Raw genomic sequence first — 57,671 nt, forward strand, 5'->3', positions numbered from 1 at the left:
GCCCCCTATTATTTCAATTAATAGGAGGTAATAAATTTATTTTTTTGCCTGTGGATACATATGCAATGCTAGTGGAGATTTTCCGCTTATGCATTGCAAATTCTTCTATTTTCAAATTTTCTGAGTCAATAGGCGGAATTTCTCCGCCTATTTAAGCCTTTTTTAGTTATATTTACGAGCTAAGCGGAATTTCTCCGTCTATTTATCAACTGGGTGCTTAACCTGATTCCCCGACCGATAAATGCGCGGACCCTCTTATTTGAATTGAACAATACTTATTGCCATCATAATAATGATGGCAATTGCTATGTATGTCGAAGATAATGAAATTTCGTAGAAGGCTTGATAAATAAAGAAAGAGACGTATGCCAATTCATACGTCAATTCTTGTGTCTATTAATATGAATGCACCTGAAAACGGAACCTTTTGTTAATCAAATGGCTGTTAGTTTTCTTGTTTCTCTTTATCAAACCAAAGCAGTTCTTGATCTTCTTCATCGCCATTATAGTTGATAAGAATCTCTTCGCCAGCTTTAATGTCTTTATAAGCAAAGAAATCAAAGGTATGGTTTGGAAAATTTATCTCATAAGTGGCATTTGGCTGATAAGAATGATTAAATAGCATTCCATAACCTAAGAGAAGGCATGTGTGGTTGATTCCATATTCAAACGCATAATCGGCAAGCAAGGTTTTTTCAATATGTTCATGCTCCGCATTTGGATAAGCGATAACGGGTGCTTCATGGATCAGTTCGCCTTTTTTTATATCACGTGTTGCAAATACACCTCTATTGAACTCCCCATCGCTGAGTTTTGATGTTTTTATTTCTATCATGATTGTCACCTACATACTTTCTTTGAAGTCAATTCATCCTATTAGTTTGACAGGTAATTACATTGAACGCAACCGTTTTCGGTTAACTCGCATGATAGTATGTCTAAAAAGCACAAAATTTACTCAGAACAGATAGTGATATGTTCAAATTTAGATACCTTAAACAAGCCTTTGTCCGTAAGCTTTAGTTCAGGAATGACGGGCAGGGCTAAAAAGGAAAGGGTTAAAAAGGGATTGAAATGACTGTTTGCTCCAAGCTTTTCGAGAGCAATATGAAGGTTATTTAGACTCGCATATATTTCCCGGTAAGGGCGGTCAGATATTAATCCTGCAATGGGCAACTCTAATGATGCGAGGATTTGGCCATCTTTAATGACAATCAGCCCGCCCTGCATTTTTTTAATCCTATTTGCCGCTAAAGTCATATCACGATCATTGGTTCCAGCAATAATAAGATTATGCGAATCATGGGCAATCGTGGTGGCAATCGCGCCATTTTTTAACCCTAAGCCTTTGACAATTCCTAAACCAATTTGCTTCGTCATATGATGGCGTTCGATTACGGCAAGCTTTAATTGATCAGCAGTGATAGAGGGCTGGAAGAAACCTTGATCGCAGATTTCCACTTCTTCCACGATATGTTGAGTAATAAGGCTATTAGGAATGATTTCGATGATATTTGCCTTTTTTGAAAATAAGGAAATATTCAAATTCATTTCTATGAGATCATCAAAATGGACTGACTTACCCAAACCATTCTTATGATTATTATTACAGTCAATAATCAATTTTCCATCTTCGACGACTGCCATTCCATCCTTATATACATGTGAGATTCTGATACTTTCAAGGTCCTCAACGAAGGAAAAATCTGCTTTATAACCTGCTGCGATGGCTCCCTTATCTTGGAGCCCAAAACATTCCGCGGCATTGATGGTAGCCATTTGAATAGCTGTTATAGGGGAAAGTCCTTCTGCAATCGCCAGCCTCACATTGTGATCAATGCTGCCTTCGAGCACAAGGTCATCTAGATGTTTATCATCCGTAACAAATAAGCACCTGCGGGAATTATACTGATTTACAACTGGAATCAAATTGTGTAAATCCCTTGCAACAGTACCCTCACGAATCATTAAATACATTCCACTCTTAAGGCGCTCTTTAGCTTCTAGTGCTGTGGTACTCTCATGGTCGGTCCGAATACCTGCAGCCATATATACATTCAAATCTCTCTTAGACAACCCCGCGGCATGACCATCGACTTTTTTACACAATTGTTTTGCGTCAGATATTTTATTCAGCATATCCTCCTCAGCATGAAGGACTGCAGGGAAATTCATCACTTCTGCTAATCCAAGGACTCGAGAATGTTGATAAAAGGGTTTTAAATTCTCCGCTGTTAAAATTGCACCTGAGTTTTCAAAGCTTGTCGCTGGAACGCAAGATGGAAGCATAATATAAAAATCGAAAGGAAGGTTTTCGGAAGAATCTAGCATATATTGAATACCAGCAGTGCCTAAGACATTTGCAATCTCATGGGGATCGGCAATAACGGTCGTTACTCCATGCGGCAGCAAGACTTTTGCAAATTCACTTGGTGTCACCAAGGACGATTCGATATGAACATGACCGTCAATAAAGGAAGGAAGTATATACTGACCGTTAGCATCAACAATATGTTTCCCTTCATATTCTCCGATACCTGCGAAATAACCATCCACAATGGCGATATCACCTTCGAGTATTTCCCCATTAAAAACGTCAACAATCCTGCCATTTTTCACAACCGTATCCGCAGGTTCTTTTCCTGAAGCCACAGAGATTCTTCTCCTTAATTGATTTCTCTCCATTGCCCAACATCCTCTACTATCAGATTAGTATTCTACTTTGTTCTTAGTGCTTTCCCAAGTTCGAAAAGGGAGATCACCATCGTCGGGGAAAATTTGCTGCATGGGTATTTTTCGATGTTCCATTGGGAGTTCAAGCTGCTCATAAATGAATTGATCATCAAACCCTATCTTTGCCGCATCCTGTTTCGTGCATGCATAATAAACGGCCTTTGGTCTCGCCCAATAAATGGCACCGATGCACATTGGACAGGGTTCACAGCTCGTGTAAATTTCACAATCAGTAAGCTGAAAGTCGTTTAAGTACTTGCAAGCATCACGAATGGCCTGGACTTCTGCATGTGCAGTTGGGTCGTTCGATGTGGTGACCTCATTTCGTCCAGTACCGATTATTTTCCCGTCTTTTACCACAATCGCCCCGAACGGACCCCCATGTTTGGATAGAACATTATTAAGTGCTTCATCAATTGCCTTTTTCATAAATTGAATATCTGACATGTAACCTCTCCATTCTTTCGTATTTTTTGATCGTTCAAAAGTGGTAATTAAAGACCCAAAGCTATAGTAGAGTATATGACCCTTATGTAAATACTATTTCGTCATTTCGATCGTATATTGAAAAATGACCGGACGAGTTTACTAATCAATAAAACTTACATTCATTGTAAGGTTCATAAAAATAGAGAATGAACAGTTGATGTATTTTTTGGAAGTCTAGAATATACATAGTTTTAACGGTAAGCCAGCTGGAAGTGAGGGGTGAAACGATGAATGTAAATGAATGGATGGAATGTGAGGAAGTAAATCAAATGAACAGGAAGGAGTTTATACAAAAAGTAGGCTGGGTGTTTGAACACTCACCGTGGGTGGCTTCTGCAGCGTGGGAAAATATCCCTTTTGAATCTCATGAACACCTTTTACAAACGATGATTGACATTGTTCAAAATGCGGAGAAATCTATGCAGTTAGCATTACTGCGTGAACATCCTGATTTAGGAACTAGATTGCAAATGTCTGAGATTTCTAAGAAGGAACAAGCTGGTGCAGGGCTTAATCAGCTTTCAAAGGAGGAATTTGAGGAGTTTGTTTCCCTCAATCGGTGCTATGTACAGAAGTTTAAATTTCCGTTTATTTTGGCCGTGAAAGGTCAAAGCAAAGAAAGTATTCTTGCTGCCATGAAGCAAAGAGTAAATAACTCTTACAATGAAGAGTTTAACATCGCGTTACTTGAAGTCTATAAAATTGCAGGCTTCCGATTGAATGATATGTTCAAAAGTTAATAGAATCTGTTTTTAAGAAGCATCTTCAGTCTGGAGTGACCGAAGCAAAGAAAAAGAAGAACTTTCGGTCAATGCAGGGTGTCTGGAGTGACCGAAACAGAAGGAAAATAAGTTATGGGTCAATGCAGATTTACCATAATCAATGTTTTCCAAGCCTTTCAAAAAACTAAAGGAGGCTTCAAATATGAAAAGAACGATGAGCTACGGAAAAGCAGATGTATGGGTTTATCGCACCTATGCTAAGCCGTTAACTGAAGTTCGCGCTATTCCCGAATCCACCTTCTCCGGCCGAAAAAACATTCTGTTTGGCATGAATGTAAAAGTCGCCGTAGAAGGTGAAGCATTTTTCCCCTCATTTAAAGATGGCGATAACACACTAGTGGTCGCTACGGATTCAATGAAAAACTTCATCCTCAAGCATGCAGGGGATTATCAGGGTGCGACACAAGAGGGATTCCTTGAATTTGTCGCCCATCGCTTTCTTGAAACCTATTCCCATATGACGGGCGTCAGCATTTCAGGAGAACAAATTTCCTTTGAAGAGCTTCCTGTTCCCACAAATGGAACGTTTGAACCAAGTCCGCTTGTATTTCGTTATTCTTTAAATGAACAGGCTGGTGCCTCTGTTGAGGTGAAACGTAATAAAGACGAAACCATCACTACCGATCAAGTAAGCAGTTTAAAGGGTCTGAAATTGATTAAGGTAAAGGGGAGCTCGTTCTACGGTTATGTGAAGGATGAATACACGACATTACCGGAATCCTTTGACCGCCCTCTGTTTATCTTTTTAAATATTGATTGGCGTTATAACGATCTCGAGGATGCTAGAGGAAATACATCTGATGGTTATGTGGCAGCAGAACAGGTAAGAGATATAGCTTACACGGTCTTTCATGAGGCAAACTCACCTTCCATCCAAAATCTCATTTATCGAATTGGTACAAGAATCCTAGAACGCTTTCCACAATTAGCAGAGGTTCGTTTTGAATCGAATAATCGGACTTGGGAAACGATTTTAGATGAAATTCCTGCTTCACAAGAAGGAAAAGTATTTACTGAACCCCGTCCCCCCTACGGTTTCCAATGTTTTTCGATGACGCGTGATGACCTAGATCCTAAAGAGGAACCAAGTAAATGACAGGGAAGCTCACAACTCATGTCCTCGACATAAGCATAGGAAAGCCAGCTAGCGGTGTGTTAGTGGAGTTAGTACGTGTTGGTCAAAATAATGGGATAGAGACCATCCAATCTTCCTATACAAATGAAGATGGTAGATTAAATCATCCCTTATTGGAAGGGGAATATATGAAAAAGGGAATCTATGAACTGCATTTCCATGTTGGCGACTATTACCGAAATCGAGGAGCATCCACTGAAGATCCCTTCTTTCTAGACTGTGTGCCCGTACGATTTGGTATTTCAGAACCGGCTTCCCACTATCATGTGCCGCTTTTGATTTCACCAGGAGGGTATAGTACCTACCGAGGGAGTTAGGAGGAAAAATGAAAACAGAACTTTGGGTGAAAAACGGCTATGTTTTTACAGGCAGTGGATTTCGACATACGTGTATAAAAATTATAGATGGCGTAATAGAGGCTCTCTACGACAGTAATCACGAACCCTTGAAAGGAAACGATGTCAATATCATCGATGCAGGAGGTTACCTGGTTGTTCCCGGTTTTATTGATGCACATGTTCATTTTAACGACCCTGGCCGGACTGATTGGGAAGGAATTGAAACTGGCAGCCTTTCCGCAGCCATTGGAGGCACCACCACTATTTTTGATATGCCCCTGAATTGTTCTCCGTCCGTGACGAATGTGAAAAATTTGCACAATAAAAGTGAATATCTTACCTCTAAGTCTTATATTGACTACGCACTGTGGGGAGGCATGACGGGTAATAATGTTCAAAATAAAGCAGAACTAGCCCAAATGTCAAAGGGAATTATCGGGTGGAAAGCATTTATGTCAGATAGCGGCATCGATGATTTTCCCTATGTTGCACCAGAACAATTAAAACAGGCTATGAAGATTGCCGCAGACCAAAATAAAATCATCGCCCTGCATGCAGAATCGCAGGAAGACATTCATAACCTTACTACCTTTTATAAAAATCAATATAACATGAATGAGCGAAAGGCATTTCTCGCCAGCCGGCCAATATCTGCTGAAGAACAGGCAGTAATTTCTGCACTGGAGTTAGCCTCAAAATATGGTACGGCAATCCATTTCGTTCATATCAGTTCACCAAAAGTAGTAAAAACAATTCAACAAGCAAAGAAAAGTGGAATAAACGTTACCGTAGAAACCTGTCCCCACTATTTAATTTTTGACGAAGAAGATTTCCTTAAAAAGGGTCCTATTCTTAAATGTGCACCGCCGCTTCGACCACGGGAAGAGGTAGAAGGATTATGGGAATGTATCACCAATGGCTGGATTGATACGATTGGCTCCGATCACTCGCCATGTCTTTATTCCATGAAAAATACTGATTCCATTTGGGAGGCATGGGGTGGAATCCAAGGTGTACAATTTACCTGGCTTGCTTTATTAGATGAGGCTTTGAAAAGGAGAATTCCACTTAAAGATATACTCCCGATGGGCACTGCTAATGTGGCTGATCGTTTTGGAATATCAGAGAAGAAAGGAAGAATTCGCCCTGGATTAGATGCGGATTTAGCCCTGATTTCATTGGACGAAACAACGTTTGCCGACCAGTCTTCGACTGCTTTTCGAAATAAATATTCTCCCTATGAAAATAGAACTTTTCTGATGAAAATAAAGAAAACCATTTTAAGAGGAAAAGTAATTTATGACGATCAAGCAGGGGGAACGGAAGAAAAGTATGGTCAGTATCTACAGCCAAGGAAGTGAGTTTATGGGTCAATTCCCCATTAATATAGAAGAGGCAATACAGTGGTTAGCTTCATTTGGGGGAGAGCCAGATGGAGGTGTAACTCGAACACTTTATTCCCAGCCTTGGAAAGAAGCCCAGCAAGCCTTAAAGGGATGGATGGAGGAAGTGGGGCTGCTATCAAATTATGATTCTATTGGAAACCTATTTGGGAGATTGGCTTCACCTAATCAAAATGCCAAGACTATTCTTATTGGCTCCCATGTCGACACCGTTAAATCAGGTGGTAAATACGACGGTGCATATGGAATTATAGCTGGAATCATGGCTTTAGAATTTTTAAAAAAGAAGTATGGACAGCCAGCCATTAATCTTGAGGTGGTTTCTTTTTGCGAAGAGGAAGGGAGCCGCTTTCCATTGGCATTGTGGGGGTCAGGCATGATGACTGGTATATATTCTTATAAAGATATTGTGGATATTAAGGATTCGGAGGGAATTAGCTTTGAAACAGCCATGATGGCTGCTGGATTTAGAAATTCTGAATACAGGGTCCGAAAGGATATTCAAACCTTTATTGAACTACATATCGAGCAAGGACCCACCCTTGAAAAAGTAGAAAAATCAATTGGAATAGTAAAAGCCATTGTCGGTCAAAAACGGTTTCGGATTAGCGTGAACGGAGAATCTAACCACGTTGGTACAACTTCAATGAAATGGAGAAGAGACGCTCTTCATGGGGCGGTAAACATGATTCATGACTTATATGAAAGTGTGAAGCAATACGACGAAGATCTGGTAACAAGTGTGGGGCAGCTCTTTGTGGAGCCCAATGTGCCCAATGTAATACCTAATCAAGTTCAGTTTACAGTCGATGCGAGACATCCGAATGAATCGGTTTTACGCTCATTTTGTCAGCAATTCCCCCAGAAGTTTCAAGACAATGCGAAAAAACTAGATTTGGATATCCAAGTGGAGATGTGGCATGAGGTTCACCCTGCCCAGATGGATAGCGGGCTTAATGAAATCATCCAAAGTATCTGCACACGGAGTATGACTTCCTCCCATTGGATGAATAGTGGTGCAGGTCATGACGCTCAGCTGTTTGCACGAGTTTGCCCTACAACCATCCTATTTGTACCTAGTCAGGGCGGCATTAGTCATTCACCACTCGAGTATACGTCGACCAAAGACTTAGAAACAGGTTTAGAGGTACTTATACAATTATTACATCAATTAGCTTACTAGCACGGAGGAGGTTTTTTTTTGAATCAGGATAAAGCAAAAATGGTGCAGTGGATACAGGACCAGGAGGAAGGTTTAATCTCCTTTTTAAAAAAATTAGTTCAAACAGCTTCGGATAATCCAGCTGGAGATTGTTTACTTATAGCCAGTGTTTTAGAGAAACAGCTTCAGGAACTCGGTTTTGAAAATGTATCTCTTCTTGAAGTAGATGAAGAAAGTGTTAAAGCAAATGGGATGATTAGTATGGCTAACGTCCTTGCCCCCACAGTTTTTGGAGAAGGGACAAATGTTGTTTTAAACGCGCACGGAGATGTGGTTCCACCTGGATTAGGGTGGAGTGTCGACCCCTATGGAGGAGAAATTATTGATGGAAAAATTTATGGGCGGGGAGTAGCTGTGTCAAAGTCTGATATTGCTGCTTATACCTACGCTGTACTTGCTTTAAATCAGGTCAAAGAAAAGCTTTCTGGAAGGGTGGACCTGGCATTTACGTTTGATGAAGAGACAGGAGGAGAAATAGGTCCTAAGTGGCTGCTTGACAGAGGTTATATCAAGCCTGATCAAGCCATTGTTGCAGGGTTTACTTATTCAGCTGTTAACGCTCATAATGGGTGCTTGCATTTTGAAATCACAACAACAGGAAAGTCCGCGCATGCAGCCCTGCCACATACGGGTATTGATGCGATTGAGGCGACTAATAAAATCGTAAATGGATTATATGAATATCGTAAAAAACTGGCAGAAATAAAATCATCTATCCCAGGCATTGACTTTCCGACCTTGAATGTGGGGCTTATTTCAGGCGGGATCAATACGAATGTTGTACCAGATGAATGCACGATTAGAGTGGACCGACGATTAATTCCTGAAGAAGACTTTATTGCCGCAGAGAATGAGTTCAGGGAACTAGTTCATCAAGCAGTATCAGATATCCCAGGCATCAAAATTGAAATCAAGAAAATCCTTCATGCTAAAAGTTTTGGGCCAACTCCGGAAAATACGCCATTAGTTCAAGCCTTAGCTGCAAACTGGCATTTGATTTTAAAAGATGAAAGTGAGTTACCTGTTTACGGAGTACCACTATATACAGATGCCCGACACTTCTATGCTGCAGGAATTCCTACGATTATGTTTGGAGTAGGACCCAAAGTATTAGAAGAGGCAAACGGCCATCGAGCAGATGAAAATATTCGACTGTCTGATTTACAGGCTGCAACCAAAATCGTCGCATGTACCCTTTATGATTTATTAGCAGAAAAATAAATTCAAAGAGCCAACTAAGTTTGTTGGCTCTTTGAATTTTAAAAAGTATGGGCTAAATCTTTCGCCCGCGCGATGGCGTTTTCTTTGATTTCCTGCGCTTTGTCAGGCATTGCGTTATGCCCTTCAATAAATAAACCTTCGAAAGATGGGACCCCGTAGAATTGCATCATAATATCCAGGTAGCGGTGACCCATCTCCATTGCTGCAGCAGGTCCTTCGGAATAGATTCCACCGCGGGCTTGGATATGAAGAGCTTTCTTATCTGTTAAAAGGCCAATCGGACCTTTTTCGGTGTATTTGAAGGTTTTGCCTGCTACTGATACCGCATCCAGATAGGCCTTCATAACAGGTGGAAAGGAAAAGTTCCATAATGGAGTGACAAATATATATTTATCAGCAGAAATAAATTGCTCACTAAGCTCCGAAAGCCGGCCGACTTTTGCCTTTTCTTCTGCGGAAAGCTCATTAAAATCCGTTCCTGACCGGAGCTTCCCCCAGCCGCTGAAGACATCAACATCAATATGTGGAACATCTACTTTGTATAGATCAACATCAATAATTTCATGATCAGGATTTACTTCTTTATAGGTATCAAGAAATGCTTTACCTACTGCCATACTATAGGACTGAGTATCATCATGAGGATGAGCTGTTATGTACAATACTTTTGTCATTTTCGTATCGATCCTTTCTGTATCAAGCATGCATTCTAGTTTGTGCAATGAATGTAAATATATGCAGATACAAAACAGGTATAAACCAAAATAAAAGGAATTTGCGTTTTGGCAAACTCCTTTTATTTTTTAGTTATTATTTTCGCTGATGTAAGGGTTTCCGCTAATGTTCGCACGCATTTCGTCAGTTAATGTAAATGGCTCATTTACTGTTGAATTACTAGCAGAAGTTTCATTGTTTTGAATACTTCCATCATAATGAATCGGTTTATTTGTCATAGGTAAATTCACCTCCATACTGTAGTGTATACTTAATTCTACTATTTATTTATCATCATTAATAGGTAATTTATAATATTCTAAAAGTTATTTTTACTGGTAATTTTCTACTAGATAAGTGTTAGTATTTGGTATAGTATTTTCCTTATTTAACCTTTCTTCTTAATTTATGATAAAATTTTTTAAAAAAGGAGTCGGATCATCATGAAATTAATTGACCTCCATTGTGATGCATTACTTAAACTTTCAGAAGGAAAAGGCTCGCTTCGTTTTGCAAATGCAAAAGAATTGCAGACGAATAAAATGAGGCTGCATAAAGGGCAAGTCAAGGTTCAGTGCTTTGCCATTTTTATTGAGCCAGACATTCCTTCTGACCAGAAATTTCAAGAAGCACTCGTACAAATTGATTATTTTTATAAGGAAGTAATCGGGAAAAACCAAGATATGGTCCACATTAAAGAATGGTCCGATTTTGAAAGAATTAATATCGGCCAAATTGGTGCCATGCTAACACTTGAAGGTGTGGACGCCATCGGCAACGATTTAACGAAGCTCAATATCCTTCATCAACTGGGGGTTCGTTCGATTGGTTTGACATGGAATAATGCGAATTTAGCAGCAGATGGTGCAGGCGAACCTCGTGGCGGCGGGCTTACGCTTTTTGGGAAAGAGATTGTTCAGTTTAATAATGAACACCAAATCCTGACAGATATCTCTCATCTGAGCGACAAGGGAATTTGGGAGGTTATTGAATTAGCAAAGTATCCAATTGCAAGCCACTCTAATTCACGCACGCTTTGTAATCACCTTCGTAATTTAACAGACGAACAGGCAACAGCGATGTTTAAAAGGAACGCTATGATCCATGTTGTTTATTTTCCTCCATTTATAAAAAGAGCAGGAGAGGTAACGATTTCTGATCTAGTAAAGCATATTGATCATTTCTGCTCATTAGGTGGTGTGAGCCATATTGGATTAGGGTCCGATTTTGATGGGATAGGGACATTTATTACTAATTTAGAGGACGCTTCGAAATCACAAAATCTCATTAATGAATTATTAAAGCATTTTAAAGAGGATGAGGTGAGAGGTTTTGCTTATCAAAACTTTCTCAACCATCGGCCAGGAGTGTTAGGATGAAAGTTAGACAAACAGGAATAAGTGTTGGCATGCTGCCAACAGGTCCCAAAAATTGTATTACCGATGTTGAGGGTTTAATGGTTGGACATGTAACGCTTGATTATCCTTTGGATGAATCCGGAAACGAATATGCCTGCACAGGAGTTACGGCGATAATCCCTCACAAAGGCAATGTATTTAAACAGAAGGTAACAGCTGCGAGCTATGTGATTAATGGTTTTGGAAAAACCACCGGGCTTGTTCAAGTAAATGAATTAGGACAGTTAGAATCACCCATTATGCTGACAAATACGTTTGGAGTGCCTGCAGTTACTCAAGGAACGCTAGAATACATGCTGGCTGAGAATCCTGAAATTGGAGAAACAACAGGTACCATTAACATTGTGGTGGGAGAATGCAATGATAGTTACTTAAATTCAATTAGGAAATTTCCAGTTAAACCAGACCATGCGATTGAAGCAATTAGAAATGCCTCAGACCATCAGGCTGAGGAAGGCGCTGTTGGTGCTGGTAAAGGGATGGTTTGCTTTGGTTATAAAGGCGGGATTGGTACGTCTTCGCGTACCATTGGAGAATATATGATTGGCTGCTTAGTCCTGAGTAACTTTGGTAAAAAGGAAGAACTACAAAAATTACGTTATTCAAAAATGGAAGGACTTTCAGATACTGCTGATGGCTCCATTATCATTGTGCTTGCCACGGATGCTCCACTAAGTGACAGGCAGCTAATGCGAGTATCCAAGCGCTGCGGCATCGGCCTCGGCAGAACAGGCAGTCATTTCAGTCATGGCAGCGGGGATATCGTCATCGCCTTTTCGACAGCTCATAAATCAGAACATTTTTCTGAAAAATCGATGGAACAAAGGACTCAACTTCGCGAGGATCACCCTCTGATGAATCAGCTATTCACCGGGGCGGCAGAAGCAGCAGAGGAAGCGATTCTTAACTCACTTTCACAGGCAGTCACCACAAAAGGAAGAGCGGGAAGAGTTGTAAATAATATTACCTTTACGGGCGAGGAATGAATGATATGTACCTAACAATAAAAGAAACAGCAGAATACTTATCCATGTCAGAATCAAAAATAGAAGACCTAATCAAACAAAAAAAAATCCGCGCCATCCATGACGGAGAAGGATGGATCATCAACAAAGAACAATTCAACACCCACCTAAAACAAATCGAAAAATACAAACACCTAGTCGAAGAAATCCTAAGCGAACCCATCCCCGAAGACCACGATATAAAAGATGAGGACTAACTTAGAATCATTATAATATGGTGCCAATATGGTGCCTGTCACCGTCCGTGGACAGTGTCCACCTGGTATGGACACTTGCTCAAAATCGCAATAAGGAGGGGCTTCTAATGGGGGATATTTTCTTGAAGAGGGTTTATGAACCGTATGATGAGTCAGATGGCTTTCGGATTTTAGTGGATCGATTGTGGCCTCGTGGAATCTCGAAGGAGGCTGCTAGGTTGACGGCTTGGCAGAAGGAGGTGGCTCCCAGTCCTGAACTTCGTAAGTGGTTCTGCCACAAACCCGAGTTGTTTGATGAGTTTCAAACGAAATACATAGAGGAATTACGTACGGATGAACAGAAGCTAAGGATGATAGATGAATTAATTCATCTGACTTCAGAGGGGAATATTACTCTCCTATATGGGGCAAAGGATCCTGTCTATAATCATGCAATCGTTTTAGAAGGAGAGCTAAAGAGAATAATAAATCATATTGAAACAAAAGAATTTGACACCTAGGGGTTTTTTTATGAGAAATTATCTCTTTCTATTCTGTGTTATTTTAATCCTGTTTGGAACTTATACTGGGAACCCAGGTTCTTCAGCGAGTACAAAGGGGACTAACTTAGTAGCCATCGGTGATTCCATCACACATGGAGTCGGGGACCCTGAAAAAAAGGGGTATATAGAAGGTGTTAAAGTAAAATTGGAAGAAATAAAGAAAGCTCCTGTTCATGTGAGTAACTTTGCGATTCCAAGGTATACCACCGATAACATTCTCGAACAACTGCAGGATAAAAAAATGAACCTGCAATTAAAAAAGGCAGAATATATTATTCTTTTCATTGGAACGAATGATTTTAGAAAGAGTGCTCAGCATCAATTTAATCCACTTAATAGTAAACTGATAAATGAAGGAAAAGTTAAATTCACAACAAATCTTCATAAAATCCTAGAACACCTTAGAATAGAAAATTCGGATGCTCCTATTTTTGTTTTAGGATTATATCAACCTTATGTAAACTATCCAAATCATCAGCAGATTCTACGAACCATAGAACGGTGGAACGACAAGATAGCCATTGTGGCTAATAATTTTGATCATGTCTACTTTGTTCCAACGTTAGATTTATTTCAAAATAGAACAAAAAGTAATTATTTCAGTGATTCCTTACATCCCAATCCGGCTGGATATCAACTAATTGCTGAGCGAGTGTCAGACAAAGTATTAAAAGAACTTAGTATTAAATAATCATCCAATTAGAAAACATAGTGTAATACTGCTATGAACCAAGGAAAAGGAGCATTTAGAATGATAACACTAAACGAAAAACCCGTTGTAAAAGCAGAAATGCTTATTCGCAGTTCAGTTGAGGAAGTATATGAAGCTTTTATAAACCCAGAAATCACTACAAAGTTCTGGTTCACTAAAAGCAGCGGAAGATTAGAAGAAGGTAAAACGATCAGGTGGGACTGGGAGATGTATGGTGTTGGGGATGAATTATATGTTAAGGAATTAGTCCAAAGCAAATTAATAAGGATAGAGTGGACTGACGGAACCCAGGTTGAGTGGCTTTTTACGCCCCGAGTAGACAATCAAACCTTTGTTTCAATTACAAACTCTGGATTTTCTGGAAGTGGAGATGAAATGGTCAGCCAAGCCATTGATTCAATGGGAGGATACACAATGGTACTCTCCGGATTAAAGGCGTATCTAGAGCACAACATTCAATTAAATCTTGTAGCCGACAAGGCACCAGATGCAAACGTAAATTGGTAAGTGTAATAAGGCAGCTAAAATTTCCACACTTTCCTCTGATAAAGAAATGAAGAGAAAGTAGGTATAACTTCCTATCCTTTTAAGCATTATAAAAGATGTTGCTAGCCCAACATACATATTAAGGAGGAAATACAAATAATGACCAATAAAAATAACAATCGTAACCAACCTCATACTGGCGGGAGCAAAGCTGATACGGAATTTGGTGCGGAACAAGGATTAAGTAAGAAAGCAAGGAAACAAGCTGCAAGAGATAACAAAAAGAACTCATAATTCAAAGGAAAAACGCCTCTCAAGGGGGCGTTTTTCAATTTATATGACGAAGAAAAACACACATAAGAAGTGAGATAAACTCCCAAGCATGATAAAAATGTGAAAAATCTCATGAAAGCCCATGTATTTAGATTGAAGGAATTTTGGCTTTGCCCCGTAAATAACTCCACCGATGGTATAAAAAATACCTCCAAGAACTAATAAAAATAACCCCATCCTATCCATGCTCCCTGCTAATGGCGAGAAAACAAATACAATCATCCAGCCCATAACAAGATACAATGCAGTAGAAATCCAGCGTGGACAATTAAACCATACCATTTTAAAAACAACCCCGCTTAAAGCTACCGCTGCAATAATCGAAAATAAAATATTGCCAGTTGTTCCATTTAAACTGATAAAGCAAAAAGGCGTATAGGTGCCGGCAATTAAAATAAAAATCATCGAATGATCGAGCCGCCTTAAAAAAGCAATCACATGATCTCTAGCTATTACCATATGGTAGGTGGCCGAAGCAGAATAAAGAAGAATCATGCTGACTCCGAAAATGATGACAGCAGTAATGGCCATCGTTGACGAGGTCGTACTCGACACTTTGATTACCATTGCAAGAAGCCCTACAAACGATAAAAGCGCCCCAGTTAAATGAGTTAGTCCATTAATTGGTTCCCGAATAAAATTACTCACAATATCCCTCCTGATTACAACATGTAGTTTTAATAACTACTTATAATGATACTCGTAAAACAATAGCTAGTCAACGGATAATTGTTACGATATAATGTTAATCAGAGAACATGATGAACGGGGTTTTTTTATGGAAAAAATTAATGAAATTCTCGAGGGCCTTGGGCTGGAGTCCAATCTTAAACTAGATGAAATACCGAATATTGATTTATACATGGATCAGGTGATTCAGTTATTCGAGAACAAATTTGCAGATTCAAAACGGAATGACGAGGAAAAGATTCTTACGAAAACAATGATCAATAACTATGCGAAAGGGAAGCTTATTTTTCCGATTAAAAATAAGAAGTACTCAAAAGAGCATTTGATTTTGATGAGTTTAATCTATCAATTAAAAGGGGCTCTTTCTATTAATGATATTCAGACAACACTGGATGGGATAAATAAAAGGATTATCAAAGAGGATATAGAGATAGATTCTTTTTACAAAAGTTATTTAAACCTCTCGCAAAGAAATGTGGCTGATTTTAATGAGGAGATTAATGAACGGATAAAGGATGTCAATGAAGAAGTATCGAAAATGGCAGATCGAAACGCTCCATACCTCGAGCAGGTACTTATGATTTCTTCACTCGTTCACATGAGTAATTTATACCGAAAAGTAGCAGAAAAACTGGTTGACGAGATTGTAGTTGAAAAAGAGGGAAAGCGTCATAAATGATTTGACGCTTTTTCTAGTTCATTTATTTGTTTTATCTGAATATCTTCTACATCTATACCTATATCAATTGCCTCTGAAGCAGATGCACAAACCTCAACATTATTTATAGAGACAGAATCAGCCCGATTTTCTCCCCCATAAACCTTAATATCTGCACTTGCACGATTAAACTCCTTGATTGAAATATTGTTTAGCACCACATTCCTAGCACGGTACTGAACGGCGATAACTGGGCTGCCTTTATAATCGTAATCAGGGTCGCCAATCAATGTAAAATGGTTGATCACGACATTTTTATAGGCAGACACAACCAATCCACGTGTCGTCGAATCTTTATATAATTCAGTAAAAACCGGCTTAATGGCTGCAAGATTTATAGCACAAATATTGTAAGCCGATTTTGATTCGATATCTGCGCTTTTGTGGTGTCCAATATGGCGGAAGTTATAGGACCGATTATCGTTTACAGAGATATGACCAAAGATTTGTATATTTGAGGCAGCTGACGAATTCTGATGGGCCTTTACTTCAATACCTCCAAAGCATCTGGCCGAAGAATTATTAACCAAAAGCACATTCCTTGACCCATCATCGACTTCAAACCCATTAGAATTTGAAAAACCCTTCTGATGGGCACGACCGCTCGGGTCACACATATGTGAATTTGAAATAAAAATATAGTCGCTATGATGTGTCGTTATCCCGTCATCTCCAAAACCATAACCTGTTAGATTATCGACCCAAACATATTTGCTGCCTCCTTTGGCACGAAATCCATCTCCAGCATAATTGTAGAGAGTTGAGGAAATATCAAAGCAATGGAGTCCAGGATTAATCGCTTCAACATCCTTCACCCAGCCATAGGTAACGTTCGCATAGGTTAAACAGCTTGAATGATTGCCCCAAGTACTTGTCTTTTTAGCATCCCCAAGCCTATCGACATTCCAATCTAGACTCATTCCCTGAACAATCAGATGATGGTTTCCTCTCCAATGGTTGGCGTTGGTAATTAATCGAGTTCCTTTTGAAGCAGTGTCATGCAGTTTAATCGTTGTTTTGCCTTTTCCAGCCCCAACGAGATAGGTCCAAGATGGCAAAACAATTCCTTTCGTAATAAATATGCCTTCAGGAACGTTTACTTTAACGAATCCCTTTCCAACCGCACTTTTAAAAGCGGCTGTGTTATCTGTTTTTCCGTCTCCAACTCCGCCAAAATCCTCAATATTTACTTCCCTGGTAATTCTACTCATCAAGCTTTCGTACTCGTTATCCAGTTCCGGCTTCCATTCAGGATTTACATTTCCTTTAGAATCGACGTAAATCTGTGCAGGCTCCAAAATGCTATTTGGCCTGGCAAATAATCGAAACAATCTCTCTGCGATTTTTTTCGAAAAAGGAACTGTGATTGGTGTCTTGTTGTATTGAGGTACAGGCCTATTCTCAAGGCATTGATGAAATAGCATTTCTGTCTCTGCTATGGCTTTTTCTATATCAAGATGTTTTCCGGTAATCACTGAAATCAGTTCTCCATTTTCTCTCGGGTCATGGAATTTATCAAAATTCAGCATTTATTTTTCACTCCAGGACGTAAAGCATTTATACCACTATTATTACCGATTATCTGGAAAAGCTCTAGTAAGAGGAACAAGTACTAGTTGATATTTCATTGAACTCAAAAAGGAGCTGTTTGCAACATCAAGACGGCTCCTTCTCTTTGGCATTTTAAATATAAAAACCTGCAGCTAGCATCCCCATAGGAAAGCATCCTGCAATGCAAAGCCTCGACATACTAACCTTTCCATATAGGGTTATCGTTCCGATTTTATGGTCCCAAGTGGACATTCCACGACCCTTTAGGTCCCGATAGGAAAAAAAGAAGCAAATAAAATTTAATATAGGGATACCGAATCCCATACCAGCAGCACTAACAAAAATGCTGCGCTTGAAGGCGGTTTTGAAATTGAGTTTTTCACCAAACCAAACATTTTCCTTATTTGATTCCATTAGATCGCCCCCAATTAGGTAAATTATACCACGTGCGGTAATTGACCTTTTTTGTCGGTTTTGTGTATTTTGAATATTTATTTGCCTTTAACGTCAAAATACTAACATACGTTCGGAGGTGGATGAATTGGAAGAAAAGAATTATGAGAAAATTTATGATGAATACAAACAGCAAAGTGAGCAGCAAGCGCAGTTAGAGGCAGCTCATGGTAATCCTGATGGAAAAGAGGAGTTTGTAGCCGTTAGGAAAAATGATGATGGGGATATCATTGCATTTAAAACAAGCAATGGCAGAGAGCTGGATTATATAACGGCTTTGACAGAAGCAAAATCAGGTCAGATTGCACATGTAGATGTTTTCCATAAGTACGGAAGAGATATCATTCGCAGCGAACCGGATGGAATTAAGGAAAACAATCTGGATCGACTTCCCCAATTTTAGTTTGGCAAAGGGAGTGGCACAAAGGGCCGCTCCCTTTTTCTTTTCATTAGAAAAAGGTTTTTTACCATTTCAATGGAATATAAATAGTAAAAAAGACTATTGTTAGGGGGAAACTCAGTGAAGCTTTTGAGACTGATAGGGACGTTTTGCGGGATTGGAAGTCTTGTGTTTTGTGGTTTTATTTTACTATTTAGCCCTTATACCCATTCAAGCGCAGAGCCAGATGTCCTAACTTCGTTTGCTGTCATGTACTTAGTTCCTGTTACGTTGGCTTTTTACGCAAGCATTTCCTTAAAACCAAAACTGCTTATTATTTGTTCTATTTGGGCATTGCCACTCAGTTTGTATTGTTTAGCCACTCCAAGTGTATTTAGATTTCTTGTTATTGGACCTATTCTATTAAGTAACTAGAGAAAAGGTGAGGGTTATGTTTTTTTTACTTCTAACTGGAATGATCATTTCATTTGTGGTAGCTGCTGCATTTTTACTGAATGGTGAAATGGTATTTGGCATAATTGCTGCGGCGATAGGTATTTTAATACTGCTGTTTGTGCTTTTTTATTATGGAAGTAAGAAGCATCGAAAAAAGAAGAAGGATGATTGTACTCCAGACTGTCCAACATTTGATTGCGGTCCGGATTGTGACGGTAAATCAGATTGTGATGGAGGGCCAGATTGTGACTGTGGACCAAATTGTAATTAGTCTGAAGCGGTTAACTGATATTGTACCTTGTCATCGAATGAAGTCCAGAAGTCTATCAATTAAAGGGCATACGCTGCCATTATGTGCACGGTGCACGGGTATCTTATTGGGTTATTTATTTTTCCCTTTATTATTTGTATTTGAATTAAATTTTCCACTTTGGCTGGGGATTGTATTAAATCTTCCAATGGTTTTGGATGGTTGGACCCAAAAAAAGAAACTTCGATTGAGTAATAATCCATTAAGGGTAACAACGGGAATCGTAAGTGGCTTAGGTCAGAGTATTATTATCGTTAGTATCAGCCAAGGTATTATTTCTCTTGTATTGTAACTGAAGTACACTTTTATCCGTTTCATACTCGTCCCACAAAGCATAGTATAAAACAGGACGTTATGAAAGGGTGATGTTGTTTGTTGGACTCGTTATTTGAGTTTTTATCTCAGCTAATCTCAATGGTGTATCAATTTATCTTATACATTTTAGAAACACTTCAAAATATTTTATAAAAGGTCGAATGCGTGGCCTTTTTTTGGTTAAAGTAGAATTTAACTCACAGGAATCTTTCTAAGAAGGAGGAGTCACCTTGCCTACAGCTTTAATAAGTATAGTAAAAGACATTCTTTCAAGGAATGTCTTTTTTGCTGTCAAAATATTTAATCAAGCTAAACCTTATTCCTGCTTCCTTAATTGAATCAGGTATTTTTCCGAAAAATCCCTATGATTATTTTATCTTTCCCCCTTCATTGTCCAAAACCAACAAAAGCACAGTCGTTTTATTGTTAATTAAGAACATTGTAGAGATATGTCACAAAATCGTAAGATTAATTTAAATATTAATACTTTTCGGAGGTTGTTAAACGTATGGAAGCGATTACAAGGGACTTTTTCTTATTTTTATCAAAAAACAATTTATTAAATAAATTTGCACAAAAACAAGGCGGCAGTTTTGCTGCTGGGAAAATTATTGGTGGTACCGATTTCCAAAGTTCGATTCGCTTTATTCGTGAACTAAATAAACAGGGATTATCCGTTACAGTCGATCATTTAGGAGAATTTGTTGATTCAGTTGATGTCGCCAATGAACGAACAGAGGAGTGTATACAGACAATCGAAATGATCAGCAATGAAAATCTTGATTCACAAGTGTCTGTGAAGATGACCTCTTTAGGACTTGATATTGACCGTGAGCTTGTTGTTAAAAATATGACAAGAATTCTCGATACAGCTGAAAAACATAATATCATGGTAACGATTGATATGGAGGATGTGTCGCGCTGCCAGGCAACGATTGATCTATTTAAGCAATTCAGAAAAAAATACAGATGTGTCAGTACTGTTTTGCAAGCTTATTTATACCGAACAGAACAGGATTTGAAAGACCTTGGCTCTTATCAACCGTTTTTACGCCTTGTAAAAGGGGCATATAAAGAGTCATCTGAAGTGGCCTTTCCTGAAAAGAAGGATGTAGACGAGAATTATAAAAAACTAATCAAACAAAGCTTGCTAAGCGGTAACTATACCGCCATTGCTTCACATGATGATGCGATGATTGAATATACAAAAGAGATCGCTAAGCAACATAATATTCCAAATAATCAATTTGAATTCCAAATGCTTTATGGAATGAGAACTAAAACACAGTTAGAGTTAGCCAAACAAGGTTATAAATTTAGAGTCTACGTCCCATACGGCATGGATTGGTATGGCTACTTCATGAGAAGATTAGCCGAAAGACCAGCGAATATTTCCTTTGCTTTTAAAGGGATGGTCAAAAGCTAAATTAGCTATAAACAAACATAATGCGCCTTTAGTAAGCAACGCAAAAAGGACATTACGAAAGGATTAATTTATACATCATACCTAAAAGGAGAGTAAAAAATAATGATTCCATACAAACATGAACCATTTACTGATTTTTCAAAAGAGGAAAACAAAAAGGCATATGAAGATGCGCTCCAGCTTGTAGAAGGTTATTTAGGACAACACTATCCATTAGTCATTGGAAATGAAAAAGTAACAACTGATGGTAAAATTGTTTCAAATAATCCTGCCGATAAACAAGAAGTAATTGGCAGTGTGTCAAAAGCAAATAAAGAACTTGCTGAAAAGGCAATGCAGGCTGCTGTTACTGCATTTGAAGCATGGAGAAAAACAAAACCGGAAATCCGTGCGGATGTTTTATTTAAAGCTGCAGCCATCATTCGCCGCCGTAAACATGAATTTTCAGCTCTTTTAACAAAAGAAGCAGGCAAGCCTTGGAATGAAGCAGATGCCGATACAGCAGAAGCAATCGATTTTCTAGAGTATTATGCACGTCAAATGCTGAAAATAAAAGAGGGTGTTCCAGTTGAAAGCCGTCAAGGTGAATACAATCGCTACGATTATATTCCACTAGGTGTAGGAATTATTATTTCCCCGTGGAACTTCCCGTTTGCGATTATGGCGGGAACAACTGTTGCCGCTATCGTTACTGGAAACACAGTCTTATTGAAACCAGCTTCTACAACACCAGTTGTGGCAGCAAAATTTGTGGAAGTAATGGAAGAAGCAGGCCTCCCAGCTGGCGTCTTAAACTTTGTACCTGGTAGTGGCGCTGAAGTCGGCGATTACCTTGTCGACCATCCGAAAACGCGTTTTATCTCTTTCACAGGTTCTCGTGATGTTGGACTTCGTATTTTTGAACGTGCATCGAAGCTTAATGACGGTCAGATCTGGATGAAGCGCGTTATCGCAGAAATGGGCGGAAAAGATACGATTGTTGTTGATCAAGAGGCAGACCTTGAATTAGCTGCCCAATCAATCGTTCAATCCGCTTTCGGTTTCTCAGGTCAAAAATGTTCAGCGTGTTCACGTGTGGTTATCGTAGAAAATGTCTATGAACAAGTGTTAAATCGCGCGGTACAATTAACAAAAGAACTGACTATAGGCAATCCAGTGGAAAATCATTTCATGGGTCCGGTAATCGACCAAGCGGCATTTGACAAGATTATGAGTTATGTGGAAATCGGCAAAGAAGAAGGCCGCATCCTCGCAGGTGGTGAAGGTGACAGCTCTAAAGGGTATTTCGTCCAACCTACAATTGTCGCGGATGTCGATCCGAACGCCCGCGTAATGCAGGAAGAAATTTTTGGTCCAATCGTCGCGTTCGCAAAAGCGAGAGATTTCGATCATGCACTTGAAATTGCCAACAACACAGAATATGGACTAACAGGTGCAGTTATTACAACAAATCGTGCGAACATGGCTAAAGCCCGTGAAGACTTCCATGTCGGAAACCTCTATTTTAATCGAGGCTGTACAGGTGCCATTGTGGGTTACCAGCCGTTCGGAGGCTTTAACATGTCAGGAACCGACTCTAAAGCAGGCGGACCGGATTACTTACAACTTCATATGCAAGCAAAAACTACTTCTGAAATGTACTAAGGAAAAAACGCTTCTATTTTCTAATATCAGAAAACAGAAGCGTTTTATTTTATTGAATAATGTTAATAATAAAAAAGATTTAGAAGGGGTTTTACTATGTCCAATGAAATGTATCAATTATTAGCAATTATTATTTACATGGGTGCTATGGTTTTCATCGGTTGGTATGCATTTAAACGTACATCCAACCTGACGGACTTCATGCTTGGCGGACGTTCACTTGGTCCGGCAGTTACGGCTCTCAGTGCTGGCGCTGCAGATATGTCGGGATGGTTACTCATGGGTCTACCGGGTGCAATCTATTTGAGTGGTCTTGCTGAAATTTGGATTGCAATTGGGCTGACGGCTGGTGCGTATTTTAACTATGTTCTCGTTGCACCACGTCTTCGCGTCTATACGCAAGTGTCGAATGATTCCATTACGATTCCTAGTTACTTGGAAAGCCGCCTGAAAGATAAATCACGTCTTTTACGTATTGCTTCAGGTATCATTATTCTTATTTTCTTTACTTTTTACGTATCTTCTGGAATGGTTGCAGGCGGGAAGTTTTTCCTGAGCTCTTTCGGTCTTGACTATCACGCTGGTCTTTTGATCGTATCTGCTGTCGTTATTTTCTATACTTTGTTTGGTGGGTTTTTGGCTGTAAGTTATACGGATGTTGTCCAAGGGATTATTATGTTTCTCGCACTTCTACTTGTACCGATTGCTGGGGTCTTTCTTACAGGTGGTCTTACGGAAACAACAACAAGCATTCGGGAAGTTAATCCGCAATTGTTGAACTTTGTTTCTGGTGCTTCCTTCCTCGGGATTTTGTCAGCGGTTGCATGGGGGCTTGGCTATTTTGGTCAACCGCATATTATTGTCCGTTTCATGGCGATCAGTTCGGTTAAAGAAGTGAAAAGCGCAAGACGTATCGGAATCGGCTGGATGTTCCTCAGCCTTTTTGGAGCTGTTGCAACGGCTCTTGTCGGGGTTGCTTATTATCAGCAAAATAATGCCACACTCGCTGATCCGGAAACTGTGTTTATTGTCCTCGGGCAGATTATCTTTCATCCGTTCATTGCGGGGATTATGCTTGCAGCTGTACTTGCAGCTGTTATGAGTACGATTTCTTCACAGCTGATTGTCACATCATCAGCGCTTATTGAAGACTTGTATAAAGCGGTTATTAAGACAGATGCCTCTGATAAACAATACGTATTTTTAGGAAGAATGGCCGTCCTAATCGTTTCGGTTATTGCAATGGCGCTCGCTTGGCCAAATAACGAGTCTGTTTTAAAAATCGTATCGTTTGCTTGGGCTGGGTTCGGTGCCTCATTCGGCCCTATTATCTTACTTTCCCTATACTGGCGGAAGATTACGACTAAGGGTGCCCTTTTGGGAATGGTCGCAGGTGCGATCACCGTCATGATTTGGGGTAACGTTGATTCATTGACAGGCACGCTTTATGAAATTGTTCCCGGTTTCATTATCTGTTGGATTGTTACGTACTTTGTAAGTATCGCGACGTATCAACCGAATGCCGAAATTGATAGGGAATTCACAGAAACACTTGAAATTCTAAAAAAAGAAAGTTGATTGAAAAGCCCGCAGTTTATGCTGCGGGCTATTCCCCTATTTGAAAAAAACATTATGTACAATCGTCTCTAATGAATGTATGCTAATGGATAACTATCATTTTTTTATTAATAATTATTTAACTAAAAAGAATAGGAGGAGCTGTATGAGTCAGCCGTTGGAAAAAATACTATCTTTGACAGATATAGACGAAATTACCGATATGGTCAGCGCCTATTTAAAAAAGCCAATAGTAATCGAGAGTGATCAGTTTTCCTTGTTGTCCTACAGCTCGTATTATATCGACCAATTTGATCAAGCAAATCAACAAACAATCTTTACGAAGCGATGGCCAATCAGCATTTTAGAAAAATTTATGGATGAGGGAATCGTTGAACAGTTAAAAAGTATTCCTAAGCCATTCCGTATTAAGCAATTTCAAAGTATTGGCCTTAATCAGCGTGTAGTTGTAAGTGCAAAATATAAAGAAATCATTTTCGGATATATCTGGGTTCAAGAAACAAATACGCTGCTGACAGATAATGAGCTTAATTTCTTGCATGAAGTATCTTTTCATATCGGAAAGCTTCTTTATCAAAAGAACCAGTTAAAGCTTGGTAAAGATGAAGAAAAAAATCAATTTTATAAGAAAATAATCGAGAAAACCTATCAAACGGAAAACCAAATAAAATGGGAAGCCGCAAATATTAAGGTAATTATTCCAGATGCTTTTATTATTAATGTTTTTACAGTGGCTCAAAACGATGAAGATATTTTTGGTGAGCTCACAGAGACAGTTCGGCTGTTTGCTAATGCTCTAAACCGACCGACCCACCTCTTCACAGATCAACTGAAGATCATTGTCATCATCGGAAGCACATCGAAGGATTCAGGACGATTGTCTGAAAGCGCCAATGAACTAACGCACACAGTATTAAGCCAATTTAAAAATCAAAAGGTTTTTTCCGGAATCGGCAATGCATATTTATCTATCCTTCAGCTTAGTAAAAGCTATGCTGAAGCACTGGAAGTAATTAATGCTGCGAAATACATCGGCTCTCCTATACTATTTACTTTCGAATATAAAAAGCTCGGAGTCTTTCGTTATCTTGAAACGATTTATCGGCATCAAAGTGAGACAAGTTATATAAATGAAGATTTACTAATCCTGCAAAAGAAAGATCTCGAAAGCCAAACAAATTTGCTTAGAACATTAGAAGTTTTTTTATTAAATAACTGCAGGCTTAAGCCGACAGCCGATCAACTTTTCGTCCATATCAATACATTGAAATATCGGGTCAAGCAAATCACCGACTTAACTGCAATCGATTTTGACGATTTTAATACAAGATGTCACCTGTTTATTGATTTGCAGCTAATGAAGCGTGAGAAGTGATTATTTAAAAGACCTAACATCAGCATTAATCCACTATTCAAGTTTAGATATTCTATTTATGATATTAAATTTGACAAATAAAATGGCAGATAAAACTCGTCTATTAGATAGGCGAGTTTTTGTTATAATTGCAACGAGGGGTTAATTAAATATTTTTAATATAAAGATTTTGTAATAAACAAATAAGGGAGAAACTTATGATAACTCTATACATAACAAGACATGGTGAAACAGAGTGGAATCGTGAAAAAAGAATGCAGGGCTGGCTGGATTCAAATCTTACAGAAAACGGTGTGAAAAATGCAGTATGTTTAGGTGAAAGATTGAAAGAAATTGAGTTAACTGCTATTTATTCAAGCACAAGCGGGAGGACGAAAGCCACTACTAACTTGATACGGGGTAAAAGAGATATCCCTGTCATTTACGATGAGAATCTAAGGGAAATTAAACTGGGTCAATGGGAAGGAAAAACTCATTCTTCCATTAAAGAATTGTATCAAACAGAGTTTGAATCATTTTGGAATACCCCACATCTATTTACGACTGATGGAGGCGAAACGTTTGAAGAAACGCGGGCAAGAGTCATTCAGGTTTTAAATCGAATAAAAAGAGAATATAAATCTGGAAATATATTAATTGTTACTCATTCTGTAGCAATCAAATGTTTGTATTCATTTTTTAAGAATTCACCAATTGAAACCTTATGGGACCCTCCCTATATCCATGATACGAGTCTTACGATTGTAGAAATGAATGAAAATGGTTTTAAACTTGTGCTAGAAGGAGATATCACTCATTTGGAATCTGTAAATTTTATTTAAGAAAAGGGTCCTGAAGAATGGTCAGCGGATACTATAAAAGTAAAGCGCTATTTCTTTACAGACACATTTTTTCATTAGGAAAATAGTAAATAAGATGAAGAATGATTAAGAGAATAATTACACATACTTTCCTCAATAAGACATTTAAAAGAGGAGCAGTGTAATGCATTGGTATGAGAAGCTAAATCAATATTTTCCTGTAGAAGAAATGAAGTCTAGAGAACATATGGAGACATTATTAAGAGAGAGGTCTGATATCTACCATAAGGATGAGGGTCCTAATCATGTTTTGATGTACGCCGAGTTAGATGATTTTGTCTTTATTGATTACCTTTTCGTTTCAAAAAATGCCCGCGGTCAGGGACTCGGTCATAAGCTCCTTGAAAAAATGAAGCATAAGGGAAAGCCTATTATTCTTGAAGTTGAACCCGTTAATTATGAAGACAGTGATTCAGGAAAAAGGCTTCATTTTTATAAACGTGAGGGCTTTGAACATGCCAATTCAATCGGGTATGAAAGACGGTCGCTAGCTACTAATGAGGTTAATAAAATGGAAATTCTCTATTGGGCTCCAAATAAAGAGTCTGAAGAGTTGATATTTGAAGGCATGAGAAAGACGTATAACAAGATTCATACCTACAAGGATCAACATTTTTACGGTGAATCCTATCAACCTGTTGAAGAGGTTTTGTCCTTTAACGAAGATCCTCAAAATCAAAATATATTAGATGAACTTTAAAGACTGAGCTTTACTCCCAAAAAGAGTAAAGCTTTTCTATTTAATGGAAGGATTAACAAAGTAAAATGATGAATATATACTGTTGAGAAAGTTATGGGAGGTGAGTAGTTGAAAAGACTTATAATGCTCTTATTTCTTTCAATATTGTTATCCTCCTGCAATCAAAGCAATCTAACGATTGGATGCCCTGATGGCGCCATTGAGTGGGTCGATCTGTTAAAGATTAATGATGTTACATTTAAACATCAATTTGACGAAGCACCAAATGAACCATTAAGCACTCAAATTGAAAAAGGAGAGCCTATTGGAAAAGTTACCTATAAAATGGCTGACAATGCCTGCAGCGACCATAAAATGAAAAATGGTGATGCAGCCTATTTGGCAAAAGGAACGACTGTTTTTGCTGTAAAAGGGTATCCTTCATCCATCATGGTGGTTGCAAACGATAAAGTGTATGTGGCTGATCAAAAGAAAGACGCAAAAACAATCGGAGATATTTATCCAATTCAGGATTTGGTTAAGGACATCCATATTGAAAGTACAGATGATGGCCGCAGAATTCATACTTTTTCGCCTGAAGCGAAGGACAAGTTTCTTAATGAATGGCTTCTATTAGAAGCTATAGACTACATGGAAATGTATAAAGAGAAAGCATTTGAAGGCAATCGTATATTTTTAGAGATTGAACTGAATAATGGAGTTTCATTTAGAGAGCTATACTGGTCTGATACTAACGCCTTCCATCGCGGTGCCTATGGAAACAAAATTATTAAGGAAGTAATTAAACAAGAAACAGTTGTAATAGAGTAGTTTTTCTAAACAAGTGGAGGTATAAAAGATGAATAGAATAAACCTGATTACGTTAGGTGTGAAAAACATATCTCAGTCACTTAAATTTTATCGTGACGGACTCGGATTTGAAACTTCGGTAACGGAGGATAATCCGGGAATTGTTTTCTTTAAAAATGGCGGTACCAAACTGGCATTGTATCCATTAGATGAGCTTTCCAAGGATATCAATGAAAATGACCCTCCTGCCGGTCAAGGTTTTTCAGGGATTACCCTCGCTTATAATGCAAAATCCACAGAAGAGGTTGATCGGATCTTTGAAATAGTGGAACAGGCGGGAGGAAGGATTGTAAAAGCCCCGCAAAAGGTATTTTGGGGTGGATATAGTGGATATTTTTCAGATCCAGATGGGTATTATTGGGAAGCTGCCTATGCTGAAAGCTGGAATTTTGATGAGAATGATATGTTAATTATTGAATAATAGTTAAAGCCTTACTTCTCAGAGGTAAGGCTTTCCTAATCAATTTATTTTGACATAAAAGTAGGCAGTGTCACCTGAAGCAGAAGTTTGTATGGGGGCATATAATCATGCAGAACCAAAAGAATAAAGTTAGGAGAGGTTAGAGTGAAGAAAATATTTCTTATTAGGCATTGTGAGGCAGAAGGGCAGCCACCTGAAGCAGCACTTACAGAAAAGGGCTTTAATCAAGCCATTCATTTGGAGGATTTGTTTACCGGAATTCCAATTGACCGTATTATTGCTAGTCCATATAAGCGTACAGTGCAATCTATAGAACCCCTTGCAAAGAGACGAAATTTGGAGATTGAAACAAACGATTTATTAACAGAACGTGTACTTAGTTCCGAAGACCTTTCCGACTGGCTTGAAAAACTAAAAGATACCTTTGATGATTTTGAATTGAAATTCGAAGGTGGAGAGTCTAGTAATGAAGCGGCTAGTCGTATTGTAAGTGTAGTAGAGGAAGTTCTGAAAAGTGAATCTCAAGATACCATTATTGTTACACATGGTAATTTATTGTCTTTACTTTTAAATCATTATAATAATGAATTCGGATTTGATGATTGGCGGAATCTACGTAATCCTGATGTGTTTCTTTTGAAAAAGGAAAATAATAAAGTAACCTTTGAGCGAATGCTATTGGAATTAAGCAAGGAATGAAGGGGAATTTATTATAATGAAACTAAGGAATGGTTTAGTTGAAAATTCTGCTATAGTTAGGAGAAAAAATCATGCAAGAAAATAAAATCAACATTAATTCGATTGATGAATACATAAAGCAATTTCCAAAAGAAGTTCAGGATATACTCCAAAATCTAAGAGAAGTGATTAAAGAGTCAGCACCCGATGCAGTTGAAAAGATAAGTTATCAAATGCCCGCTTTTTCCTGGAATGGAAATCTCGTGTATTTCGCTGCTAATAAAAATCATATAGGATTCTATCCAACTCCAAGTGGAATCGCAGCTTTTCAACATAAATTAACAGAGTTTAAAAGCTCAAAAGGGGCAGTCCAGTTCCCTAAAGACAAACCGCTGCCATATGAATTAATTAGCGAGATTGTTAAATTTAGAGTGGCTGAAAATAGAAAGAAAGCAGAGGGAAAAGTAAAAAAGAAATAGTCGGAGGGAAACTTGTGGTTGTAGAAAAGGAAATCAAAGTTGTTATCGGAGCAGGGGAATACAATAATAATCCAGGGTGGTTACATACCCAGGAAGAAGAGCTCAATTTAATAGATGAGATCACGTGGGGAAACAAGTTTACTTATAATTCCATAACAGCGATTCTAGCTGAACATGTTTGGGAGCACTTAACATTTGAAGAAGGCATTCAGGCTGCTAAACTTTGTTATCAATACCTAAAGCCTTCAGGCTATATACGGTGTGCTGTTCCAGATGGATATTTTCCCGATGAGGAATATCAAAATATAGTAAAAATCGGCGGCCAAGGTCCAAAAGATCATCCCGCTGCAAGTCATAAAATCGTTCATAATTACCGAACTCTATCTAAAATGTTTGAAGTCGCAGGATTTCAAGTGACTTTGCTTGAATATTTTGATGAAGAAGGTAATTTTCATTTCAGGGAATGGTATGCTGAAGATGGAGTGATTTTTCGGTCGAAAAAGTTTGATCCTAGGAATCAAGGGGATAAGCTATTATTTCCTTCATTAATAATCGATGCAATAAAACCTTAATAAGATTGAGGAGGAGTATGAAACGTATGCACCAATTATTGTGTTTGCTTATAGAATCGAATCTGAGGGGACAAAAACGAGGTGCCAAGGGTAAGATACCTGGAGAATCGGTCCCTTGAACGACGAAAATGAGCGTTTAAGGGAACGATACTGTAAAATTCAGTTTTAACAAACGATTATGGTATTATGCAAAAAAGGCAGTCTGTACATTGCATTTTTTTAGCTATGGAGTATTTGGTACGGGTTTGTCTTTTGTTACGAACAGTATTCCTGGCAGTAAAATAACGGATACAACGATTAAAATGATGGCTAACCAATTTTGGTTAGTATCATTGACTCCTGTGGCAAACATGACACCAAATATGCTTGAAGCAAGGATATTCCCTATGAATCTTGATGTCATAAATAGACCTGAGGCCGTTCCACTTTCCGATATAGAAACAAATGAATAGAGCAGCGTTTGTAAACCGATGTTTAGAATACCATTACTCAATCCGATGGTTGATAACACCATAAATATCCAATAAAGTGGAGAGTTATGATTGACTGTCAGTAATAGGACAACACCAACTACTCCTATCAATACCCCTGTTAATAAAGGGATTCTATAACCTGATTTTTCAATCCAACGCGTCGCCAATGGTGTAATAATCATGGCAAATATGGAAATAGAGAGCATAATGATACCCGTTTGTTTGGAGTTAAGCATTAATACAGACTGTAAATAAATCGGCATTGAAAGGAGCATAGCAAAAAATATCACTGTTGAAAAAATATATTGAATATACAACGATGAAATATTTAGATTTTTCTTTAGGAAAATAACGTCGATAAAAGGATCTTCTTTCTTTTTTTCAAAGAAGTAAAATAAAAAAGTTAACGCTAAAGAAGCGATTAATGCCCATACATTCATACCACTTTCTAACGTTTGGAAATAATACATCCAAACAGAGATTAATAGCCCGAACAAAACAATCCCAATTCCATCCCACTTGAAAATCCTCGTGGTACTCTTTTCATCTTTCGGAATAGTGAGGGCAGCCAAAATAGCAGAAATAATGATAATTGGAAAGTTAACATAAAAGATAACATGCCAGCCGCCTTGTTGAATTAACAGCCCGCTGATTGTCGGTCCAAATGCTGCCGAGGTGGTAGCAAATACCGATAGTGTACCGATTACTCTATTTTGATTTTTTTCAATATATGTACGAACGATTCCAATCCCGGCAGGATATAGCGCAGACGTTCCGATTGCTTGTATCGATCTCATTCCTAGTAGAAACGGCATATTCGGCGATAATGGGGCGGTAAAGGAAGAAATACCTACCAAGAGTAGTCCAAATAGAAAAATTTTTTTCCTTCCATAATAATCACTTAATTTACCAATTAGGGGTAAGAATATAGCACTAATTATAAAATAGGAAGCAATCAACCATGCAATATCTTTTGAGGTAAGCAAAAACTCATTTTTTATCTCTGGCAATGCAACCGTAATCATCGTTGTGTTTAGTGGGTTAAGTATTACACCCAATGCGATAGCAACGATTAGAAAATTTTGATTTTTTACGAATGAAACATTCTTTGTTACAGACATCACATACAATCTCCTCTTAGATAAATACTATTAATCAATAGTAGCAAATATATGGTCCTTTTGAGAGAGATAATTAAAAACTTTTCTAAAGTAAATGCTAAAAGCAGTGCGATTTACTCGAAATCCACTGCTTTTATGTTAGATGTTAGATGAGTTATTTCTAATTTAGCACTAGTTAGAGTTTGTTTGCTTTTCCTTGATATTTCATCTTAAACTCTGCTTCACTCATGTTTGGATTCTTTCTAGGTGTAGTTTTGTTAAGAGCCTTCTTCAGCTCAACACTCGCATCATCGCCTGTATTATACTTTCCATCCATATCGATTCCCTCCTTTTTATTACTTAGTATCAAACCTAAACCATTTGTCTATTCTCCCGCGTCATCACCACCGTCGTCTATGCCATCATCCCCAGCGTCATTATCATCAAAAAAATGATTAACTTTTTCAATGATCGTTGGTTTTGGTTCCAGAAATTCATTATCAGTACTTGCTCCCATAAAAGTTGAAATTGAATAGGTCTGAATCATTTGCTGCTTATTTTTTGTTAAGATAAAGAAGAGTATAGTAATGGAAAGAAGGACAAATAAAATTATTAATATTAATTTAATCAAGTAACCACTCCTAACCTTGTCCGTTATAAAACTCTATGTTGCAGAAAATTATTTATACTCTTTTAAAAAAAAGGTAAAAAGATTAGGATGTGATTGTAATGTTTCAAGCAACTCTTTTATTTATTCTTGCCGGAATTGCAGAGATAGGAGGGGGCTATTTGATTTGGCAATGGATGCGTGAAGGGAAGCCTTCCTACTGGGGACTTATTGGCGGGCTCGTTTTAGCCTTATACGGTGTAATTGCGACCTTTCAGTCATTCCCTTCATTCGGGCGAGTTTATGCTGCCTACGGGGGAGTGTTCATTGTGCTTTCAGTTCTATGGGGCTGGGGGATCGATAAAAAAGCACCTGATTTATATGACTGTGTTGGTGCAGGAATATGTATTGTTGGTGTTTTGGTGATGTTACTGGCACCGCGGCATTAATAAAAGAGCTTGGAATCCTACCGAAAAATAAACGGAGAAATTCCGTTTAAATTGGGAAATACCCATATTTCCCTTAAAATAAGGGGAGCTTTTCCGCTTATGCTCTCCAAATCTTTGGATTTTGTCTTATTTAGAGGAGTTAATCGGAATATCTCCGCTTAAAACTGCACCCTAAGCCTTCCTTATATACATTAGCTGGAAATTCTCCGCCTATGAATTCTCATACCATACGAAATCGTTCCCAGAGAAGGAGAAAATGGTTCCGAATCAGAAAAACCAGAAAGTTAAAAGAAAATAGCAAGGGTATAAACCCTTGCCATTTCTAATGATTATTAAAGGATTATTTATTTGCAAGTTCATATTGCGAAATCTTATCCTCATAGTTAAGCGTTACACCAATCTCGTCCCAGCCGTTAAGCAGCATTTCCTTCGGATATGGAGCGATATCAAAAGTAAACTCTAACCCTTGATTATCGGTAACCACTTGGTCTTCGAGATTCACAGTAAGTGAGTACTCCTCAGATTCAGCTTTCCGCATAATGCTTTGAACCTGTTCTTCACTAGCTTGAATCGTAAGAATACCATTTTTCACACAGTTATTTTTAAAAATATCTGCATAGCTCTGAGCAATAACCACTTTAAAGCCAAAGTCCTGAATCGCCCATGGCGCATGTTCACGAGAGGATCCACAGCCAAAGTTTTCGCCAGCTACTAAAATGGAGGCTCCTTGATATTTTGGATGATTCATTGAAAAATCCTTACGAAGGTTACCTTCATCATCAAAGCGCCAGTGATAGAATAAAAATTGTCCAAAACCGCTTCGCTCAATTCTTTTTAGAAATTGCTTTGGAATAATCTGGTCTGTATCAACATTACTTCGGTTTAAAGGACAAACGATACCTGTATGAATGCGTAGTGGTTCCATTTATAGTACCTCCTGTGCTGTGAACTTGCGAACATCGACGAAGTGACCTGCAACAGCCGCCGCAGCAGCCATTTCAGGACTGACAAGGTGTGTACGAGAACCGTTTCCTTGGCGGCCTTCGAAGTTCCGGTTAGAAGTGGAAGCACAGCGTCCGCCTGGAGGAACGATATCATCATTCATAGCAAGACACATACTGCAGCCAGCTTCACGCCATTCAAAACCTGCGTCTATAAAAATTTGATCAATGCCTTCTTTTTCGGCAGCCAATTTCACACTAAAAGAACCTGGAACGACAATTGCCTTCACCTTAGGGTTTACCTTACGGCCACGGATGACATCTGCCGCACTGCGTAAATCACTTAAGCGTGAATTTGTACAAGAGCCAATAAAGACATGATCGATCTCCACACTAGAAATAGGCTGATCGGCTTCAAGTCCCATATATTGAAGGGCACGAGAAATTTCATCTTTTTTATTCGCTTTTTCTGCATTATCTGGATTTGGCACGGTTGCTGTAATTGGGATACACATACCCGGGTTTGTTCCCCATGTAACCTGCGGTTCAACCTCCGATGCCTCAATTTCAACCACTGCGTCATATTCTGCACCTTCATCAGAGGCAAGTGCCTGCCATTTTGCAACGGCTTCAAGAAAAGCCTCATCCTTAGGAGCATGACGGCGTCCTTTTACGTATTCAAAAGTTGTTTCATCTGGAGAAATCAAGCCTGCTCGTGCACCAGCCTCAATGGACATATTACAAACCGTCATACGCTCTTCCATGGAAAGAGAGCGTATAGCTTCACCTGTATATTCCATCACATAACCAGTTCCAAATTGAACCCCAAATTTACCGATAATCGCTAAGATTAAATCCTTCGCTGTCACGCCTGTTCCAAGCTTTCCATTTACTTTCACATTCATTGTTTTTGGAGGTGCTTGCCAAAGAGTTTGTGTAGCTAAGACATGTTCTACTTCACTTGTCCCAATTCCGAACGCCAGCGCGCCAAACGCACCATGTGTAGAAGTATGACTGTCACCACAGACGATTGTTTTTCCTGGCTGTGTTAGGCCAAGTTCAGGACCGATTACATGTACAATCCCATTGTCGGGATGTTGTCGATCAGAGAGTTCAACGCCAAATTCCTGACAATTTTCTTTTAATGTATCAATTTGCTTCTTAGAAACAGGATCTTTGATCACGTTTCGATCACGTGTGGAAACATTGTGATCCATTGTTGCATAAGTAAGATCTGGCCTGCGTACTTTTCGTCCGTTCATTCGTAATCCTTCAAATGCCTGAGGAGAGGTTACTTCATGAACTAGATGCAAATCAATATAAAGTAAATCAGGTTTTCCTGCTTCTTGATGTACAACATGCTGCTGCCAAACTTTTTGAATTATATTTTTGGGTTTTTGCATAGTGTCCTTCCTCACGTTTCTAGATTTAGTAAAGAGGGGGTAGTCATCCCCGGAAAAAGAAGTTCCTTGATATGGAGAAGCAGCTGGACCGATGAGCCCAGCTGCGACTAGTTAAACGTAACAGCTCATGATACATTTTGATGCGTTTTGGGACTTAATATAATCGACAATTAGACGGGTCATTTCTTCTGTGCCCACTTGTCTTCCTTCAGGAATGTGAAGGTCTGCTGTATGGCATCCACTATCTAACACAGACTGTACTGCATCTTCGATTAATTTTGCCTCATCATTTAGTTGGAAAGAGTAACGCAGCATTAATGCAGTTGATAAAATCATTGCTGTTGGGTTGGCGATACCTTTTCCTGCAATATCTGGTGCAGAACCGTGAACAGGCTCATATAGACCAACTCCATCTTCACTCAAAGAAGCTGAAGCAAGCATTCCTAGTGAACCTGTTAGGACAGAGGCTTCATCACTAAGAATGTCACCGAACATATTCTCTGTAACAATAACATCGAACTTGGTTGGATTAGTGATTAATTTCATTGCTGCCGCATCCACCAATACATGCTCAACCACCACGTCTGGGTACTGAGCCTTTTTCTCTTCGACAATTTCGCGCCACATTTTACTGGATTCTAATACATTTGCTTTATCAACTGAAGTAAGGTGTCCACGCCGTCCTTGTGCAGCTTGGAAGGCTTTGTCTACAATTCTTTCAATCTCTTTACGAGTATAAGCAAGTGTATCAACAACAGTTTGACCGTTGTCGCGCCGTTCACTTGGAGTACCAAAGTAAATACCGCCGGTTAGTTCACGGACGATTAATAAATCGCTGCCTGCAACAATTTCTTCTTTTAGAGGAGAAGCATGCAGCAAATTTTTAAATCCTTTAATGGGTCTTAAATTTGCGAATAAATCAAGGGCCTTCCGAATACCGAGTAATCCTCTTTCAGGGCGTAAATGGGAGGGGTTGTTATCCCATTTTGGGCCGCCAACCGCGCCTAATAATACAGCATCTGCCCGCTTACAAGCGTCAACTGTTGTTTCCGGCAGCGGAGTGCCGTATAGGTCAATGGCTGCCCCTCCGATCTCATGGGTTTCGAAGTTAAAACTGTGGTTAAATTCTTCCGCAACGGCATTCAAAACATCTTGTGCAGAATTAATAACCTCCTTGCCGATCCCATCACCAGGTAGTAATACAATACGTTTTTTCATTCGAAGCAACCTCCTCGTCATTTTTTTAATTCGCCTCGCGAAAAGCAAGTTATGCTTGAGCTGCTGCTGCTTGAACAACAACTTTAGGGGTGAAAAATACTCGATTTACAGCATTCAAGAAAGATTTAGCAGAAGCTTCTAATACGTCCTGAGCTGAACCGCGCCCACTTACCTGTAAACCGTCAACTGTCATTTTTACATGTACCTCAGCCAATGCGTCACGCCCTTGACCAACGGAGTTCAGTTTAAAATCAGTTAAGTGAATTTCTTCTTTTATAAGAGCTTCCAATGTGTTCATTAGTGCCTCAACGCTTCCTGAACCTGTACGAGCCGTTTCTACTCGAACACCTTCTGGCGTGTTGAGTGCAACAGTAGCAGTAGGGAGGTTGGCTGAACCATAATGTACTTGGAAAGCAACAAGTTCATATTTTTTAACATCAGCTACCGCTGTTTGGATGTCTGTTAATATGGTAAATAAATCTTCATCGGTCACTTCTTTTTTACGGTCGGTGAGCTGTTTAAAAGCTGTAAATGCTTCTTGAAGCTTTTCAGCTTTTAATGTATAGCCCATATTTTCAATTTTATCTTTAAAGGCATGACGTCCAGAGTGTTTACCTAGGACTAAATCATTCGATTGAATCCCAACCATTTCAGGAGTGATAATTTCATAGGTTAGGGTATTTTTTAATACTCCATCCTGATGAATTCCAGATTCATGTGCAAAGGCATTTTTTCCGACTACTGCTTTATTACCAGGAACCATCATTCCTGTAAAGCGGCTGACAAGGTCGCTGGTACGTTTGATTTCTTTTAGAACTAGATTGGTCGTATAAGGGTATTTATCTTTTCTAATATTTAGGGCTACTGCGATTTCCTCAAGTGAGGCATTCCCCGCACGTTCACCAATTCCATTAATGGTTCCTTCCACCTGGGTAACACCGTTTTCGATTGCCGCCAGTGAATTGGCAGCAGCCATTCCTAAGTCGTCATGGCAATGGCACGATAACGCTGCTTTGTGGATATTTGGAACATTCTCACGAATATATCGGAACATGTACCCATATTCAGCTGGGGTTGCATAACCTACAGTGTCAGGAAGGTTGATGACTGTTGCTCCAGCGTCGATGACCTTTGTAATGATCTTGACAAGAAAATCAAGATCCGAACGAGAAGCATCTTCAGCAGACCATTCGATATGAGGGAATCTTTGTTTGGCGTATGCCACCATATCAACGGAGGTTTGAATGACTTCCTCAGGTGTTTTGAACAATTTATATTTCATATGAATAGGGGAGGTAGCTAGGAAAACGTGCAACCTTGGTTCTGCAGCATCCTTTAATGCGTCCCACGCAATGTCAATGTCCGATTTGGTTGCTCTTGCCAGGCCAGTAACGGAACTATTTTTAATACTCCGGGCAATTGCTCTTACTGCCTCGAAATCCCCTTGGGAGGAAGCCGGGAATCCGGCCTCCATAATATCCACACCAAATCTTTCTAGTTGTCTAGCAATCTCAAGTTTTTCAAGTTGGTTTAGATTTACACCAGGAGATTGTTCACCATCGCGTAGTGTCGTATCAAAGATGTTAACGTGAACCATTTACCACCACTTCTTTCTTTTGGTTTACAGGCTGCTTAATAAATGGCATTAAAGCACGAAGCTCACGGCCGACAACCTCAATTGGGTGATTATTTTCGCTGCGGTTAATCGCATTGAATTGTGGGCGGTTCGCTTGATTTTCAAGGATCCAGCCTTTTGCAAATGCACCAGTTTGGATATCTGTTAATACATCCTTCATGCGTGCTTTTGTATCTTCGTTTACAACACGTGGTCCGGATACGAAATCTCCCCATTGAGCTGTATCGGAGATAGAGTAACGCATGTTTTCTAATCCTCCTTCATATAGAAGGTCAACGATTAATTTTAATTCATGTAAACACTCAAAGTAAGCAACCTCAGGCTGGTAACCAGCTTCTACAAGAGTTTCGAAACCAGCTTTGATTAGGGCAGTAGCACCGCCGCAAAGAACAGCCTGTTCTCCGAATAAATCTGTTTCTGTTTCTTCTTGGAAAGAAGTTTCTAGTACACCTGCACGAGCAGAACCGATTCCTTTCGCGTAAGCAAGTGCCAATTCACGCGCTTGGCCAGTGAAGTCTTGGTAAACAGCATAAAGTGCTGGTACGCCCGCGCCTTCTGTGTATGTGCGTCGAACTAAATGTCCTGGTCCTTTAGGAGCAACTAGGAATACGTCAACATCTGCAGGAGGGACGATTTGTGTAAAATGAACGTTGAAGCCATGAGCAAATACTAGTGCGTTACCAGCTTCAAGGTTTGGTTTAATGCTTTCTTCGTAAACTTTAGGCTGCATTTCATCTGGAAGTAAAACCATTACAACATCTGCTTGAGCAGTTGCATCTGCAACAGAAGTTACCTCAACACCATCTTCAACTGCTTTATCCCAAGACTTTCCGCCTCTTAAACCAACAACAACGTCAAAACCGCTTTCCTTTAGGTTTAATGCATGTGCATGACCTTGTGATCCGTATCCGATAACTGCAATCTTTTTCCCTTGTAAAACTGCCTCTTGAATATCTCCGTTATATAGTACCTTTGCCATTATTAATCATCCTTCCAAAATGTTTATTTTATTTGAGAGTAGGTAGTTAACTCGTTAACCTGTGGTTGATGACCGCGTAAGAAGGCGGTCAATCCTGTTCTAGCAATTTCTTTAATTCCATATGGGCGAATCAGGTCAATCAATGCATCAATTTTGTCTGGGCGACCTGTAATCTGAATCGTTAAGCTTTCTTTACTAACGTCAATGATTAAGGCGCGGAATGGGTCAATAATCCCGTTTATTTCACTGCGGAGCTGTGAACTGCCGGCTACTTTTATTAGAGCCAGCTCACGGGCAACAATTGCTTTATCTGTAATATCTGAAACCTTTAAAACATCAATCTGCTTGTTTAGTTGTTTTGTAACTTGTTCTAAACGCTGTTCATCTTCGATTTCAACCACCAAGGTCATTTTTGAAATGCCTTCGGTTTCTGTTGGACCGACGGAAATACTTGAGATATTAAATTGTCTTCTTTGCAATAAACCAGTGACTCGATTTAAGACACCGCTTCGGTCCTGAACAGTTAAAGATATAATCCGTTTCATGATGGTTTCACCCCAATCATTTCATGTATCCCTTTGCCAGGAGCAATCATCGGGAAGACTTTTTCCTGTTGCAATACCCGGCAATCCATTAAAACAGGTCCGTCATAAGCAAATACTTCAGGCAGCTTTGTGATCAATTCTTCTTGGCTTTCAATCTTTAACCCTCTGATATGATAGGCCTCAGCAAGCTTCACAAAATCTGGCTGCGTATTAAGGATAGATTCAGAAATCCGGTTGCCATGTAACAATTCCTGCCATTGTCGAACCATACCTAGGGCACCGTTATTGACAATGATAATCTTGACTGGAAGGTTCTGTTCATAGATTACGGATAACTCTTGTAAGGTCATTTGGAACCCGGCATCGCCGACAATAGTGACTACTGTGCTTTCTGGAGAAGCCATTTGTGCGCCAATGGCAGCAGGGAAGCCAAAGCCCATTGTTCCAAGTCCACCGGATGTAACCCAGCGGTGTGGTTTTTCAAAATTGTAATACTGAGCTGCCCACATTTGGTGCTGACCAACATCCGTCGTGACAATGGCATCCCCATTGGTTACTTTATGAATAGCTTCAATCAGCCATTGAGGAGACATCCCGTTTGGATTGTGTTTATACCATAATGGGAATTCTTCTTTATACTTATTAAGCGTTTCTAACCATCCTTCAGTATCGGGTGATTCTGTTGTCTGATTAATTAATTCAACTAAAGCTTCCTTTGAATCAGAAACAATCGGAATATTTGTTGGAACATTTTTACCAATTTCAGCAGGATCGATATCAATATGGGCAACCTTGGCCTTGGGAGCGAAGTGCTTTAGATTTCCTGTAAGCCGGTCATCGAAGCGGGCACCAATATTGATTAGTAAATCTGATTCGTAAATTGCCATGTTTGCTGTATACGTTCCATGCATGCCGCCCATCCCGAGAGAAAGAGGATTGTTTGCTGGGAAAGTTCCAAGACCGAGAAGTGTGGTTACAACTGGAATCTTGTGCTTTTCAGCAAAAGCGGTTAACTCATTAGAAGCTTTACCGTGAAGAATACCTGCACCAGCAAGAATAACGGGCTTCTTAGACTTTGTAATCGCATCTGCAAGTTTTTTAATCTGCAGTGGATTTGGCTTTGTTGTTGGCTGATAACCCGGAAGGTGAACACTTACTTCTTCAGGTATCTGAGTTAATTCTCCTGCAGAGATATCTTTTGGAATATCAATTAAAACCGGACCAGGTCTGCCTGTTGAAGCAATATGAAAGGCTTCCTTTACAATTCTTGGCAAATCAGAAATGTCTTGCACCTGATAATTATGTTTGGTGATAGGTGTTGTGATAGCCATTACGTCTGCTTCCTGAAATGCGTCTGTTCCAATGACACCTCTTGCCACCTGACCAGTGAAAATCACTAGTGGTAAAGAATCCATCATCGCATCTGTAATTCCCGTAACCAGGTTGGTTGCACCAGGACCAGAAGTTGCGATTACAACCCCAGGTTTCCCAGTTATCCGGGCATAACCTTCAGCTGCATGAATGCTTCCTTGCTCGTGACGGAAGAGTACGTGCTTAATATTTCCTTTCGCGCGATAAATCGCGTCATATATTGGCAGAACGGCACCACCCGGATACCCAAAAAGCGTTTCAACACCTTCATTAATTAATAAGTCAATGAGCAGGTCTGCACCCGTTTTCGGTGCCGTACTAGTTTGGACGTCCGGCTTTGCTTCTACTTTCACCTCGTAATCCCTCCTTATGGATGTTCGAATCTTTTTCAAAAGTCATCCTATGACATTACATAAATTGATAGCTATTTAAATAGTAAAAGGCCATTTTCGCCTCCGAAATAAACTGCAGTTAAAAACAAAAGCAGAATATATCGGGGAGAAAAGGCCTTCCATTTCTCGGTACCACCCGGTTTTACAGCATTCTCACGAATACTGCCTCTTGAAGCGGCTAAAAAGAATCGCTTAGCCGTTTCTTTTGGTAACAGGTGCCTAAAGAAAGCACCTGATTGAGCCTAATAAGTTAGGTCTGTTCAGCTCAATACTCAGGGATGATGTCGGAATAAGGTGTATTACTGGGCTTCCAGCAACCCCAGCTCTCTGAAAATACATTTTCTTATTCCTTTATTCCCGTCATCGATTTTGTCTATGAACTTTTCAAATCTACTGAAATGTCTTTAACCTCGGCTTTAAAAGGGAGCCTAGACCCTGTGCAGGTTAAAGCGACAGTAACTCAGTAACTATATCTTCATAACCCCGCCGGTATTGGCGGATGTAACTAACTTTGCGTATTTGGCTAGGTAGCCGGTCTTGATTTTAGGTTCTGGCTTTTTCCATAAACTGCGTCTTTCAGCAAGTACCTCGTCATCAACAAGTAATTCAATGGTTCGTTCCTGAAGATCAATTAGTATCTTGTCACCATTTTCAACGAGTCCGATTGGACCGCCTTCAGCAGCTTCTGGTGAAATATGCCCAATCGAGATTCCTCGGCTGGCACCTGAGAAACGACCGTCTGTAATGAGAGCAACCTCTTTATCTAATCCACGGCCAGCAATCGCTGACGTTGGAGCAAGCATTTCTGGCATTCCTGGACCGCCTTTAGGTCCTTCATAACGAATGACAACAACGTGACCAGACTTAACTGTGCCATTATTAATGTTTTCCTGTGCTTCATCTTGGGACTCAAAAACAATTGCTTCACCAAGGAAGGTTTTAATCGATGGATCCACAGCACCAACTTTGATAACCCCGCCATCTGGAGCAATGTTTCCGTATAGGATGGATAGTCCGCCGACAGGGCTATATGGATTATCCTTGGTCCGAATGACATTTTCGTTTGTTATTGTTGATTCCTTCACATTTTCAGCAAGAGTCTTACCTGTAATGCTTAAGCAATCTTGATGCAGCGCACCTTCTACTTTACATAGCTCATTAAGAATGGCACTAACTCCGCCTGCGCGATGGACATCATCCATAGAGTAATCGGATGCAGGCATAATTTTTGCTAAATATGGAACTCTTTCAGCAATCTTATTAATTTCTCGTAAATCATAGTCAATACCAGCTTCATGAGCGATGGCTAGGGTATGTAGGACGGTGTTCGTCGACCCACCCATTGCCATATCTAAAGCAAATGCATTGTCAATTGCTTCTCTAGTAATGATATCTCGTGGTTTAATATCGTTTTTCACTAATTCAACTAAGTGTTTCGCTGCTTGTCGAATTAACTCGTGTCTTTCTTCAGAAGTAGCTACAATTGTGCCGTTACCCGGAACCGTCATGCCTAAAACTTCCATCAAACAGTTCATCGAGTTTGCCGTAAACATTCCAGAACAAGATCCGCAGGTAGGGCATGCTGCAGTTTCAATATCCAGCAGCTCCTGCTGTGTCATTTTCCCACTATGGTACGCTCCAACTCCTTCAAAAACAGAAGTGAGAGAAAGGTTTTTTCCGGTAGAAGAAACACCTGCTTCCATTGGACCACCTGAAACAAAAACAGAAGGGACGTTGGTTCTGACTGCTGCCATTAACATTCCTGGTGTGATTTTGTCGCAGTTCGGAATGTAAAATACACCATCGAACCAATGAGCATTAATTACTGTTTCTGCACTATCAGCGATAATTTCACGGCTGGGAAGGGAGTAACGCATTCCAACATGACCCATTGCAATTCCGTCATCTACGCCAATTGTGTTAAATTCAAAAGGTATTCCGCCAGCTTCTCTTATCGCTTCTTTAACGATTTCACCGAAATGATTAAGGTGTTTGTGCCCAGGGATAATTTCAATAAATGAGTTACAGACACCGATAAACGGTTTTTCTAGGTCCTTCACTGTTACCCCGGTAGCGTATAATAGGCTGCGGTGGGGAGCACGATCAATCCCCTTTTTAATCATATCGCTTCGCATTGTTTTATCTCCTAACTGACAATAACGTGGTTTGTAGATTCAGGATAACAAGCCACTCCGTCCGTTGTTACGATTTTTCTGAATTCTTCTAATAAGTCGTTTGTAACGATTCCTGGTTTACCGCCATTAATTTCGCGGCCATCCACATTAATAACAGCAATAACTTCAACAGCTGTTCCGGTTAAGAACACCTCATCCGCAACATAAACATCGTGGCGGGTGAATGGAGATTCTCTAACCTCGTAGCCTTTTGCTCTTGCCACATCAATGATAGCGTTTCGTGTAATTCCTTCTAACGCTCCTAAGTAAACAGGAGGGGTAAAGATTACTCCATTTTTTACGATGAAGATATTGTCAGCAGAGCCTTCTGTTACATAACCTTGATCATTGAGCATTAAAGCTTCTTCTACACCAGCCTGATTAGCTTCTAATTTAACAAGAATATTATTTAAATAATTTAATGATTTAATTTGTGGACTTAGGACATCCGGACGATTTCTTCTGCTTGGCACAGAGGCAATTTTGATTCCTCGATCGTAATATTCTTGAGGGAACATTTTCAATTCCTCTGCGATGATAATAACGCTGGGCTTTATGCAGGAGGAAGGGTCAAGGCCGAGATTTCCTTTACCTCGTGAAACTACAACTCGAATATAGGCGCTGTCCAATTCATTCTTTTTGATCGTATCCACAATTAATTGTGTCATTTCTTCCTGTGTAAAAGGAATATTCAGCATAATGGATTGTGCTGATTCGAACAGTCTTTTTAAGTGGGCATCGAGTCTAAAGACGTTTCCGTTATAAACACGAATGCCTTCAAATACTCCATCTCCATATAAAAATCCATGGTCAAAAACTGAAACTACAGCATCCTCTTTCTTGACGAATTGTTCGTCAAGGAATATCCATTGACTTCCCAACCTAACCACTCCTTTTAGTGATACAACGCTTTAGATAATTAAAATCATTTGTAAAAAAATGCCCATGCCTTATTTCCTGTTTGAAGGAATGACTGAAGGCAATTTCATTGATGAGAATATTTAATACAAATTATATTTTCAGTTATCTTACACCCAATCTAAATCTTGGTCAACACAAAAATCTGACAATTCAAATAAATCGAAAAAGTTGATAGCGTTTTCATTATTGTTAGATTAAGGTTGGGGAGAAATAAAAATAGTAAAAAAATATTTTTTGAGGTTAAAAAAGAAGAGTGAGAAGGAGTAATTTCATACGAGGATTCTACTATTGTCAACTAAAAAAACAGCTTGGATTACTAAGCCATTTCTATAAAAAAAGATAAACATTAGTTTTTCACTATACTTGTTTTCGCATTTGCTGCTACTTTATTTTCGCGAGGTATTCGTATATTTCACGGAGATTTTTATAACCTATTGTTTGAGCCATCTCCAAATAATGTCCCCAAATATGTGCTGTCAGTTTGGCATCCCCAAGTGCATGGTGCCGGTTGATAATTTCTATTCCACATTCCTTGCAAACAACTTCAAGCGGCAATGATTTTATCATAGGATTTGAAAGGCGCAGTAAGAAGGAGGTGTCAATGATTCGGTGCTCAAATCTAGTTTTTAGTATATCCCAAGTCATTTTTTGCATAAAAGTCTGTTCATGCTTAGCGTGGTGGGCTACAAGAGCGTGATTTTGTACAAATTTGAAAAATTCCATCAACACTTCTGTAGCCAATGGTGCTGACTGTAATTCTTCATCCGTAATATTGGTCAGGACGGAGATTTCATCTGAAAGTCTATCTGGAGAATGTACTAGGGAATAAAAAGTTTCTGTTTCCTTGATTTGCTGCCCTGTCATCTTGATGGCACCAATGGAAATGACTCTATCTCCTTTTTCCGGATAGAAACCAGTTGTTTCTAAATCAAACACCACAACCTTTAATTCGTGAAGAGGTGTGTCCAGGCAGTTATTTTCTTTCATTTCTTTTTGAAGCTTTCTAATAAAAGAGATATTTTGCATGTTAGCATGCCCTTGAACACCTGCATAAATGTTGGAACCAAGTCTGCCTGATATTTGTCTGAAAAAGTGAATCATATCATTCATTCCCATTAGGAATCCTCCTTGCTTACTATATTTCTTACATAACGATAAAGGGCAGCTCCATTTTTCAATATTTCTTTAACTTCTTCCTTTTGCTTTTTTGAAAGGGAAGTTATAGGAAGAAAATGGCTATTTTCATAATTGTCAGGTTTTGCTAGTGATAGACGAAAGTATAATAATTTTAAAAACTGTTGTTTATATAGTTCTCTCTTAGTAGAAGGAAGTTCAAAGTCTGGCAGCTTTTCTAGCCTTGAAAGAGTAGAGGTTTCGAATATATTCCCTTTTATTGCTAATAGACGTATCGCATTTACATATGGAAAAAGGGCTTTTTCCTTTATATTGAGCGATCCCGAATGTGGCCCGTGTGTTTCTATTAGTATTTGACCTAATATGCCCATTCCTTTTTTGAGGTGCAGGGTATTACTGAGCAATTTTTTTAAGAGGTTCTCTTTGTGGATAGTCTGATATACTTCTGTTTTTAAGTTTTCTAGAAAGCTTTCGTCACCGTATAGGGATCGCCCATCAATGAAAATCAATAATTGACGAATCAATTCCCAGTTTGAGTCAAGCAGCCAAGTGGCTAATTGCTGCCTCCATTCGGATACTGATTTACACCATAAAGGATTACTGGCCATTACTCCGCCATCGCAATAAACATAGCCGGTTAGCTGCAAGCCCTGTGAGATTTCTTTCCCTAATGCCAAAAAGTATTCATTTATCTCAGTGCCTTGTTGTTGATAAATAATGCCATGATCCTGATCGCTCCATACGGATTGTTCAAACCGTCCAGCACTGCCCATCATAAAAAAGGAGAAAGAGCAGGGAATAGGGCCGTATCTTTCTATAATTTGATTAACAGAAGCTGTGATGACACGTTTGATAATTTCATCATGTAACTGATTTAATTGGAAATGATTTCGAGTAACCCAAATGATTTGGTCATCACGGAATCTTCTAATCTCTAAGTAGCTGTTCATTCATTCAGTGCACCTCCTAAAAAATACAATGCCATCCCCTTGCTAGGTGAAAGGGGATGGGGACTAGCTATAAAAATAGGGCTATTAAAACTTTAACTTAGGCTCTGAACTTATTGTTGTTTTTTCTGTTTTTACCATTTCGGGGTAACCATAGCTTCCATGCTCACTCATGTCAAGACCAATAATTTCTTCTTCTTCTGTAACACGCAAGCCATTCATAACAGCTTTCATTATCGTTAACAGGATAAAGGAGACAATGAAAGCAAAAGCACCACTGCTTACAACACCTAATGCCTGAACACCAAGCTGGTGTAATCCGCCTCCGTAAAATAATCCTGGCTCCCCAACTGTTGCTAATTCCGGTGTGGCAAACAGTCCAGTTGATAATGTTCCCCATATACCTGCTGTACCGTGTACAGACAATGCTGCGATTGGATCATCAATTCCTTTCTTTTCAAAGAATCGAATGCTGTAAAATACAAGTATTCCAGATATGAAACCGATTAGAACTGCAGCCCAAGTATCAACAAAAGCACAGGAAGCTGTAATGGCGACTAAACCTGCTAGGGCACCATTTAACATCATTGGAACATCTGCCTTACCCATGACAATCCAAGAGATAATCATTGCAGCGATGACTCCGGCACCCGCCGCTAAGTTCGTATTCATTGCTACGAAACCAAAGAATGCTCCATCAACAGAAACTGTACTGCCTGCATTAAATCCAAACCATCCCACCCATAAGATTAAAACACTAAGAGCAGTGAATACTTGGTTATGTCCTGCGAGATTGTTTGCTGAACCATCTTTATTGTATTTCCCAATACGAGGTTTTAGGATTAAAGTAGCTGCAAATGCTGCCATAGCGCCTGTTAAGTGAACAACCGTTGAGCCTGCGAAATCCTGTTTACCGTGTTCTGCTAACCAGCCTCCGCCCCAAATCCAGTGGGCGATAGGAGGATAAACAATGACTGAAAATAATACGGCAAACACGAGATATGCTCCTAATTTTGCTCGTTCTGCAAAGCCGCCAAACGCGATGGTTAAGGAAATGCCAGCAAAGGCTAATTGAAATAAAAAGAATACAGAACCGGAAAGTGCTAAGCCTTCCACATCATAACCCGAATAGAAGAAGTCTGATAATCCAATGAGTGGATTTCCTTCTCCGAAGATTAAGCCATACCCTGCTGCCCAAAATATGATGGATGAGATACCAAAGGTAAGTATCGTTTTCCCTGCTATATGTCCGGCATTTTTCATTCGCGTTGATCCAGTTTCCAGCAGAATGAATCCTCCAATCATAAGAATAACTAGAACTGCACCAACCATTACCCAAAGACTGTTCATTAAGAATATAGTATCCATCATTTCTCCCCCTTTAAATTCATGTTAACTTTCTTAACATTTAGTGTATTTGTATTTTTACATGGATTTAATGTGGATTCTACAATTGTGTTAGGTTTCCTAACATGGTTTTTGAAGGGAGAAGAAAAAAGGCCATCTTCTTTATTAAGAAGATGGACCTTTTCGTAAACCGAATTGAGCATTCAATTGTCCTTGAATCATTTTTCTTCTAACATCATTTTGATTTTGGTTCTTCTGAGCTCGAAGCATTTCTTTCCTAATTTCATGCGTTTGAACACCATCTTCAATCTTGTTCGCGATTTCCACTAATAATTCTACATCTGCAAAGGAGTACTTTCTGCTTCCGCCAGGGGATCTCTCGGGGAAAATTAACCTTCTCTCCTCATAATAACGAATTTGTCTCTCAGAGAGACCTGTTAAGTCTCTAACAATCCCAATTGTGATTACTTTTTTATCTTTATAAGAAAAATCATTTGCCATTTTTTGATCTCACCACGCTCTTCTGTGATTAGGTACTTTATTACTAACCTATGTGAAATTTCCTTACATTGATTGGATTTTGGTACAAGTTATTTTAAGATGCTTTGGTTTATTTTTTTGGGGGAATGTCTTTATAAAAATACTTTGTAATTCGCTTAAGGTGAGGGAATCTAGATTATGTTCAGAAGCGTTATAAAGACCAGATGCAATTAATCGATTAATGTAAAATAGTTTAAGTGTTTCGACTCCTTTACGCAATTGATTTGTCATACCGCCTTTTCACTCCTTCTAATTGAATATATTGTAAAAGGTAACTAAATTATTAGGATTTGTCTGTGAATGTGTCAGAAACACTGACAAACAATTTCATTTATTAGAGGAAATCTTACTAAATAAAAAAGAACCAGGCGTCAACAGCCAGGCTCTTAAAATTTGTTATTAATATTCTCCATCGAATGGTGTGAATGGGAAGTTAAATCTTCTTTCGACTTGACGAAGACGTTGATTTACACGTTGAAGGCGACGCTGAGTCTGGTTTAATTCACGTTGTAGTCGATTGATTTCTCTCTCTTGACGTTCACTTTCTCTTTCAAGTCGAGTAACTCTGCGCTCAAGTTGCTGCGGTTGTCTATCTGGGTCAAATTGGTCTTGGGAATATGGGTCTTCTTGAACATATTGATCATACATATTGTAATCATACTGTACTGGTTGAGCTGGGTAATAGCCATAAGGATACATGGGGCAACTCTCCTTTTTTGATTAATACCCTATAGATTATGTAGTCATCCGTGGAGAGTGTGGGCATATGCCTAGATAAAATGGAAACCTAAACAAAATATCAATCCAAAATAAACAATTATCTAATAAATACTATTTTCATATTACTTTTTTTGCGTTTTAAAATGGTAAAACACTAAAGTATTAATATTAACATATTGAATAAGCAAACAAAAAAAGTTATAATCATTATATTCTAAAAATTAAAAATGTTTTTAAGATTAACTTTTCAAAAGAATATTAGGGGGATGAGAAAATGAAGAAGTTTAAACTTTTAACAACGTTCTTGGTCATGGCTCTTATGTTAATGCTTACTGCTTGTGGATCGAGTGAAACAAGTGGTAATGGGGATGACTCCGATAAGGACAAGAAAACTCTCCGCGTCGTAACAGATGCAGCCTACGCACCATTTGAATACCAGGATAAGGGTGAAATAGTAGGCTTTGATATTGACTTAATTAAAGCGGTTGCAAAAGAAGCGGGTTACGAAATTGATATTGCTCATACCGGGTGGGATCCAATATTCGTAGAATTAGAGAAGAAAATTGCCGATATTGGTATTTCTTCCATAACCATTAACGATGATAGAAAGAAAACCTATGATTTTTCTGTCCCATACTTCTTATCTACCAATAAGATTATGGTTCCAGAAGGCAGTGATATTAAAAGTGCTGAAGATTTAAAGGATAAAACAGTTGCTGTTCAAAACGCAACAACTGGGCAGGAAGCGGTTGAAGGTCTTCTTGGTAAAAACAGCAGTCAGATTAAAAAGTTTGAAAACAATAACTTAGCAATCCTTGAGCTTAAGGCTGGAGGAGCAGACGCGGTTGTTGCGGATAATACAGTAATTGAAGAATATGCAAAAAATAATCCGAATGATAAATTTGTTATCATTGAAGATAAGGATGCATTTGCTCAAGAGTTCTACGGATTAATGTTTCCGAAGGGAAGTAAGATAAAAGCAGATTTTGATAAAGCGCTAAACGAAGTATTTGATAACGGAACATATGCAGAAATTTACAATGAATGGTTTAAGGTAGATCCAGACGTACAACTATTAAAAGACCAACAATAATAACAAAAATTGCGTAACTCTTAGAAATCAGAAGTTACGCAATTTTTGGTTTAATGCCTTATTTTACATAATTTAACAGAGGGTCAACGTATCAATAGGGGGATTAATTATGGATTTTCAATGGGATATTTTAGCAGAATACGCACCCTTTTTTCTGAAAGGGACGCTGCTGACAATTGGACTATCATTAGCTGGTATTTTAATCGGGACAGTACTTGGATTGTTTATTGGATTAGGAAAAATGATGAAAAATAAATTTCTATCATTCCCTTTTGGCGTGTATATCACTTTGTTCCGAGGCACACCAATGCTGGTACAAATTATGTTAATTCACTTTGCGGTAGTACCGCTGTTTATAGGGGGAACAAATGGAATTGCTGCAGCGATTCTTACTCTGTCATTAAATTCTGCGGCATACATAGCAGAAATCTTCCGTGCAGGAATTCAATCGATTGATAAAGGGCAGATGGAAGCAGCCCGTTCTCTCGGAATGACGCAAGTACAAGCTATGCGTTATATTATCCTTCCACAAGCGTTTAAACGAATGATTCCACCACTAGGTAATGAATTTATTGTCCTTATTAAAGAATCATCACTCGCATCATTAGTGGCCGCCCCAGAACTCATGTATTGGGGACGAGCCATGCAAGGTCAATATTTCCGTGTATGGGAGCCGTATATTACTGCAGCGCTTATTTACCTTGTATTAACGCTTTCTTTAAGCTACGTATTAAGCCGACTTGAAAGGAGACTGACAACAGAATGATTGAAGTGAAAAATTTAAAAAAGTCCTTTGGCACGAATGAAGTACTAAAGGATATTAATGTAACCATTAAGCCGCAAGAGGTTGTGGTTGTAATTGGTCCATCTGGTTCAGGTAAATCTACTTTCCTGCGTTGTATTAATCTTTTAGAAAGTATTACAGATGGACATGTCTATATTGAAGGAACTGATATTACCGACAAAAAGACAGATATCAATAAAATTAGGACGGAAGTAGGGATGGTGTTTCAGCAGTTTAATCTGTTCCCACATAAAAAGGTTATTGAAAATATCATGCTAGCCCCGATGAAAGTCAGAAATACTTCAGCTGAGGAAGCTAGAAAAAAAGGGTTAGAGCTTTTAAGAAAAGTAGGGTTAGAGGATAAAGCAGAGGCGTATCCTGATTCCTTATCAGGCGGTCAAAAACAGCGTGTCGCGATTGCTAGAGCGCTTGCGATGGAACCGAAAATCATGTTGTTTGACGAACCAACCTCAGCCCTTGATCCTGAAATGGTCGGGGAGGTTTTGGAGGTCATGAAGCAGCTTGCCAAAGAAGGCATGACCATGGTGGTTGTTACACATGAAATGGGGTTTGCAAAAGAAGTAGGCGACCGTGTCATCTTTATGGATGGCGGGCTTATCGTCGAAGAAAATACTCCAATTGAACTATTTGATCATCCAAAAGAAAATCGAACCAAAGCCTTCTTGAGTAAGGTTTTATAAACAGGGAGGCCGAGCCACCCTGTTTTTTACTATTAATTATACTTCAAAATCAAAAACGTCGACAATCTTGTCTGATTTTATCCGGTTTTGGCAGAGTTTAAATAGTTGCTCAAAGAATTCCTTCACTTCGAAAGTAGAGGAAGGAACTTTTATTTGTACAGTAGTTGAGCCAAACATTTGCTTGAAATAAGCTTTTCTTTGATCGTTTTTCCCATCACGTTTTAAAGGATTATACTTCCATACGATATGGGGGCTTCCGTCTACTTGTTCAACTATTCTTAGCTCCGCAGCTGTGGTTGATTTATTATGTAGATAAATGACTAAATAATAGTTGTCATTGCGGTGCCAATCAATGAATAGAAAATAATAGCTGGTATCGCTATCTACCCTAGTAACCTCAAAGCCTGCTATTGTTTTTTTACCATTTGTCCATTGATGAAATCGAGGCAGCATCCCATTAACAATTTCCATTTTATTAATTTCATAAGCGGCAGGTCTTGATTCTTTTATCAAATCTGCCATAAATACGGCTTCGTCCTTTTTCAAAAAAAATGCCCCTTTTGGTAGAATGAATACATTATACAGCGAAATGGGATAAAAGTAGAAGCCTGCTATGTAAAGGAATGTATTCAAATTGAAATATAACTGAAACCTTAATAATAAAATCGTTTGGTAGAATCGGTATAATAGGGACTAAAAATGAATACCTCGTTCGAATTGTATAGAGGAATAATTCTGCCTCTTTTCCATATGAATGCATAGAAGTGGTGGTAATTGGGGGGACGGAAATGACATTGGAGAGTCAGTTAATAAAAAAGTCATATTATCAAATGTTTATAAATGAACATGAAAATATACAGCCGATACGTGTGTTAGGTGATGCGTATCAGGAAGAGCTTCAAAAGGATTTGCCAGATTTGACGTCTATACGCTTTGCACAAGGAGAAATCTATTTTCACAATCGGGATTTTGAGGCAGCTATTTTTAAATGGGAAAACGTTATGGGGGAACTTGAACTTTGGGCGAAGAAAAATATTGCCGATGCCTATTTTGAAACAGGTCTTCTCTCAAATGCTGAGGACCTTTATCTCACAATAGAAACAAATAATCCTACATTAAAGACAGAAGTGGCCCTGCAGCTGTTTTCTCTTTATATTGAACGAGGAAAGTCTGAGGCAGCAGTGGAGATTATCAAAAGAACAATCGATGCTAACCCGGATTATCCGAATGTGACTGCTATAGCCCGCGCATATTTTGAGGATCAGCAGGATTGGGATCATGGTATTGAACTTGCTCTAAATGAAGCAAAACGGACGGGTTCACTTGAATGGTTTGATACATTGAATTCATATGTAAAGAAAGGTGTTACCAAAAGCTTAAACCCAAATTATTTCTTACAGGGACTATTTGAATTGTATGCCCTGGATCATCAGATGTTTGAAGAGCTTACTGCATCACTATGGAACAGTTATAAAAGTGAAGAGTCCTATTTTACATGGCTAAAAGAGTTAAATCATCTCCTATTGAATCTTGATATTAGCACAAACAACCATTTCCAATTGTTATCAGATCTCCATCATGAAACGTATTTTGGATTAATAAACGGCAGCCAGAGTATTAAAACACTAGAAGACCTTGTACCTGACCTATTAACAAATTGGCTGCGCTTATCAGTTCCTGCGCATACGGTCATAGTGTCAGCTGCGGTATTATCATGGAATGAGCTATTTCCAACAAGTATTAGTATGTCAATTGTTAATGTGGCTGAAAATCTTATTGGAGAAACAGAAAGTCATTTCAACGAATTAGAAGAATGTATAAATCTCTTTGAGTCCATTATTAGTTGGGCGAATAGTCAAGACATGGGTGAGAATAACCGCTTAGAATGGATGGTCCAGCAATTGAAAGATTTTGATACCCATCACTTGTTGATTACCGGATTAAGTGGCAGCGGGAAGTCTGCCTTCATAAATACCATTCTAGGGGAAGAGATTCAGGATAGCCCCACTTCGTCGCTTGTTATGTTTAAAGACTTTGAAGACTTAAATATTTATGAAATAACCGATCAGGAGACAGTGCCACTCGCAGACTTCGCGCAATTTCAAGAGCGAATGGATCGGCGCCGAAATGCACTAGAATCGATTATCGAATTTCAACAGCCTTTTCCATTGTTATATGAGCAGAAACTGGCGTTAATTGAAACGCCAGGTCTAAGAGGCAGCCACCAAGACCGCTATGAAGTGCTGCAATATCTACAAATGGCAGATAGTTTATTATTTGTTTTAGATGCAAATGCTCCGTTTACAGATAAAGAGAAGGGAATTCTATCACAAATTCATGAACTTGCTCCTGATATGCCCGTCCATTTTCTCTTAAATAAGATGGATACAATTGTCAATGAGCAGGAAGCAATAAGAATTTACGACGATACTAGGTCCAGGATTCAGTCCTATTTACCTGAAGCACAAGTATTACCCTTTTCCTCTCAATATGAAAGTGGACAGCAATTAGTCGACCTGAAGAGATTTGTTCAATCGATAAAGGATAAAAGAAACATAGCCGATAAACGCTTGGCAAAGCTTTTATATTTCATCCGAACAACCATATCCAGGCTGCTGCAAAAGAGAATTGATGTTGAGAATCAATTAATTGAGTCGGTTCGCTGGAATGAAGAAGTGGTGATGAAGTTAAATGGTGCTCTTAACCAATTAAAGGATGCGGAGTCACAAAAAACAAAAGCAATCACAAGATCATACCGCGCTATTAAGGAATCCATCCAAAAAGAAATTTCTGTTGCAGTACCGAAAATACTGCAAGAATGTTCCGAGCTAATCAAAGAAGACAGTAATATTAGTACGATTCATTTGGAGCTTAATGATGTGATGAACAATAGAATCCAAGATTACTTGGAGCAAGAAGTATTGCCGAAATATTATACATCACTTCAAGAATGGATTATCAGCAGCAAAGAGGAGTTTGAGCAAGGGCAGGCATTTTTAAATGAAATGGCTGAAGGCTTAAATAGCCTGTATGGGGAAGAGCGAATTAGCACAGAATGTGATTTTAAAGTGCTTGATGATTGGCTTCGTGATACCGATAGAATGACGAGCCGGTTCCAATTAGAAAAGGTCAATATCTTACTTCGCAACACAGCTTCACAATTTTTATTGAAAAGTGCAGGGAAAATATTTGGGGCAATCTCTCAAAATAAAGCCATGCTGTATAATAAATACAAGGCCTTTGTTAAAAATGATAGCTATTCTGAACCAACTGAGGTTGTGATTGAACGCTTCTTCCAACAATTCGAGCTATTTGAAAAATCATTAGAACGAGACATTACCATGTTTTACAGACAGCCATTGAAGGTTCTTAATGAAGCAATTGAGGAATCAATGTCTCAAATAACGAAAAATCACGATATACTGAAAAAAATGAATACCAACCCAGAATTGTTCCGGGATCCGTTGACACTATTTGAAGTTAGACTGCGTCAATTTGAATGGACGACAATTGCAGGCAAGGGTGTACAAACGATTTATTAATGAGTCTGTGTTAAAGCTGAATGTTGATTTTACTGTGTTTGGAAAATAAGCGGAGAATTTCCGCTTAAATTGGGAAATTCCCATTTTTACCTTCATAATAAGCGGAGTTTTTCCGCTTATGGTATCCAAATCATTGGATTTTGTCTTATTTAAAGCAGTTAACCGGAATATTTCCGCTTATATCTGCTGCTTAAGATTCCTTTATATACATTAGCCGGAAATTCTCCGTCTATGAATGATCAAGCCTACACGAAAATCAACAATGAATAATAACACAGCCATTAATAAAAAAGGGTGCCCATTGAGGCACCCTTTATCATTATAAAAGCAGGATAATTATAATCCCTTTTCTTCAATCAGTTTTAGTAATAAATCAGGTCGATTGGTTAATATACCATCAGCACCTGCATCAATAAGTTTTTCCATTGTATCTGGATCATCAATGGTCCAGTAATGGATTTCCATTCCAAGCCGATGTGCCCCATCGATTAATCTTTGATCAGTTAAATCGAAACCGCTGTCTTCCACTGGAATCTGAAAAGCATCAACTTTTGGTACATAAAGATTACGTAAAAGGAATTTATGAGTAATTACAAAATTTTTAACCTCTTGTCTTCCGGCTGAAAGAGCTACTCGGCCTTTTGCATACTTATCAAATGTTTTAAGAATTTCTTGGTCAAAGGAACCGATTAAAATCTTTTCTTCCATTTGGTATTCTTCAATTAGATTCCACAATTTAGAAGCAATCTCCTCGATTCTTTCAGGAGGATTGTCATCTTTAATTTCTATTTCAATCTTTATGTGATTGAAGGTTTGAAACATTTCCTTAACCGTCGGAATATAGACCCCCTTACCACGAAAATTATGGTTACCTTCAAGATTTTTAAAATGATAGCCTGCATCCAGCTCTTGAATTTCTGCTAAAGTAAGATCTTCAACCTGTCCCTTACCATTGGTTGTCCGGTCAACACTTGCATCGTGAATTGCAACTAAGTGGCCGTCTTTTGTTATATGTATATCCGTTTCAAGGACATCCACTCCCATATTAGCTGCATTCTGAAAGGCTGCCATGGTATTTGAAGGTGCTAACAGTTCACCGCCTTGGTGGGCAATAACCATTGGGCGATTATGATTAAAAAAGCTTTTCTGTTTGATTTGTTTGACTGGAAATAAATTAATGACTAATAGAAAAATAATCAGGGCCGCTGCTATCAGCTTTAAAGATAGAAATATTGTGTTTTTTCTCCTTGCCTTTTCTACTGTGACATGTTGCATATTACTGCTCCTCTACTAATAGCCTTTCGAATAATCTACTAGATTAACAGAAGGCTTGTTACCTGAAATATAGTTTTTTAGGTTCGGGATAAGAATATTTTTAATAACCCGTTGATTATAATGCTCCGTTGAACCAGAGGTGTGGGGGGTAATAATCACGTTTTCCATTTCCCACAAAGGACTATCAACTGTTAATGGTTCTTGTTCAAATACGTCTAAACCGGCACCAGCAATGTGTCCCCTCTGTAAAGCAGCAATCAAATCTTTTTCCACTACGATTTCACCACGACCAATATTGATAAAGAAAGCGGTAGATTTCATGAGGTCAAATTGCTTGGAACCAAATAAGCGATGTGTCTCTTTGGTTAGCGGCAGGGTGACAACCACATAATCACAGTTGGGAAGAACGATATCTAATTGATTTGTGGTGTACATTTCATCAACAAACTCCTGTTGTTTTCCAGAATGGCGAACGCCGATGACCTTCATTCCAAAAGCTTTTGCGATTTTTGCTGCTTCTTTTCCAATGGTCCCAACACCTATAATTCCAACCGTTTTTTCATGCATTTCCAGATTCATGCCGGAATGGTGCCATTTCCTTGCTTGCTGGTTTTTTACATATGTATGAATCTTTCTTGTTAAGCCAAGCATCAATGCAAAGATTGTTTCGGATATCGGATAAGCATGCACACCATTCGCACTAGTTAGGGTAATATTTCTAGATTCCAGGGATTCAAGGGGCAGACTATTTACACCTGCACTCCAGGTTTGGAGCCACTTAAGCTTTGATTCGGGTATGAGACACTCTTTTTCAATGCCTTTTTTCCAGCCAGCAATAATTTCAGCATCATGTAAATGCTCCTGCCAAATTTCTCTATCTTTTCCCATAATGATCGTCCAATCTGGGATAATTTCTTTTATTTGATCGATAAGATTCTGTTCTAATGTATGAGTAATGACAATTTTTCTCTTTAGCATATATTTCCTCCATATGTACTTCGATTACTACTATTCATGATACTGGAATTTACTGAAAAATGATAACAATTAAATTAGGGAAGTGCTGAAAAATAAATGATTTCATATTTATCTTTTAAGGTGTTCTATGCTATTATTTAGTGATACGAAATAATCAGAATTATCACAATGTTTGTTGTGTAGATAGTTAGAGAGGT

The 57,671-nt window shown here is 38.8% G+C and carries 63 protein-coding genes; 34 read left to right on the forward strand and 29 right to left on the reverse strand.

The features are described from left to right. Positions 1–445: 445 nt before the first annotated feature. The 3 genes from ACY3XC_RS19505 to ACY3XC_RS19515 form a co-directional block, all read right to left on the reverse strand. The gene (locus ACY3XC_RS19505) at positions 446–835 is read right to left on the reverse strand and encodes an SET domain-containing protein (RefSeq protein ID WP_179157787.1); all 390 of its coding nucleotides are present in this window, start codon (positions 833–835) and stop codon (positions 446–448) included. A gap of 119 nt (positions 836–954) precedes the next feature. Then, positions 955–2,685, reverse strand: a complete 1,731-nt coding sequence (gene ade / locus ACY3XC_RS19510; RefSeq protein ID WP_464870011.1) for an adenine deaminase — start codon at positions 2,683–2,685, stop codon at positions 955–957. A 24-nt stretch (positions 2,686–2,709) separates the two neighbouring features. Continuing rightward, the gene (locus ACY3XC_RS19515) at positions 2,710–3,180 is read right to left on the reverse strand and encodes a nucleoside deaminase (protein WP_179157785.1); all 471 of its coding nucleotides are present in this window, start codon (positions 3,178–3,180) and stop codon (positions 2,710–2,712) included. Positions 3,181–3,449: 269 nt separating this feature from the next. Between ACY3XC_RS19515 and uraD the strand changes: the two genes are divergently transcribed. From uraD to ACY3XC_RS19545, 6 genes are all read left to right on the forward strand, one after another. After that, on the forward strand, positions 3,450–3,962 hold the full coding sequence (uraD, locus tag ACY3XC_RS19520) for a 2-oxo-4-hydroxy-4-carboxy-5-ureidoimidazoline decarboxylase (RefSeq protein WP_464870012.1): 513 nt from the start codon (positions 3,450–3,452) through the stop codon (positions 3,960–3,962). Between the two features lie 184 nt (positions 3,963–4,146). Beyond that, positions 4,147–5,100 carry a factor-independent urate hydroxylase gene (gene pucL / locus ACY3XC_RS19525; RefSeq protein WP_464870013.1) on the forward strand — a complete coding sequence of 318 codons (954 nt, stop codon included), beginning with the start codon at positions 4,147–4,149 and terminating at the stop codon, positions 5,098–5,100. Beyond that, on the forward strand, positions 5,097–5,456 hold the full coding sequence (gene uraH, locus ACY3XC_RS19530; RefSeq protein ID WP_179157782.1) for a hydroxyisourate hydrolase: 360 nt from the start codon (positions 5,097–5,099) through the stop codon (positions 5,454–5,456). Before pucL ends, uraH begins: the two co-directional genes overlap by 4 nt. An 8-nt stretch (positions 5,457–5,464) precedes the next feature. Further along, positions 5,465–6,838 (forward strand): allantoinase AllB, encoded by a 1,374-nt coding sequence (allB, locus tag ACY3XC_RS19535; protein WP_464870014.1) that lies wholly within the window; start codon positions 5,465–5,467, stop codon positions 6,836–6,838. Continuing rightward, positions 6,777–8,063: a M20 family metallo-hydrolase gene (locus ACY3XC_RS19540; protein WP_464870015.1), complete on the forward strand. Its 1,287-nt coding sequence runs from the start codon at positions 6,777–6,779 to the stop codon at positions 8,061–8,063. Before allB ends, ACY3XC_RS19540 begins: the two co-directional genes overlap by 62 nt. An 18-nt stretch (positions 8,064–8,081) precedes the next feature. Beyond that, the gene (locus ACY3XC_RS19545) at positions 8,082–9,323 is read left to right on the forward strand and encodes an ArgE/DapE family deacylase (protein ID WP_464870016.1); all 1,242 of its coding nucleotides are present in this window, start codon (positions 8,082–8,084) and stop codon (positions 9,321–9,323) included. Positions 9,324–9,361: 38 nt separating this feature from the next. Here ACY3XC_RS19545 and ACY3XC_RS19550 read toward each other — a convergent pair whose 3' ends face one another. After that, positions 9,362–9,997, reverse strand: a complete 636-nt coding sequence (locus ACY3XC_RS19550; RefSeq protein ID WP_464870017.1) for an FMN-dependent NADH-azoreductase — start codon at positions 9,995–9,997, stop codon at positions 9,362–9,364. Between the two features lie 129 nt (positions 9,998–10,126). After that, positions 10,127–10,276: a hypothetical protein gene (locus ACY3XC_RS19555; RefSeq protein WP_464870018.1), complete on the reverse strand. Its 150-nt coding sequence runs from the start codon at positions 10,274–10,276 to the stop codon at positions 10,127–10,129. A gap of 204 nt (positions 10,277–10,480) precedes the next feature. Here ACY3XC_RS19555 and ACY3XC_RS19560 point away from each other — a divergent pair, with 204 nt between their 5' ends. The 7 genes from ACY3XC_RS19560 (at position 10,481) to ACY3XC_RS19590 (ending at position 14,711) form a co-directional block, all read left to right on the forward strand. Continuing rightward, a complete protein-coding gene (locus ACY3XC_RS19560) occupies positions 10,481–11,416 on the forward strand; it encodes a dipeptidase (protein ID WP_179157778.1) in 936 nt (311 codons plus the stop codon). Continuing rightward, positions 11,413–12,441, forward strand: a complete 1,029-nt coding sequence (locus ACY3XC_RS19565) for a DmpA family aminopeptidase (RefSeq protein ID WP_464870019.1) — start codon at positions 11,413–11,415, stop codon at positions 12,439–12,441. Before ACY3XC_RS19560 ends, ACY3XC_RS19565 begins: the two co-directional genes overlap by 4 nt. A 5-nt stretch (positions 12,442–12,446) precedes the next feature. Next, positions 12,447–12,677: an excisionase family DNA-binding protein gene (locus ACY3XC_RS19570; RefSeq protein ID WP_179157776.1), complete on the forward strand. Its 231-nt coding sequence runs from the start codon at positions 12,447–12,449 to the stop codon at positions 12,675–12,677. Positions 12,678–12,784: 107 nt separating this feature from the next. Continuing rightward, a complete protein-coding gene (locus ACY3XC_RS19575) occupies positions 12,785–13,177 on the forward strand; it encodes a DUF488 domain-containing protein (protein ID WP_179157775.1) in 393 nt (130 codons plus the stop codon). Positions 13,178–13,187: 10 nt separating this feature from the next. Beyond that, positions 13,188–13,910 (forward strand): GDSL-type esterase/lipase family protein, encoded by a 723-nt coding sequence (locus ACY3XC_RS19580; protein ID WP_464870020.1) that lies wholly within the window; start codon positions 13,188–13,190, stop codon positions 13,908–13,910. A 60-nt stretch (positions 13,911–13,970) separates the two neighbouring features. Next, entirely contained in the window at positions 13,971–14,438 is a 468-nt protein-coding gene (locus ACY3XC_RS19585) for an SRPBCC family protein (protein WP_464870021.1), read from the forward strand. A gap of 138 nt (positions 14,439–14,576) precedes the next feature. After that, positions 14,577–14,711: a hypothetical protein gene (locus ACY3XC_RS19590; RefSeq protein ID WP_256988982.1), complete on the forward strand. Its 135-nt coding sequence runs from the start codon at positions 14,577–14,579 to the stop codon at positions 14,709–14,711. A 39-nt stretch (positions 14,712–14,750) separates the two neighbouring features. On the opposite strand, the gene trhA is transcribed toward ACY3XC_RS19590, so the two are convergent. Then, a complete protein-coding gene (gene trhA / locus ACY3XC_RS19595; RefSeq protein ID WP_464870022.1) occupies positions 14,751–15,398 on the reverse strand; it encodes a PAQR family membrane homeostasis protein TrhA in 648 nt (215 codons plus the stop codon). Between the two features lie 130 nt (positions 15,399–15,528). Here trhA and ACY3XC_RS19600 point away from each other — a divergent pair, with 130 nt between their 5' ends. Next, a complete protein-coding gene (locus ACY3XC_RS19600) occupies positions 15,529–16,119 on the forward strand; it encodes a DUF1836 domain-containing protein (protein WP_464870023.1) in 591 nt (196 codons plus the stop codon). Here the strand turns inward: ACY3XC_RS19600 and ACY3XC_RS19605 are convergent. Next, on the reverse strand, positions 16,110–17,687 hold the full coding sequence (locus ACY3XC_RS19605) for a glycosyl hydrolase family 28-related protein (RefSeq protein ID WP_464870024.1): 1,578 nt from the start codon (positions 17,685–17,687) through the stop codon (positions 16,110–16,112). The two genes, ACY3XC_RS19600 and ACY3XC_RS19605, sit on opposite strands and share 10 nt — an antisense overlap. Positions 17,688–17,841: 154 nt before the next feature. Further along, on the reverse strand, positions 17,842–18,123 hold the full coding sequence (locus ACY3XC_RS19610) for a hypothetical protein (protein WP_464870025.1): 282 nt from the start codon (positions 18,121–18,123) through the stop codon (positions 17,842–17,844). 127 nt (positions 18,124–18,250) lie between these two features. On the opposite strand from ACY3XC_RS19610, the gene ACY3XC_RS19615 reads away from it, so the two are divergent. The 15 genes from ACY3XC_RS19615 to ACY3XC_RS19685 all read left to right on the forward strand — a co-directional run bounded on the left by ACY3XC_RS19615 (position 18,251) and on the right by ACY3XC_RS19685 (position 30,204). Then, the gene (locus ACY3XC_RS19615; protein ID WP_179157768.1) at positions 18,251–18,565 is read left to right on the forward strand and encodes a DUF3892 domain-containing protein; all 315 of its coding nucleotides are present in this window, start codon (positions 18,251–18,253) and stop codon (positions 18,563–18,565) included. 117 nt (positions 18,566–18,682) lie between these two features. Beyond that, entirely contained in the window at positions 18,683–18,976 is a 294-nt protein-coding gene (locus ACY3XC_RS19620) for a hypothetical protein (RefSeq protein WP_464870026.1), read from the forward strand. 16 nt (positions 18,977–18,992) lie between these two features. After that, on the forward strand, positions 18,993–19,268 hold the full coding sequence (locus tag ACY3XC_RS19625) for a hypothetical protein (RefSeq protein WP_464870027.1): 276 nt from the start codon (positions 18,993–18,995) through the stop codon (positions 19,266–19,268). Beyond that, positions 19,243–19,599, forward strand: coding sequence for a DUF2085 domain-containing protein (locus ACY3XC_RS19630; protein WP_464870028.1), 357 nt, complete (start codon positions 19,243–19,245; stop codon positions 19,597–19,599). The genes ACY3XC_RS19625 and ACY3XC_RS19630 overlap by 26 nt, the downstream gene beginning before the upstream one ends. Before the next feature lie 531 nt (positions 19,600–20,130). Further along, positions 20,131–21,048 (forward strand): proline dehydrogenase family protein, encoded by a 918-nt coding sequence (locus ACY3XC_RS19635; RefSeq protein WP_179157764.1) that lies wholly within the window; start codon positions 20,131–20,133, stop codon positions 21,046–21,048. A 99-nt stretch (positions 21,049–21,147) separates the two neighbouring features. Then, complete coding sequence (gene pruA / locus ACY3XC_RS19640; RefSeq protein WP_464870232.1) at positions 21,148–22,692, forward strand: L-glutamate gamma-semialdehyde dehydrogenase; 1,545 nt, start codon at positions 21,148–21,150, stop codon at positions 22,690–22,692. 96 nt (positions 22,693–22,788) lie between these two features. Next, the gene (gene putP / locus ACY3XC_RS19645; RefSeq protein WP_464870029.1) at positions 22,789–24,270 is read left to right on the forward strand and encodes a sodium/proline symporter PutP; all 1,482 of its coding nucleotides are present in this window, start codon (positions 22,789–22,791) and stop codon (positions 24,268–24,270) included. Positions 24,271–24,415: 145 nt separating this feature from the next. Next, positions 24,416–25,645, forward strand: a complete 1,230-nt coding sequence (locus tag ACY3XC_RS19650) for a PucR family transcriptional regulator (RefSeq protein WP_464870030.1) — start codon at positions 24,416–24,418, stop codon at positions 25,643–25,645. Positions 25,646–25,842: 197 nt separating this feature from the next. Then, positions 25,843–26,466 carry a histidine phosphatase family protein gene (locus ACY3XC_RS19655; RefSeq protein ID WP_464870031.1) on the forward strand — a complete coding sequence of 208 codons (624 nt, stop codon included), beginning with the start codon at positions 25,843–25,845 and terminating at the stop codon, positions 26,464–26,466. 163 nt (positions 26,467–26,629) lie between these two features. After that, positions 26,630–27,205 (forward strand): GNAT family N-acetyltransferase, encoded by a 576-nt coding sequence (locus tag ACY3XC_RS19660; RefSeq protein WP_464870032.1) that lies wholly within the window; start codon positions 26,630–26,632, stop codon positions 27,203–27,205. Between the two features lie 108 nt (positions 27,206–27,313). Then, a complete protein-coding gene (locus ACY3XC_RS19665; protein WP_464870033.1) occupies positions 27,314–28,015 on the forward strand; it encodes a hypothetical protein in 702 nt (233 codons plus the stop codon). Positions 28,016–28,043: 28 nt separating this feature from the next. Continuing rightward, positions 28,044–28,475 (forward strand): VOC family protein, encoded by a 432-nt coding sequence (locus ACY3XC_RS19670; RefSeq protein WP_464870034.1) that lies wholly within the window; start codon positions 28,044–28,046, stop codon positions 28,473–28,475. Between the two features lie 144 nt (positions 28,476–28,619). Continuing rightward, the gene (locus ACY3XC_RS19675; RefSeq protein ID WP_464870035.1) at positions 28,620–29,174 is read left to right on the forward strand and encodes a histidine phosphatase family protein; all 555 of its coding nucleotides are present in this window, start codon (positions 28,620–28,622) and stop codon (positions 29,172–29,174) included. Positions 29,175–29,245: 71 nt separating this feature from the next. Continuing rightward, positions 29,246–29,632, forward strand: a complete 387-nt coding sequence (locus ACY3XC_RS19680; RefSeq protein ID WP_464870036.1) for an iron chaperone — start codon at positions 29,246–29,248, stop codon at positions 29,630–29,632. A 14-nt stretch (positions 29,633–29,646) separates the two neighbouring features. Beyond that, positions 29,647–30,204 carry a class I SAM-dependent methyltransferase gene (locus ACY3XC_RS19685; protein WP_464870037.1) on the forward strand — a complete coding sequence of 186 codons (558 nt, stop codon included), beginning with the start codon at positions 29,647–29,649 and terminating at the stop codon, positions 30,202–30,204. 223 nt (positions 30,205–30,427) lie between these two features. Here ACY3XC_RS19685 and ACY3XC_RS19690 read toward each other — a convergent pair whose 3' ends face one another. The 3 genes from ACY3XC_RS19690 to ACY3XC_RS19700 all read right to left on the reverse strand — a co-directional run bounded on the left by ACY3XC_RS19690 (position 30,428) and on the right by ACY3XC_RS19700 (position 32,408). Further along, entirely contained in the window at positions 30,428–31,798 is a 1,371-nt protein-coding gene (locus tag ACY3XC_RS19690) for an MFS transporter (protein WP_464870038.1), read from the reverse strand. A gap of 175 nt (positions 31,799–31,973) precedes the next feature. Further along, positions 31,974–32,114, reverse strand: coding sequence for a hypothetical protein (locus ACY3XC_RS19695; RefSeq protein ID WP_464870039.1), 141 nt, complete (start codon positions 32,112–32,114; stop codon positions 31,974–31,976). Positions 32,115–32,162: 48 nt separating this feature from the next. Continuing rightward, positions 32,163–32,408 carry a hypothetical protein gene (locus tag ACY3XC_RS19700; protein WP_464870040.1) on the reverse strand — a complete coding sequence of 82 codons (246 nt, stop codon included), beginning with the start codon at positions 32,406–32,408 and terminating at the stop codon, positions 32,163–32,165. A 98-nt stretch (positions 32,409–32,506) separates the two neighbouring features. On the opposite strand from ACY3XC_RS19700, the gene ACY3XC_RS19705 reads away from it, so the two are divergent. Beyond that, positions 32,507–32,833, forward strand: coding sequence for a YnfA family protein (locus ACY3XC_RS19705; protein WP_464870041.1), 327 nt, complete (start codon positions 32,507–32,509; stop codon positions 32,831–32,833). A gap of 340 nt (positions 32,834–33,173) precedes the next feature. Here the strand turns inward: ACY3XC_RS19705 and leuD are convergent, their stop codons facing one another. The 15 genes from leuD to ACY3XC_RS19780 all read right to left on the reverse strand — a co-directional run bounded on the left by leuD (position 33,174) and on the right by ACY3XC_RS19780 (position 49,080). Continuing rightward, positions 33,174–33,758, reverse strand: a complete 585-nt coding sequence (gene leuD, locus ACY3XC_RS19710) for a 3-isopropylmalate dehydratase small subunit (RefSeq protein WP_464870042.1) — start codon at positions 33,756–33,758, stop codon at positions 33,174–33,176. Beyond that, positions 33,759–35,177, reverse strand: a complete 1,419-nt coding sequence (leuC, locus tag ACY3XC_RS19715) for a 3-isopropylmalate dehydratase large subunit (protein WP_464870043.1) — start codon at positions 35,175–35,177, stop codon at positions 33,759–33,761. A 111-nt stretch (positions 35,178–35,288) separates the two neighbouring features. Beyond that, positions 35,289–36,395 (reverse strand): 3-isopropylmalate dehydrogenase, encoded by a 1,107-nt coding sequence (gene leuB / locus ACY3XC_RS19720; protein ID WP_464870044.1) that lies wholly within the window; start codon positions 36,393–36,395, stop codon positions 35,289–35,291. A 49-nt stretch (positions 36,396–36,444) separates the two neighbouring features. Further along, a complete protein-coding gene (locus tag ACY3XC_RS19725; protein ID WP_464870045.1) occupies positions 36,445–37,992 on the reverse strand; it encodes a 2-isopropylmalate synthase in 1,548 nt (515 codons plus the stop codon). Further along, positions 37,979–39,010: a ketol-acid reductoisomerase gene (ilvC, locus tag ACY3XC_RS19730; protein ID WP_464870046.1), complete on the reverse strand. Its 1,032-nt coding sequence runs from the start codon at positions 39,008–39,010 to the stop codon at positions 37,979–37,981. The genes ACY3XC_RS19725 and ilvC overlap by 14 nt, the downstream gene beginning before the upstream one ends. Before the next feature lie 23 nt (positions 39,011–39,033). Further along, a complete protein-coding gene (gene ilvN / locus ACY3XC_RS19735; RefSeq protein WP_179157744.1) occupies positions 39,034–39,555 on the reverse strand; it encodes an acetolactate synthase small subunit in 522 nt (173 codons plus the stop codon). Next, the gene (ilvB, locus tag ACY3XC_RS19740) at positions 39,552–41,279 is read right to left on the reverse strand and encodes an acetolactate synthase large subunit (protein ID WP_464870047.1); all 1,728 of its coding nucleotides are present in this window, start codon (positions 41,277–41,279) and stop codon (positions 39,552–39,554) included. The genes ilvN and ilvB overlap by 4 nt, the downstream gene beginning before the upstream one ends. 506 nt (positions 41,280–41,785) lie before the next feature. Next, entirely contained in the window at positions 41,786–43,453 is a 1,668-nt protein-coding gene (gene ilvD, locus ACY3XC_RS19745; protein WP_464870048.1) for a dihydroxy-acid dehydratase, read from the reverse strand. An 11-nt stretch (positions 43,454–43,464) separates the two neighbouring features. Beyond that, positions 43,465–44,373, reverse strand: a complete 909-nt coding sequence (ilvE, locus tag ACY3XC_RS19750) for a branched-chain-amino-acid transaminase (protein ID WP_464870049.1) — start codon at positions 44,371–44,373, stop codon at positions 43,465–43,467. Between the two features lie 421 nt (positions 44,374–44,794). Next, on the reverse strand, positions 44,795–45,529 hold the full coding sequence (locus ACY3XC_RS19755) for an exonuclease domain-containing protein (protein WP_464870050.1): 735 nt from the start codon (positions 45,527–45,529) through the stop codon (positions 44,795–44,797). Further along, on the reverse strand, positions 45,529–46,497 hold the full coding sequence (locus ACY3XC_RS19760; RefSeq protein WP_464870051.1) for a DUF294 nucleotidyltransferase-like domain-containing protein: 969 nt from the start codon (positions 46,495–46,497) through the stop codon (positions 45,529–45,531). Before ACY3XC_RS19760 ends, ACY3XC_RS19755 begins: the two co-directional genes overlap by 1 nt. Positions 46,498–46,581: 84 nt before the next feature. Next, positions 46,582–47,862: an ammonium transporter gene (locus ACY3XC_RS19765; RefSeq protein ID WP_464870233.1), complete on the reverse strand. Its 1,281-nt coding sequence runs from the start codon at positions 47,860–47,862 to the stop codon at positions 46,582–46,584. Between the two features lie 144 nt (positions 47,863–48,006). After that, positions 48,007–48,342 carry a MerR family transcriptional regulator gene (locus tag ACY3XC_RS19770; RefSeq protein WP_464870052.1) on the reverse strand — a complete coding sequence of 112 codons (336 nt, stop codon included), beginning with the start codon at positions 48,340–48,342 and terminating at the stop codon, positions 48,007–48,009. A 63-nt stretch (positions 48,343–48,405) separates the two neighbouring features. Beyond that, positions 48,406–48,612, reverse strand: coding sequence for a Fur-regulated basic protein FbpA (locus ACY3XC_RS19775; protein WP_464870053.1), 207 nt, complete (start codon positions 48,610–48,612; stop codon positions 48,406–48,408). Between the two features lie 168 nt (positions 48,613–48,780). Next, a complete protein-coding gene (locus ACY3XC_RS19780; protein ID WP_179157735.1) occupies positions 48,781–49,080 on the reverse strand; it encodes a hypothetical protein in 300 nt (99 codons plus the stop codon). 295 nt (positions 49,081–49,375) lie between these two features. Between ACY3XC_RS19780 and ACY3XC_RS19785 the strand changes: the two genes are divergently transcribed. The 3 genes from ACY3XC_RS19785 to ACY3XC_RS19795 all read left to right on the forward strand — a co-directional run bounded on the left by ACY3XC_RS19785 (position 49,376) and on the right by ACY3XC_RS19795 (position 51,679). Then, on the forward strand, positions 49,376–50,194 hold the full coding sequence (locus tag ACY3XC_RS19785; RefSeq protein ID WP_464870054.1) for a basic amino acid ABC transporter substrate-binding protein: 819 nt from the start codon (positions 49,376–49,378) through the stop codon (positions 50,192–50,194). A 109-nt stretch (positions 50,195–50,303) separates the two neighbouring features. Continuing rightward, positions 50,304–50,960, forward strand: coding sequence for an amino acid ABC transporter permease (locus ACY3XC_RS19790; RefSeq protein ID WP_179157733.1), 657 nt, complete (start codon positions 50,304–50,306; stop codon positions 50,958–50,960). Continuing rightward, positions 50,957–51,679 carry an amino acid ABC transporter ATP-binding protein gene (locus tag ACY3XC_RS19795; protein WP_464870055.1) on the forward strand — a complete coding sequence of 241 codons (723 nt, stop codon included), beginning with the start codon at positions 50,957–50,959 and terminating at the stop codon, positions 51,677–51,679. Before ACY3XC_RS19790 ends, ACY3XC_RS19795 begins: the two co-directional genes overlap by 4 nt. Before the next feature lie 36 nt (positions 51,680–51,715). On the opposite strand, the gene ACY3XC_RS19800 is transcribed toward ACY3XC_RS19795, so the two are convergent. Then, complete coding sequence (locus ACY3XC_RS19800) at positions 51,716–52,225, reverse strand: hypothetical protein (protein ID WP_464870056.1); 510 nt, start codon at positions 52,223–52,225, stop codon at positions 51,716–51,718. 242 nt (positions 52,226–52,467) lie between these two features. On the opposite strand from ACY3XC_RS19800, the gene ACY3XC_RS19805 reads away from it, so the two are divergent. Beyond that, complete coding sequence (locus ACY3XC_RS19805) at positions 52,468–55,221, forward strand: dynamin family protein (RefSeq protein WP_464870057.1); 2,754 nt, start codon at positions 52,468–52,470, stop codon at positions 55,219–55,221. Between the two features lie 336 nt (positions 55,222–55,557). Here ACY3XC_RS19805 and ACY3XC_RS19810 read toward each other — a convergent pair whose 3' ends face one another. Beyond that, positions 55,558–56,496, reverse strand: a complete 939-nt coding sequence (locus ACY3XC_RS19810) for a glycerophosphodiester phosphodiesterase (protein ID WP_464870058.1) — start codon at positions 56,494–56,496, stop codon at positions 55,558–55,560. A 15-nt stretch (positions 56,497–56,511) separates the two neighbouring features. Next, positions 56,512–57,474, reverse strand: a complete 963-nt coding sequence (locus ACY3XC_RS19815; protein ID WP_464870059.1) for a D-2-hydroxyacid dehydrogenase — start codon at positions 57,472–57,474, stop codon at positions 56,512–56,514. Positions 57,475–57,671 lie beyond the last annotated feature (197 nt).

The sequence above is a fragment of the Bacillus sp. CZDM1 genome (genome assembly GCF_055502545.1).

Coding starts and splice junctions, on each gene's coding strand:
- ACY3XC_RS19505 (WP_179157787.1), bottom strand. CDS start 835: ATGATAGAAATAAAAACATCAAAACTCAGCGATGGGGAGTTCAATAGA.
- ade (WP_464870011.1), bottom strand. CDS start 2,685: ATGGAGAGAAATCAATTAAGGAGAAGAATCTCTGTGGCTTCAGGAAAA.
- ACY3XC_RS19515 (WP_179157785.1), bottom strand. CDS start 3,180: ATGTCAGATATTCAATTTATGAAAAAGGCAATTGATGAAGCACTTAAT.
- uraD (WP_464870012.1), top strand. CDS start 3,450: ATGAATGTAAATGAATGGATGGAATGTGAGGAAGTAAATCAAATGAAC.
- pucL (WP_464870013.1), top strand. CDS start 4,147: ATGAAAAGAACGATGAGCTACGGAAAAGCAGATGTATGGGTTTATCGC.
- uraH (WP_179157782.1), top strand. CDS start 5,097: ATGACAGGGAAGCTCACAACTCATGTCCTCGACATAAGCATAGGAAAG.
- allB (WP_464870014.1), top strand. CDS start 5,465: ATGAAAACAGAACTTTGGGTGAAAAACGGCTATGTTTTTACAGGCAGT.
- ACY3XC_RS19540 (WP_464870015.1), top strand. CDS start 6,777: ATGACGATCAAGCAGGGGGAACGGAAGAAAAGTATGGTCAGTATCTAC.
- ACY3XC_RS19550 (WP_464870017.1), bottom strand. CDS start 9,997: ATGACAAAAGTATTGTACATAACAGCTCATCCTCATGATGATACTCAG.
- ACY3XC_RS19555 (WP_464870018.1), bottom strand. CDS start 10,276: ATGACAAATAAACCGATTCATTATGATGGAAGTATTCAAAACAATGAA.
- ACY3XC_RS19560 (WP_179157778.1), top strand. CDS start 10,481: ATGAAATTAATTGACCTCCATTGTGATGCATTACTTAAACTTTCAGAA.
- ACY3XC_RS19565 (WP_464870019.1), top strand. CDS start 11,413: ATGAAAGTTAGACAAACAGGAATAAGTGTTGGCATGCTGCCAACAGGT.
- ACY3XC_RS19570 (WP_179157776.1), top strand. CDS start 12,447: ATGTACCTAACAATAAAAGAAACAGCAGAATACTTATCCATGTCAGAA.
- ACY3XC_RS19575 (WP_179157775.1), top strand. CDS start 12,785: ATGGGGGATATTTTCTTGAAGAGGGTTTATGAACCGTATGATGAGTCA.
- ACY3XC_RS19580 (WP_464870020.1), top strand. CDS start 13,188: ATGAGAAATTATCTCTTTCTATTCTGTGTTATTTTAATCCTGTTTGGA.
- ACY3XC_RS19585 (WP_464870021.1), top strand. CDS start 13,971: ATGATAACACTAAACGAAAAACCCGTTGTAAAAGCAGAAATGCTTATT.
- ACY3XC_RS19590 (WP_256988982.1), top strand. CDS start 14,577: ATGACCAATAAAAATAACAATCGTAACCAACCTCATACTGGCGGGAGC.
- ACY3XC_RS19600 (WP_464870023.1), top strand. CDS start 15,529: ATGGAAAAAATTAATGAAATTCTCGAGGGCCTTGGGCTGGAGTCCAAT.
- ACY3XC_RS19605 (WP_464870024.1), bottom strand. CDS start 17,687: ATGCTGAATTTTGATAAATTCCATGACCCGAGAGAAAATGGAGAACTG.
- ACY3XC_RS19610 (WP_464870025.1), bottom strand. CDS start 18,123: ATGGAATCAAATAAGGAAAATGTTTGGTTTGGTGAAAAACTCAATTTC.
- ACY3XC_RS19625 (WP_464870027.1), top strand. CDS start 18,993: ATGTTTTTTTTACTTCTAACTGGAATGATCATTTCATTTGTGGTAGCT.
- ACY3XC_RS19635 (WP_179157764.1), top strand. CDS start 20,131: ATGGAAGCGATTACAAGGGACTTTTTCTTATTTTTATCAAAAAACAAT.
- putP (WP_464870029.1), top strand. CDS start 22,789: ATGTCCAATGAAATGTATCAATTATTAGCAATTATTATTTACATGGGT.
- ACY3XC_RS19650 (WP_464870030.1), top strand. CDS start 24,416: ATGAGTCAGCCGTTGGAAAAAATACTATCTTTGACAGATATAGACGAA.
- ACY3XC_RS19655 (WP_464870031.1), top strand. CDS start 25,843: ATGATAACTCTATACATAACAAGACATGGTGAAACAGAGTGGAATCGT.
- ACY3XC_RS19660 (WP_464870032.1), top strand. CDS start 26,630: ATGCATTGGTATGAGAAGCTAAATCAATATTTTCCTGTAGAAGAAATG.
- ACY3XC_RS19670 (WP_464870034.1), top strand. CDS start 28,044: ATGAATAGAATAAACCTGATTACGTTAGGTGTGAAAAACATATCTCAG.
- ACY3XC_RS19680 (WP_464870036.1), top strand. CDS start 29,246: ATGCAAGAAAATAAAATCAACATTAATTCGATTGATGAATACATAAAG.
- ACY3XC_RS19690 (WP_464870038.1), bottom strand. CDS start 31,798: ATGTCTGTAACAAAGAATGTTTCATTCGTAAAAAATCAAAATTTTCTA.
- ACY3XC_RS19695 (WP_464870039.1), bottom strand. CDS start 32,114: ATGGATGGAAAGTATAATACAGGCGATGATGCGAGTGTTGAGCTGAAG.
- ACY3XC_RS19705 (WP_464870041.1), top strand. CDS start 32,507: ATGTTTCAAGCAACTCTTTTATTTATTCTTGCCGGAATTGCAGAGATA.
- leuD (WP_464870042.1), bottom strand. CDS start 33,758: ATGGAACCACTACGCATTCATACAGGTATCGTTTGTCCTTTAAACCGA.
- leuC (WP_464870043.1), bottom strand. CDS start 35,177: ATGCAAAAACCCAAAAATATAATTCAAAAAGTTTGGCAGCAGCATGTT.
- leuB (WP_464870044.1), bottom strand. CDS start 36,395: ATGAAAAAACGTATTGTATTACTACCTGGTGATGGGATCGGCAAGGAG.
- ACY3XC_RS19725 (WP_464870045.1), bottom strand. CDS start 37,992: ATGGTTCACGTTAACATCTTTGATACGACACTACGCGATGGTGAACAA.
- ilvC (WP_464870046.1), bottom strand. CDS start 39,010: ATGGCAAAGGTACTATATAACGGAGATATTCAAGAGGCAGTTTTACAA.
- ilvN (WP_179157744.1), bottom strand. CDS start 39,555: ATGAAACGGATTATATCTTTAACTGTTCAGGACCGAAGCGGTGTCTTA.
- ilvD (WP_464870048.1), bottom strand. CDS start 43,453: ATGCGAAGCGATATGATTAAAAAGGGGATTGATCGTGCTCCCCACCGC.
- ACY3XC_RS19755 (WP_464870050.1), bottom strand. CDS start 45,529: ATGGGAATGAATGATATGATTCACTTTTTCAGACAAATATCAGGCAGA.
- ACY3XC_RS19760 (WP_464870051.1), bottom strand. CDS start 46,497: ATGAACAGCTACTTAGAGATTAGAAGATTCCGTGATGACCAAATCATT.
- ACY3XC_RS19765 (WP_464870233.1), bottom strand. CDS start 47,862: ATGGATACTATATTCTTAATGAACAGTCTTTGGGTAATGGTTGGTGCA.
- ACY3XC_RS19770 (WP_464870052.1), bottom strand. CDS start 48,342: ATGGCAAATGATTTTTCTTATAAAGATAAAAAAGTAATCACAATTGGG.
- ACY3XC_RS19775 (WP_464870053.1), bottom strand. CDS start 48,612: ATGACAAATCAATTGCGTAAAGGAGTCGAAACACTTAAACTATTTTAC.
- ACY3XC_RS19780 (WP_179157735.1), bottom strand. CDS start 49,080: ATGTATCCTTATGGCTATTACCCAGCTCAACCAGTACAGTATGATTAC.
- ACY3XC_RS19785 (WP_464870054.1), top strand. CDS start 49,376: ATGAAGAAGTTTAAACTTTTAACAACGTTCTTGGTCATGGCTCTTATG.
- ACY3XC_RS19790 (WP_179157733.1), top strand. CDS start 50,304: ATGGATTTTCAATGGGATATTTTAGCAGAATACGCACCCTTTTTTCTG.
- ACY3XC_RS19795 (WP_464870055.1), top strand. CDS start 50,957: ATGATTGAAGTGAAAAATTTAAAAAAGTCCTTTGGCACGAATGAAGTA.
- ACY3XC_RS19805 (WP_464870057.1), top strand. CDS start 52,468: ATGACATTGGAGAGTCAGTTAATAAAAAAGTCATATTATCAAATGTTT.
- ACY3XC_RS19810 (WP_464870058.1), bottom strand. CDS start 56,496: ATGCAACATGTCACAGTAGAAAAGGCAAGGAGAAAAAACACAATATTT.
- ACY3XC_RS19815 (WP_464870059.1), bottom strand. CDS start 57,474: ATGCTAAAGAGAAAAATTGTCATTACTCATACATTAGAACAGAATCTT.